This is a genomic window from Lactobacillus juensis (genome assembly GCF_036246285.1).
In the GTDB taxonomy this organism is placed as follows: domain Bacteria; phylum Bacillota; class Bacilli; order Lactobacillales; family Lactobacillaceae; genus Lactobacillus; species Lactobacillus juensis.
The window spans coordinates 1-57,671 of sequence record NZ_BTTS01000003.1 but is presented as its reverse complement, the minus strand read 5'-3'; the positions used below and the strand labels follow the sequence as shown (position 1 = coordinate 57,671).

General features: G+C 36.0%; 55 protein-coding genes, 3 tRNA genes, 1 rRNA gene, 2 pseudogenes and 1 riboswitch (1 of these 62 running past the window's edge). Of the genes and pseudogenes, 31 read left to right on the top strand and 30 right to left on the bottom strand.

Going from position 1 to position 57,671, the window contains the following annotated elements; genetic code table 11:
* From AAA926_RS08110 to htpX, 3 genes are all read left to right on the top strand, one after another.
* Window positions 1-782 carry the 3' portion of an SLC13 family permease gene (locus AAA926_RS08110; protein ID WP_198180171.1) on the top strand. It extends 319 nt beyond the left edge of the window, so the window shows 782 of its 1,101 coding nt (coding positions 320-1,101); the start codon falls outside the window, past its left edge; its stop codon occupies window positions 780-782.
* Between the two features lie 109 nt (window positions 783-891).
* Window positions 892-1,452: a LemA family protein gene (locus tag AAA926_RS08105; protein WP_034980895.1), complete on the top strand. Its 561-nt coding sequence runs from the start codon at window positions 892-894 to the stop codon at window positions 1,450-1,452.
* 17 nt (window positions 1,453-1,469) lie between these two features.
* Window positions 1,470-2,366, top strand: a complete 897-nt coding sequence (htpX, locus tag AAA926_RS08100; protein ID WP_338212298.1) for a zinc metalloprotease HtpX — start codon at window positions 1,470-1,472, stop codon at window positions 2,364-2,366.
* A 35-nt stretch (window positions 2,367-2,401) separates the two neighbouring features.
* On the opposite strand, the gene AAA926_RS08095 is transcribed toward htpX, so the two are convergent.
* Entirely contained in the window at window positions 2,402-3,340 is a 939-nt protein-coding gene (locus AAA926_RS08095; protein WP_338212297.1) for an AraC family transcriptional regulator, read from the bottom strand.
* Between the two features lie 141 nt (window positions 3,341-3,481).
* Window positions 3,482-3,573: riboswitch (TPP riboswitch) on the top strand.
* A gap of 39 nt (window positions 3,574-3,612) precedes the next feature.
* On the opposite strand from AAA926_RS08095, the gene AAA926_RS08090 reads away from it, so the two are divergent.
* Both AAA926_RS08090 and AAA926_RS08085 read left to right on the top strand, forming a co-directional pair.
* The gene (locus AAA926_RS08090; protein WP_338212296.1) at window positions 3,613-4,971 is read left to right on the top strand and encodes an ATP-binding cassette domain-containing protein; all 1,359 of its coding nucleotides are present in this window, start codon (window positions 3,613-3,615) and stop codon (window positions 4,969-4,971) included.
* A gap of 9 nt (window positions 4,972-4,980) precedes the next feature.
* Entirely contained in the window at window positions 4,981-5,634 is a 654-nt protein-coding gene (locus AAA926_RS08085; RefSeq protein ID WP_338212295.1) for an energy-coupling factor transporter transmembrane component T family protein, read from the top strand.
* A 40-nt stretch (window positions 5,635-5,674) separates the two neighbouring features.
* Here AAA926_RS08085 and AAA926_RS08080 read toward each other — a convergent pair whose 3' ends face one another.
* The 12 genes and pseudogenes from AAA926_RS08080 to yycF form a co-directional block, all read right to left on the bottom strand.
* Entirely contained in the window at window positions 5,675-7,090 is a 1,416-nt protein-coding gene (locus AAA926_RS08080) for a glycoside hydrolase family 32 protein (protein WP_338212294.1), read from the bottom strand.
* 37 nt (window positions 7,091-7,127) lie between these two features.
* Window positions 7,128-7,559, bottom strand: a pseudogene (locus tag AAA926_RS08075) (PTS sugar transporter subunit IIA); the annotation flags it as partial.
* A 57-nt stretch (window positions 7,560-7,616) separates the two neighbouring features.
* A pseudogene (locus AAA926_RS08070) lies at window positions 7,617-9,035 on the bottom strand (PTS transporter subunit EIIC); the annotation flags it as partial.
* 19 nt (window positions 9,036-9,054) lie between these two features.
* Window positions 9,055-10,467, bottom strand: a complete 1,413-nt coding sequence (locus AAA926_RS08065) for a family 43 glycosylhydrolase (RefSeq protein WP_338212293.1) — start codon at window positions 10,465-10,467, stop codon at window positions 9,055-9,057.
* A gap of 113 nt (window positions 10,468-10,580) precedes the next feature.
* Window positions 10,581-11,561: a LacI family DNA-binding transcriptional regulator gene (locus AAA926_RS08060; RefSeq protein ID WP_338212292.1), complete on the bottom strand. Its 981-nt coding sequence runs from the start codon at window positions 11,559-11,561 to the stop codon at window positions 10,581-10,583.
* Between the two features lie 71 nt (window positions 11,562-11,632).
* A complete protein-coding gene (gene rlmH, locus AAA926_RS08055) occupies window positions 11,633-12,112 on the bottom strand; it encodes a 23S rRNA (pseudouridine(1915)-N(3))-methyltransferase RlmH (protein WP_265893677.1) in 480 nt (159 codons plus the stop codon).
* 491 nt (window positions 12,113-12,603) lie between these two features.
* Entirely contained in the window at window positions 12,604-13,812 is a 1,209-nt protein-coding gene (locus AAA926_RS08050) for a S1C family serine protease (RefSeq protein ID WP_338212291.1), read from the bottom strand.
* A 63-nt stretch (window positions 13,813-13,875) separates the two neighbouring features.
* A complete protein-coding gene (locus tag AAA926_RS08045) occupies window positions 13,876-14,673 on the bottom strand; it encodes an MBL fold metallo-hydrolase (protein ID WP_338212290.1) in 798 nt (265 codons plus the stop codon).
* Between the two features lie 14 nt (window positions 14,674-14,687).
* Window positions 14,688-15,515 carry a two-component system regulatory protein YycI gene (locus tag AAA926_RS08040; RefSeq protein ID WP_338212289.1) on the bottom strand — a complete coding sequence of 276 codons (828 nt, stop codon included), beginning with the start codon at window positions 15,513-15,515 and terminating at the stop codon, window positions 14,688-14,690.
* 1 nt (window position 15,516) lies between these two features.
* Window positions 15,517-16,851, bottom strand: coding sequence for a hypothetical protein (locus AAA926_RS08035; RefSeq protein ID WP_338212288.1), 1,335 nt, complete (start codon window positions 16,849-16,851; stop codon window positions 15,517-15,519).
* Complete coding sequence (gene walK, locus AAA926_RS08030) at window positions 16,841-18,694, bottom strand: cell wall metabolism sensor histidine kinase WalK (protein ID WP_046332877.1); 1,854 nt, start codon at window positions 18,692-18,694, stop codon at window positions 16,841-16,843. Before walK ends, AAA926_RS08035 begins: the two co-directional genes overlap by 11 nt.
* 61 nt (window positions 18,695-18,755) lie before the next feature.
* Window positions 18,756-19,472, bottom strand: a complete 717-nt coding sequence (yycF, locus tag AAA926_RS08025) for a response regulator YycF (RefSeq protein WP_046331441.1) — start codon at window positions 19,470-19,472, stop codon at window positions 18,756-18,758.
* Window positions 19,473-19,612: 140 nt separating this feature from the next.
* Here yycF and AAA926_RS08020 point away from each other — a divergent pair.
* Window positions 19,613-19,685 (top strand) — tRNA-Lys (locus AAA926_RS08020).
* Between the two features lie 370 nt (window positions 19,686-20,055).
* Window positions 20,056-20,131 (top strand) — tRNA-Lys (locus AAA926_RS08015).
* Between the two features lie 58 nt (window positions 20,132-20,189).
* Here the strand turns inward: AAA926_RS08015 and AAA926_RS08010 are convergent.
* Entirely contained in the window at window positions 20,190-20,699 is a 510-nt protein-coding gene (locus AAA926_RS08010; RefSeq protein ID WP_338212287.1) for a zeta toxin family protein, read from the bottom strand.
* Window positions 20,700-20,841: 142 nt separating this feature from the next.
* On the opposite strand from AAA926_RS08010, the gene AAA926_RS08005 reads away from it, so the two are divergent.
* The 8 genes from AAA926_RS08005 (at window position 20,842) to AAA926_RS07970 (ending at window position 26,657) form a co-directional block, all read left to right on the top strand.
* Window positions 20,842-20,988: a hypothetical protein gene (locus tag AAA926_RS08005; protein ID WP_338212286.1), complete on the top strand. Its 147-nt coding sequence runs from the start codon at window positions 20,842-20,844 to the stop codon at window positions 20,986-20,988.
* 17 nt (window positions 20,989-21,005) lie between these two features.
* Window positions 21,006-21,719, top strand: a complete 714-nt coding sequence (locus AAA926_RS08000) for an alpha/beta hydrolase (RefSeq protein ID WP_338212285.1) — start codon at window positions 21,006-21,008, stop codon at window positions 21,717-21,719.
* Between the two features lie 94 nt (window positions 21,720-21,813).
* Complete coding sequence (locus AAA926_RS07995) at window positions 21,814-22,899, top strand: DUF4097 family beta strand repeat-containing protein (RefSeq protein WP_338212284.1); 1,086 nt, start codon at window positions 21,814-21,816, stop codon at window positions 22,897-22,899.
* Window positions 22,900-23,026: 127 nt separating this feature from the next.
* Window positions 23,027-23,350: a PadR family transcriptional regulator gene (locus AAA926_RS07990; protein ID WP_338207070.1), complete on the top strand. Its 324-nt coding sequence runs from the start codon at window positions 23,027-23,029 to the stop codon at window positions 23,348-23,350.
* A complete protein-coding gene (locus AAA926_RS07985) occupies window positions 23,334-23,978 on the top strand; it encodes a DUF1700 domain-containing protein (protein ID WP_338212283.1) in 645 nt (214 codons plus the stop codon). Before AAA926_RS07990 ends, AAA926_RS07985 begins: the two co-directional genes overlap by 17 nt.
* Before the next feature lie 2 nt (window positions 23,979-23,980).
* On the top strand, window positions 23,981-24,790 hold the full coding sequence (locus AAA926_RS07980; RefSeq protein ID WP_338212282.1) for a DUF4097 family beta strand repeat-containing protein: 810 nt from the start codon (window positions 23,981-23,983) through the stop codon (window positions 24,788-24,790).
* A gap of 87 nt (window positions 24,791-24,877) precedes the next feature.
* Window positions 24,878-25,768 carry a DUF4097 family beta strand repeat-containing protein gene (locus AAA926_RS07975; RefSeq protein WP_338212281.1) on the top strand — a complete coding sequence of 297 codons (891 nt, stop codon included), beginning with the start codon at window positions 24,878-24,880 and terminating at the stop codon, window positions 25,766-25,768.
* Between the two features lie 160 nt (window positions 25,769-25,928).
* Entirely contained in the window at window positions 25,929-26,657 is a 729-nt protein-coding gene (locus tag AAA926_RS07970; protein WP_338212280.1) for a DUF4097 family beta strand repeat-containing protein, read from the top strand.
* 54 nt (window positions 26,658-26,711) lie between these two features.
* Here the strand turns inward: AAA926_RS07970 and AAA926_RS07965 are convergent, their stop codons facing one another.
* Together AAA926_RS07965 and deoC are read right to left on the bottom strand one after the other, a co-directional pair.
* Entirely contained in the window at window positions 26,712-27,431 is a 720-nt protein-coding gene (locus AAA926_RS07965; protein WP_198180134.1) for a GntR family transcriptional regulator, read from the bottom strand.
* 114 nt (window positions 27,432-27,545) lie between these two features.
* A complete protein-coding gene (gene deoC, locus AAA926_RS07960) occupies window positions 27,546-28,253 on the bottom strand; it encodes a deoxyribose-phosphate aldolase (RefSeq protein ID WP_338212279.1) in 708 nt (235 codons plus the stop codon).
* 161 nt (window positions 28,254-28,414) lie between these two features.
* Here deoC and AAA926_RS07955 point away from each other — a divergent pair, with 161 nt between their 5' ends.
* From AAA926_RS07955 to AAA926_RS07915, 9 genes are all read left to right on the top strand, one after another.
* Entirely contained in the window at window positions 28,415-28,828 is a 414-nt protein-coding gene (locus AAA926_RS07955) for a PTS sugar transporter subunit IIA (RefSeq protein WP_198180130.1), read from the top strand.
* A 24-nt stretch (window positions 28,829-28,852) separates the two neighbouring features.
* Complete coding sequence (locus AAA926_RS07950) at window positions 28,853-29,347, top strand: PTS sugar transporter subunit IIB (RefSeq protein WP_198180128.1); 495 nt, start codon at window positions 28,853-28,855, stop codon at window positions 29,345-29,347.
* A gap of 18 nt (window positions 29,348-29,365) precedes the next feature.
* Entirely contained in the window at window positions 29,366-30,211 is an 846-nt protein-coding gene (locus tag AAA926_RS07945; RefSeq protein WP_198180126.1) for a PTS mannose/fructose/sorbose/N-acetylgalactosamine transporter subunit IIC, read from the top strand.
* 15 nt (window positions 30,212-30,226) lie between these two features.
* Window positions 30,227-31,063 carry a PTS system mannose/fructose/sorbose family transporter subunit IID gene (locus AAA926_RS07940; protein ID WP_198180124.1) on the top strand — a complete coding sequence of 279 codons (837 nt, stop codon included), beginning with the start codon at window positions 30,227-30,229 and terminating at the stop codon, window positions 31,061-31,063.
* Window positions 31,064-31,279: 216 nt separating this feature from the next.
* Window positions 31,280-32,044, top strand: coding sequence for a lysophospholipid acyltransferase family protein (locus AAA926_RS07935; protein WP_198180122.1), 765 nt, complete (start codon window positions 31,280-31,282; stop codon window positions 32,042-32,044).
* Between the two features lie 10 nt (window positions 32,045-32,054).
* Entirely contained in the window at window positions 32,055-32,894 is an 840-nt protein-coding gene (locus AAA926_RS07930; RefSeq protein WP_338207063.1) for a glycosyltransferase family 8 protein, read from the top strand.
* Between the two features lie 20 nt (window positions 32,895-32,914).
* A complete protein-coding gene (locus AAA926_RS07925) occupies window positions 32,915-33,862 on the top strand; it encodes a glycosyltransferase family 8 protein (protein ID WP_338212278.1) in 948 nt (315 codons plus the stop codon).
* Window positions 33,859-34,746 (top strand): lysophospholipid acyltransferase family protein, encoded by an 888-nt coding sequence (locus AAA926_RS07920; protein ID WP_338212277.1) that lies wholly within the window; start codon window positions 33,859-33,861, stop codon window positions 34,744-34,746. The genes AAA926_RS07925 and AAA926_RS07920 overlap by 4 nt, the downstream gene beginning before the upstream one ends.
* A gap of 69 nt (window positions 34,747-34,815) precedes the next feature.
* A complete protein-coding gene (locus AAA926_RS07915) occupies window positions 34,816-35,046 on the top strand; it encodes a cytochrome b5 domain-containing protein (RefSeq protein ID WP_045927361.1) in 231 nt (76 codons plus the stop codon).
* Window positions 35,047-35,107: 61 nt separating this feature from the next.
* Here the strand turns inward: AAA926_RS07915 and AAA926_RS07910 are convergent, their stop codons facing one another.
* From AAA926_RS07910 to AAA926_RS07895, 4 genes are read right to left on the bottom strand one after another with little or no spacing between them, the layout of a single operon-like run.
* Complete coding sequence (locus tag AAA926_RS07910; protein WP_338212276.1) at window positions 35,108-36,571, bottom strand: glycoside hydrolase family 1 protein; 1,464 nt, start codon at window positions 36,569-36,571, stop codon at window positions 35,108-35,110.
* Complete coding sequence (locus AAA926_RS07905) at window positions 36,561-37,475, bottom strand: ROK family protein (RefSeq protein WP_338212275.1); 915 nt, start codon at window positions 37,473-37,475, stop codon at window positions 36,561-36,563. Before AAA926_RS07905 ends, AAA926_RS07910 begins: the two co-directional genes overlap by 11 nt.
* 22 nt (window positions 37,476-37,497) lie before the next feature.
* A complete protein-coding gene (locus AAA926_RS07900; RefSeq protein WP_338212274.1) occupies window positions 37,498-39,066 on the bottom strand; it encodes an alpha-L-rhamnosidase-related protein in 1,569 nt (522 codons plus the stop codon).
* 18 nt (window positions 39,067-39,084) lie between these two features.
* Window positions 39,085-40,272, bottom strand: coding sequence for an MFS transporter (locus AAA926_RS07895; RefSeq protein WP_338212349.1), 1,188 nt, complete (start codon window positions 40,270-40,272; stop codon window positions 39,085-39,087).
* A gap of 138 nt (window positions 40,273-40,410) precedes the next feature.
* On the opposite strand from AAA926_RS07895, the gene AAA926_RS07890 reads away from it, so the two are divergent.
* The 3 genes from AAA926_RS07890 to AAA926_RS07880 all read left to right on the top strand — a co-directional run bounded on the left by AAA926_RS07890 (window position 40,411) and on the right by AAA926_RS07880 (window position 42,278).
* Entirely contained in the window at window positions 40,411-41,538 is a 1,128-nt protein-coding gene (locus AAA926_RS07890; RefSeq protein ID WP_338212273.1) for an AraC family transcriptional regulator, read from the top strand.
* 189 nt (window positions 41,539-41,727) lie between these two features.
* Window positions 41,728-41,961, top strand: coding sequence for a type II toxin-antitoxin system prevent-host-death family antitoxin (locus tag AAA926_RS07885; RefSeq protein WP_338212272.1), 234 nt, complete (start codon window positions 41,728-41,730; stop codon window positions 41,959-41,961).
* Window positions 41,961-42,278: a type II toxin-antitoxin system RelE/ParE family toxin gene (locus AAA926_RS07880; RefSeq protein WP_338212271.1), complete on the top strand. Its 318-nt coding sequence runs from the start codon at window positions 41,961-41,963 to the stop codon at window positions 42,276-42,278. Before AAA926_RS07885 ends, AAA926_RS07880 begins: the two co-directional genes overlap by 1 nt.
* Before the next feature lie 170 nt (window positions 42,279-42,448).
* Here AAA926_RS07880 and AAA926_RS07875 read toward each other — a convergent pair whose 3' ends face one another.
* The 7 genes from AAA926_RS07875 to AAA926_RS07845 form a co-directional block, all read right to left on the bottom strand.
* Window positions 42,449-43,474 carry an alpha-L-fucosidase gene (locus AAA926_RS07875; protein WP_338212270.1) on the bottom strand — a complete coding sequence of 342 codons (1,026 nt, stop codon included), beginning with the start codon at window positions 43,472-43,474 and terminating at the stop codon, window positions 42,449-42,451.
* A 150-nt stretch (window positions 43,475-43,624) separates the two neighbouring features.
* Window positions 43,625-44,383: a type I 3-dehydroquinate dehydratase gene (gene aroD / locus AAA926_RS07870; protein WP_338212269.1), complete on the bottom strand. Its 759-nt coding sequence runs from the start codon at window positions 44,381-44,383 to the stop codon at window positions 43,625-43,627.
* 15 nt (window positions 44,384-44,398) lie between these two features.
* The gene (locus tag AAA926_RS07865) at window positions 44,399-45,310 is read right to left on the bottom strand and encodes a shikimate dehydrogenase (protein ID WP_338207052.1); all 912 of its coding nucleotides are present in this window, start codon (window positions 45,308-45,310) and stop codon (window positions 44,399-44,401) included.
* 46 nt (window positions 45,311-45,356) lie between these two features.
* Complete coding sequence (locus tag AAA926_RS07860) at window positions 45,357-47,126, bottom strand: FAD-dependent oxidoreductase (RefSeq protein WP_338212268.1); 1,770 nt, start codon at window positions 47,124-47,126, stop codon at window positions 45,357-45,359.
* 195 nt (window positions 47,127-47,321) lie between these two features.
* On the bottom strand, window positions 47,322-48,785 hold the full coding sequence (locus AAA926_RS07855; protein ID WP_338212267.1) for an SLC13 family permease: 1,464 nt from the start codon (window positions 48,783-48,785) through the stop codon (window positions 47,322-47,324).
* Between the two features lie 14 nt (window positions 48,786-48,799).
* Complete coding sequence (locus tag AAA926_RS07850; RefSeq protein ID WP_338212266.1) at window positions 48,800-50,068, bottom strand: FAD-dependent oxidoreductase; 1,269 nt, start codon at window positions 50,066-50,068, stop codon at window positions 48,800-48,802.
* A gap of 161 nt (window positions 50,069-50,229) precedes the next feature.
* Window positions 50,230-51,144 (bottom strand): LysR family transcriptional regulator, encoded by a 915-nt coding sequence (locus AAA926_RS07845; protein WP_338212265.1) that lies wholly within the window; start codon window positions 51,142-51,144, stop codon window positions 50,230-50,232.
* Between the two features lie 137 nt (window positions 51,145-51,281).
* Here AAA926_RS07845 and AAA926_RS07840 point away from each other — a divergent pair, with 137 nt between their 5' ends.
* The 3 genes from AAA926_RS07840 (at window position 51,282) to AAA926_RS07830 (ending at window position 54,439) form a co-directional block, all read left to right on the top strand.
* Window positions 51,282-52,196 carry a shikimate dehydrogenase gene (locus tag AAA926_RS07840; RefSeq protein ID WP_338212264.1) on the top strand — a complete coding sequence of 305 codons (915 nt, stop codon included), beginning with the start codon at window positions 51,282-51,284 and terminating at the stop codon, window positions 52,194-52,196.
* Between the two features lie 28 nt (window positions 52,197-52,224).
* Window positions 52,225-53,439 (top strand): MFS transporter, encoded by a 1,215-nt coding sequence (locus AAA926_RS07835; RefSeq protein ID WP_338212263.1) that lies wholly within the window; start codon window positions 52,225-52,227, stop codon window positions 53,437-53,439.
* Between the two features lie 178 nt (window positions 53,440-53,617).
* Window positions 53,618-54,439, top strand: a complete 822-nt coding sequence (locus AAA926_RS07830) for a triphosphoribosyl-dephospho-CoA synthase (RefSeq protein WP_338212262.1) — start codon at window positions 53,618-53,620, stop codon at window positions 54,437-54,439.
* Between the two features lie 44 nt (window positions 54,440-54,483).
* On the opposite strand, the gene AAA926_RS07825 is transcribed toward AAA926_RS07830, so the two are convergent.
* Window positions 54,484-56,364 carry a flavocytochrome c gene (locus AAA926_RS07825; RefSeq protein ID WP_338212348.1) on the bottom strand — a complete coding sequence of 627 codons (1,881 nt, stop codon included), beginning with the start codon at window positions 56,362-56,364 and terminating at the stop codon, window positions 54,484-54,486.
* A 118-nt stretch (window positions 56,365-56,482) separates the two neighbouring features.
* On the opposite strand from AAA926_RS07825, the gene AAA926_RS07820 reads away from it, so the two are divergent.
* Window positions 56,483-57,409 (top strand): LysR family transcriptional regulator, encoded by a 927-nt coding sequence (locus tag AAA926_RS07820; RefSeq protein ID WP_265893504.1) that lies wholly within the window; start codon window positions 56,483-56,485, stop codon window positions 57,407-57,409.
* A 54-nt stretch (window positions 57,410-57,463) separates the two neighbouring features.
* Here the strand turns inward: AAA926_RS07820 and AAA926_RS07815 are convergent.
* Window positions 57,464-57,536, bottom strand: a tRNA-Asn gene (locus AAA926_RS07815).
* A gap of 10 nt (window positions 57,537-57,546) precedes the next feature.
* Window positions 57,547-57,663, bottom strand: a 5S ribosomal RNA gene (rrf, locus tag AAA926_RS07810).
* Between the last annotated feature and the right edge of the window lie 8 nt (window positions 57,664-57,671).

Sequence of the window (57,671 nt, the reverse complement as noted above, 5' to 3'; positions counted from 1 at the left end):
CCAAAAGATGTAACCTTCCGCAAATTTTACCTGTCACTCTAATTGGAATGGGCGCAAACATTGGGGCGGCCTTTACTCCTTGGGGCAATCCCCACAATATCTTTTTGGTCAGTAAATATTCTGTTAGTGCTCTGCAGTTTTTCTCCTGGTCTTTGCCCTATTTATTAATGGCGTTAGTCATTACGTTTATTATTTTCTACTTTATCCCTCGTAAAAAAATTCCCAGACAAGATATTAAACAGATTAATATCAGTTTAAGACCGACAATCATTACTACAGCAGTATTTGCCCTATTTTTCTTAGGGGTATTTAAGGTCATTAATGTGGCAATTCCAATGATTGTTGCGATTATCTTAGCCTTATTAATCAATCCCAGAATTCTGCTCAAAGTTGATTTTGCTTTGCTATTAACCTTTACCTGTTTCTTCATCTTCATTAGTGATATTCAACAGATCCCGATGATTGTCAGCATCATTCATACGATGATTAATTCGGAAAGCTCAACCTACTTCACTTCGATTATCTCCAGTCAGATTATCAGCAATGTTCCTGCGACTATTTTAGTTGGTAAGTTTACTCCTTACGCTGAAGCACTATTTTTAGGTTCTAACATTGGCGGCTTTGGTTCTCCTATCGGTTCAATGGCCAATATGCTGGTCTTAAAAACTTTTACTCAAAATGCGACAGTTTCCAGAAGCGAATTTTTTAAGAAATGGTCCGTAATGCAGTTTATTGGCTTAATTGTTTTAACCGTTGTAGGCTGGGGACTTTTATTAATTTAAGATACAATTTAGTAAAGCTTTGCTAATGAAAGATAGTATAAGCTTCTTTTTTATATTCAAAAGGTCCTTAATCAGTTATAATTAAGAGATACATATAAGGAGGAATACTATGAATAGTTTAACTTGGGTAATTGTAATTATTGTTGTTTTATTAATTGCACTTTATATTACAGTTTACAACAGTTTACAAAAAGCCAAAGTATACACCGATGAATCTTGGAGTCAGATTGATGTACAACTGAAGCGGCGTAACGACTTGATTCCCAACCTAGTCGAAACAACTAAGGGCTATGCCAAACACGAAAAAGAAACATTGGAAAATGTTGTGCAGTTGCGTAATCAGTTAACTAATATTCCCAGCGATGATCACGCTCAAACTTTAAAAGTTTCCAATCAGATTTCTGATGCACTTAAATCAATTTTTGCTTTATCAGAAAACTATCCTGACCTTAAAGCCAACCAAAACTTCTTGAAACTGCAAGAAGAATTAACTAACACAGAAAACAAAATTGCCTATTCGAGACAACTTTACAATTCATCTGCTGCACTTTACGACCAAAAGTTGTTAACTTTCCCGTCTAATATTGTTGCTCACATTCACGGTTTTAAGAAAGTTGACTACTTACAAACTAATGAATCGGAAAAAGAAGTACCTAAAGTTAAGTTTTAAATACCAGGTCAGTTTTTATGTTATTTCAACAAATTGCCAGCAATAAACGTAAAACCGTTGGGATTATGGGATTATTTGTCATTATTTTGGCACTTGTAGGGGCAGGACTTGGTTATCTTTTTGGTGATCGGCCTGTTTTAGGATTAATTGTTGCCGTGGTTTTTAGCTTAATCTACATGTTAATTGTCCTGCCTAACCCGGCCAACATGGTTATGAGTCTTAACCACGCTCAAGAAGTCCATGAGCAAGATAATCCTGAACTGTGGCACGTTGTACAAGATATGGCACTGGTCGGTCGGGTGCCAATGCCGCGAGTTTTTATTATTGATGATCCTAGTCCTAATGCTTTTGCAACCGGACGTGATCCCAACCATTCTGCTGTGGCAGTTACTCAGGGCTTACTTGACATGATGAACCGCGAAGAACTGGAAGGCGTTTTAGGTCATGAGATTTCTCACATTAGAAACTATGATATTTTAGTTTCTACTATTGCCGCAGTATTAGTTGGTGTCATTTCTTATTTATCAGGTATTGCCAGTCGCTATATTTGGTGGATTGACGATGATCGCGACAGCGATAACGACAATGGTGGTACTATTGTTGTCATTTTTAAGATCGTGGCTATTGTATTTGTGTTAATTCTGGGTCCTATTTGTGCCAGTTTAGCGCAAATGGCATTATCGCGAAATCGGGAATATCTGGCTGATGCCTCTTCAGTAGAATTAACTCGCAACCCGCAAGGACTGATTTCTGCTTTAGAAAAGATTGACGGTTCCGAGCCCATGAAAAAAGCCGACCCTAGCAGTGCCGGCATGTATATTGAAGATCCTGTACGTAAAAAGCGCAGTTTTGCTCACTTATTTGACAGTCACCCGCCAACAGCTGACAGGATTAGCCGCTTAGAAAAAATGTAATAAAATAAAGCAACCTTTTTAGTCAAGGTTGCTTTTTATTTTAAGTTGATGTTTGCCTGTCTAAATAATTCGGCCCGCATTTGGACTGGCGTTTCATGATAATATTCACTAAATTTTTTATAAAAGAAGGACTTGCCACTGTAACCTACCCGTGCAATTATTTCTTTTACGGAAATATCTGGTCGGGCAAGCAAATTTCGCGCCTCTTGCATACGCCTTTCATCAACATGTTCGACGAAACTTTTACCAGTTTTTTGTTTAACCAAACTTGAAAAGTAATTAGGATTAAAGCCAAAATGTTTAGCAGTGTCATTAAGTGTTATGTCAGTAAAGTGCGCATCAATATAATTTTCTAAATCAGTTTGAACAAATTGATGGTTGGTCACAGGTGTTGTCGCTAAATCTTGATTTCTAACTGCAGCAATTAATAACAAGTTTAACTCTGCTAAAATTACCTGACGGGTGTAAAGATCCTGATTAAGATATTCATCAATTACTTTTTTTAGTGCGTTTGCAGATATAGACAGTGCTGTACCATTCAAAAATAATAAGCGTTTTTGATTATAAGCGTCAGTAATTGCCTTAAAGACCTTTTTTTCACGTGAATCCATGACAGAATAGTTTCCCAGAAAATCCAGCATCTTAAAATTACGGTTGAATTCCAACTTAACTAATATATCATTTTCGCCCTGCTGCAATATTTCATAATTACTTTTTCTCTGTAAAAACACGATATTGCCAGCTTTAAGCAAAAAATTCTGATCATTAATTCTGGCTTTTACCGATCCCCGAGCTTCATATAAAATAGTTGAAGCTGTAGTTTGGTAGCGATGAACTCCAGTATTGCGATTTTCCAAAAATACTCTAAATAAATCAAAATTAATATTTTTAGGTTTGATTTTTACTTCATTAGTGTCGGACTTAGTTGAATCCAAAATACTGGCTAAATATTGTTCAAGTTTAACAGCTGCCATTATTTCACCTTCTTATGCAAATTTTAGAATATATAGATTTATTATATAGCAAAATTTCATCTTACTAATAGAATTTTGTTATTTAGATTAAGGAGAGAATACTAGTAAATGTAGACATCTATTTTACTTTTATGTATAATGAATTTAATATCGGGGTGCCCGCAAAGGCTGAGAACAAACCCGTCGAACCTGCTTTGGATAATGCCAGCGAAGGGAAAACGAAAGATTTTACATCGTCAGGCTTTGTCCTGACGATTTTTTTGGTAACTAAATTGATTAAATTAAACAACCTAAATTTTTCATACGATAAGCAAAACAAAATTTTAACAGATATTAATCTCACTATTCCCACTGGAGAACTTTCATTATTAGTTGGTCCAACCGGCTGTGGCAAATCTACATTATTAAAAATTCTAGCAAATTTATATCCGGAATTTGCGGGCCAATTAAGCGGCAGCGTTAATTTAGGCGGATTAAAATCGGCTATGATGTTTCAAAATGCCAGTGAACAGTTTACGATGACAACTCCGCGAGAAGAAATAATTTTTGCACTTGAAAATTTGCGTCTTAATAAATCGCAATATACAAAGCGCTTGAATGAAGCTGTTCAGTTTACACAGATTGATTATTTGCTTGATCAAAAAATTAATACCATGTCTGGCGGCGAGCAGCAAAGAGTTGCTTTAGCTGTACTTGTTGCGATGAATGTCGATCTTTTTTTACTTGATGAACCCTTTGCTAGCTGTGATCCAGCCGCTCGCAAATTCTTAATTACTAAATTAGCTCACCTGCGCGATCAGGGGAAAACAATTATTTTAAGTGATCATGTATTAACTGACTATGAAGGCCATTGTGATAACCTGTTTCAATTTCAAGGTAAAGATTTGGTACAACTTTCTGCTAGTGAAAAAGAAAAACTGCTGCAAAAAAATACGGAATCCGTTTCTTATACTTTTGCCTTACCTGAAGAAAATAACGAAATTTGCTTTAAACTCAAAAATACAGAGGTTACACAAAATCGTTTGCTTTTACAGCAGGAACACCTAAACATTTTTTCTGGTAAAACTACTCTTATTACTGGAGCAAACGGGGTTGGCAAAACGTCACTTTTTAACGCACTGACCAAAATGATCCCATATGCAGGCAGTTTAACTTATCACAAGCAGGAAATCAGTAAATTATCAGCTCGCAAGTATCTCCTTAAAGTAGGGCAAATTTTTCAAAATGCGACCGATCAGTTTATCAACGTTTCCGTTGCGGATGAAATCAATTTAAGCAAAAAGCAACGAACCAATAATTATTTCACTGATGACAGAATAAATGAGGCTTTAGCCACCCTTAAGCTTGATTCACTGCTCGATCACGTGGTTTATTCATTATCTGGCGGGCAACAAAAGAAGCTGCAAATTTTACTAATGTTGATCTCCGATCAGGATGTATTGCTAATTGATGAGCCCCTTAATGGCCTGGATGCGGATTCTGCTAACAAGGTGATGGCTTTATTAAAAGAAAGTCAGAAAGCACGTAGTCAAACGCTTTTAATTATTAGTCATGAACTAAGGAATCTGGCAGATTGGTGTGACTATCACCTCATCTTTAAAGACCAGCATTTAACCTATGTGAATAAATGAGGTGTAATCATGAATCCCAGTTTTAAATTTTTTCTAGCACTGATTATTTCGATAGAAGTATCTCTTAAATCAAGCTTGTTAACCAATCTTTTAATCATCTTTTTTACCATAATTTATTTAATCTACAAACACATCAAATTGAAGAATCTGCTTTTAACTTTATTAATGCCCTTAATTGCTGCATTTACGGTTTTTGCTACTTTATACTGGTTTGCACCTCAGCCTAATTTGCAAAATGCACTGAGTTTATCAAGTCGTATTTACGTCTATACGCTGACTATCTACTGTGTAGCAATAGGAACTACTGCCACGGAATTAGCACGTTCTTTTGAGCAGAATTTTCATTTACCCAGTAAGTTTGCCTATGGAGTTTTAGCCGCCCTAAACATCGTCCCCAGAATGAAGGAAGCAGTTAAACAAATACGCACTGCCGGCATGATGAGGGGCGTTTACTTGAGCTTTTGGTCACCTGTTTTATACTTTAAAGCTATTCTTGTTGCGCTTAATTCGGCAGAAAACTTAGCTCAGGGCATGGCATCTCACGGCTACCGTGAGAGTGCCCAGCGCTCAATTATTGCACCCGTTCCTGTTCAAAAAAGTGATTGGCTTAAGTCGATTGTTATCCTGTTTTTAGTTAACCTGGCATTATTCACATTAAAATAAAAAAGTGGACCTCCTGTGTCCACTTTTTCTTTAGCCTAATTTATTTTGCCATAGTATAGCCTGTGACATTTATTTTGACTGACTGATCTGCATTGACGAAAATCTGAGGTTTTTCAGAAGTATAATACCGTTCTGAAAATACCAGCTCACCGTCATTTATGAAAAACTCAATTGAACTGGTATCAATAAATACCTGGATTTTCAAATTTGGCTTTGGTCTTAATCTGCCATAACGTCGAGAATCATCTGCCGGCTTATCAGCTCGAGTTAAAACCACTTCGTTATTCCTTTTGTTCCAAGTGAGTATTACCAAATTTTCCTGCTTATTTTTGAGTATAAAATTAATCTCACTGCCAGACCAATTTTCAGTTTCAGCTGTCAAAAGCAATTCTAGATGCTGCGAATCTGCAACATTAATCTGCTTTACCGCAGTCATTGGCTTTTCCTCAATTACTTTTTCTTGCCGCAGCTGTTTTAATTCTTCAATTGGCTTCATGTACAGCTGATTATTCTTTAAAGTTAATTCTCTGGGCAAGGTTAAAGCACCACACCAACCATCAGCCTGTTCAGGAAAGTCAGCGTGCCACATATCAAGCCAGCCCAAGACAATGCGCCTATTATCAGGCGTTAACATGGTTTGCGCTGCGTAAAAGTCGTGGCCATGATCAAGTTCTTGAAACGCTCCGTGTTCAAACTGGTTTTGGTGATAATCCATCTTGCCGATGAAATATCCCGTTTGGTAAAGATTAAGATACTTTTTACCTTTTGCTGCAATTCCCTGCGGTGAACACAACAGAACATCTTGCCCATTTAGTGAAAAAAGATCCGGACACTCCCAGGTATATCCTTCATTATCTCTTTCCTGAGAAACCGCAATTGGTCCTAAATATTCCCAGTGCAATAAATCAGTTGATTTATAAGTAATTGCACGACCCAAACCTGCCTTATCTTGACTGCCAACAATAATATAATATGAATCCCCATGTTGCCATACTTTCGGATCACGAAAGTGCTGTGAGTTATCAGCCGGTGGTACGGCAATCACTGGATTACCACTGTATTTTGTAAAATGAATACCATCATCACTATATGCAACATTTTGCGTTTGGCAAAAACGGCTGTGATCATTCACATCATAATAATGATTACCAGTATAGATCAGATATAAACGGCCATCTTTTGCAATCGCACTGCCGGAATAACAGCCATTGTCATCTTCAGGGCTGTCTGGTGTCAGCGCAATTGGCAGTTCTTCCCAGTGAATCAAATCTTGACTGCGATAGTGTCCCCAATGCATTGGTCCTCTTTCAGATGAATAGGGATAATACTGGTAAAAAATATGGTAGTAGCCTTGATAATACGAAAAGCCATTAGGATCATTCATCCATCCGGAAGGCGTTGAAACGTGATAATTAAGGCGATAACGCTCGTTGGTAATTTTTGCTGGAACCCGCATTTTTGTTTCTTCCTTATATTTATAAATTTCAGTTCACTTACTTATTTAATTGCAAAATTAAATTGCCGTGATTTACTTCTGTATCCTTGTTCTTGATGGCAAAGCCATTTTTATATTCAGGGAATAATACCATGACGGTAGTTTGTTTACCAGCTGCTTGAATAGCTTTTAAATCCATCTTAGCCAAGGGATCGCCTGCTGCAATTTCTTGACCATCTTTTACTAAAATTGTGAAACCTTTGCCACCTAAATCAACAGTATCAATTCCCATATGCAACAATATTTGTACACCATTTTCACTCTTTAAGGTAATTGCATGCTTAGTCGGGAAAACAGATACTACTTTCCCATTAACGGGTGCAAAAATGTCACCGGTAGTCGGCTGAATAGCAAAACCATCCCCAACTAATTTTTGGGAAAAAGTTTCATCATTAACTTTTTCAAGGGGTAAATATTCACCATCAACTGGTGCTAAGACAGAATTATCATCAGTAGCAACTAGTATTTTGCTTTCTTTGTGGTCCACTCTTCTTTTGTTTTCCGGTAATATCGGTTTAAATTTATTCCAAACAAGAATAAAAATAATTGGCAAAACAAATGCAATGAGGTTACCAATAACATACGGTCCAATCGGTCTGGCAACCGTTAAACCGGGAAGTACAGTAAGACCCTGTGCTAAACCTTTAACATTTAACAACTTCATGTAAACTCCGCCAAATCCAGCTCCCAGAAACGAACAAACGAAAGGCACAATACTGTATTTAAGATTAACAGCAAAGATAGCGGGCTCAGTAATTCCGACTAACGTAGGGATAAAACTGGAAATAGCAATATCACGATCTTTGGATTTTTGCTTTAAAATTAAGTACATCCCAATACAGCCTCCGCCTTGGGCAATAATGGAAACTGACCAAATAGGTTGAATATAATCAAATCCTGTCTGTACAATTAAATTAGCTTCAATTCCCTGGATAGCTTGATGCGTTCCTGTTACCACTAAAGGTTGCAATCCTGCAGCAAAGACAAAGGCACCAAAAGCACTCATTTTCATATAAAGGAAATTAATAATGCCACCCAAAATATTCCCAATCCAGAGACCGAGAGGTCCAAAAATTAGAAATAGGGACAAATTGGCCGCCAGCAAGGTAACTGCAGGCACGAGTATATATGAAACAACTTGAGGTATATATTTAGTAGCTATTTTTTCAACCTTGGCCTGAAACCAGGCAGTTAAAATTGCCGCAAAGACACCGCCTTGAAAACCCACAGCAGCTATTTTTAAACCAAATAAATTCCAGTACTCTGGATGAACTTGTCCCAGAACAAAAGCATTTCTATCAGCCAAATCAGGTGAAATCATGACAAAGCCGACCAGTATCCCCAAAATTGGATTACCACCAAAGCGCTTAGTGGCTGAATACATTACTAATACGGGCAAAATTTTAAATGTAGTGGCAATAACATTTAAAAATTTACAAAAATCTCCCACGTATACACTCTGCTGGGCCAGTGACTTGGTCATACCAAACATGCCCGGAGTAGCAAGCAGTGACCTTAAGCCTAAGATCATAGCAGCGCCAATAAAAGCTGGAATTATAGGTATAAAGATATCGCCAAAAACTTTAAATGCTTGCTGAAATTTATTTTTGTTTTTAATACCTTCATCTTTAATTTGATCGACTGATACTTCTTTAGTCCCAGAAATTTTTACAAACGCATCATAAGCTTGTTCTACTGCTCCCGGACCAAATACTATTTGCAGTTGCCCGCTGTTGTATATTACTCCTTTAGTACCCTCAATGTTATTAAGGGCATCTTGGTCGGCCTTATTAACATCTTTTAAAACTAGCCTTAACCTGGTAACGCAGTGGGTTGCACTAACTACATTATCTGCACCACCAACATTTTTTAAAACTTCTTGTGCAATTTTATTATAATCTGCCATTTATTTTGTTCCTCTTTTATCATTTACGATAATCATTGGAAAATTCAATTTGTTCAAGTCGAAGCGTTCCGTTAGTTACGGTCACACTTAAAGTATGACCAAACTTGTGGTAAACGCGGGCATTTAACGCAGTGCCATCTAGATAAATCGTTAGGATATTATCATCCACAATTACTTTTAGATCATATTCTTTACCAGCCTTCAAATCGATTGGCCTGTTAAGTCCCTTGTTCATCATTTGGTACCACCTGTAACAAGGATTTTTATCCAAAGTTAAGCAATGCTCATCTAAATTAAATCTAAACTCATAAGATTCATCTGTTGCAGGATTTCGGTAAAGTCGAATAGAAAAATCACTGACAGATTTGCTAAAACTGATTTTAGTATGGAGATAAAAGTGTTCGCCCGTATCTTTAATAAGTTCTTTTTCTTCAAGAGTGTCTGTAGTTTGCAATTTTTGCGACGCAATTGCTGTTTTATTTGCAAAAGCTGCACAAATTTCTGCAACAGGACGCACACCCAGCGTATTATCCGCACGTTGGTAAATTTCTTGTGGCACAAAAGTACCGCCCCATTCATAATTGTTCATATCATTCAGACCAACTTTAGTGGGAACCCAGCCAAAGAGTACTCGGCGCTTGCCGTCAAAAGCTGTTCTGGCAGCATAATAAGCTCGACCGTCAAAAGCTTCATCTTTAGGTTTGAGCCACGGACCATTCAGGCTTTTACTCATCCTGTAAAAGACCTTGTTTTTGACGCTATATTCTGAATAAAGCAGATACCACCAGTCACCCATTTTAAAAAGCTGCGGCATTTCAAACATGGTATATAAATTTGGAGCCCAGAAGTCACCCTCAAAGTGCCAATTTTCGAGGTCTTTTGAAGTATATTTGACAAGTCTTCCAGTCAACTGATGCTTATCTTGACCTTTGCGCGCTCCTAAAATCAACAGGTATTCCTTTTTGGTATCATCATAAATGACTGATGGATCACGCCAATTACGGTTATCATAGCCGGGTTGTGGTTCAAGCTTTAAAGCATTCTTTGATTTCGTCCAGTGAATAAAGTCCTTGCTGGTGGCGTGCAGTAAGATTTGCGATGTCTTTCCTTCTTTTAAAAATTCCTTATTAAAACCTGTATAAAAGGCATGAATGGTATCTTTAGCTTTAAAAACAGACCCAGCATAAACAAATTGGTCCCAGTCTTGATTGCTGCCCCGCTTTAATACTTCCCCATAATCTTGGTAGTGCACAAAGTCTGTAGTGGTTGCCAGCGACCAGCCAAACGGATCAGTAATTGGGCCATGAATCCGTTTATCTCGTTGATGGTAAATATAAAACTTACCATCCTGAGCGTAAGGCATAATATCTCCCACCCAAACGTCTTTAGGTTGATAATAAATTTGTTGATTATTAGTCGACTTTAAATCCATCGTTTCCTCCTTGTTAGCACTTACATTTACTATTGAATATACTGCAACCCGTTACATATGTCAACCGGTTACATATATAAAATAAAAAAACCAGTTAAAAAAACTGGCTATTATTACACTGTGTGGCCTATATAAAGGCTTACAGGAAGGTCAAGGCAATCTGGCTCTTTTTTGCCGTTAATTTTATTTATTAATTTTTCCGTTGCTACTTGTGCTATTTGACCAATTGGTTGTCTGATTGTTGTTAATCTGGGATTATATAATAAAGTTTGCTTTGCCCCATCAAAGCCGATAACTTTGACATCTTCTGGTACTCTTTTACCATGCATCTCTAGATAAAAAATAGCTAGTGAAGCTAATAAGTCATCTCCAGCAAAAATGCCATCTATTTGGGGATGTTTCTGCAAATAATTTTCAATAGTTTCTTTCTTTTTAGCAGCACTCCACACAAATGGGACTTCCAGAACATTTTCAGGTAAATTATTCTTTTTCATCAAATCTAAATATGCAGTTGAGCGATCGTTAGCCGGTAATTTGACCGAACTATCGCCCCTAATATCCAGTATTTGCTTACACCCATGGTCAATTAACAATTGCACCGCCATTTTGCCACCAGCATAATTATCACAGGCAACAGTTGTAGTATTTTCACCCAAGTCACGGTCAATAGCAACTATGGGCAATTTAGAATTTTGATAGCCGGAAACATGCTTATTATGCGTGCCAACAATAATGCCATCTACTTGATTTTTGCGGAGCATTGTCAAATAAGCAATTTCTTTTTGGGGATTATTTAGACTGTTGCAAAGAAGCATTTTGTAGCCTTTTTGGGATAACAAATATTCAATATCCTGTATTAATTCAGCTTGAAAAGGATGAACATTTGAAGGAAAAATGACACCGACCGTATATGTTCTTTTTTGATAAAGCGCACGAGCCAAATCGTTAGGATAATACTCTAATTTTTTCATAGCTGCCTGGACTTTATCACGAGTTTCTTTACTAATATAGCCCCTATTATTTAAAACTCGCGAAACCGTGGCAGTAGAAACATGGGCTTCTTCAGCAACTTCGCGGATTCCAATTTTTTTCATACTAAAATTCCATCCTAAATATATTTAAAAATCAATCCTATGCACTTACATTTTATAAAATGCCACTTGGTCTACTTATGATACGGGCTACCGCTGTTAATCATAAATGCGCGATAGATTTGTTCAATTAAAACTACCCGCATCAACTGGTGTGGCAAAGTCAATTCGCCAAAACTCAGCAGATCATTGGCCCGCTTGTTTACTTCCGGGCTGGTGCCTAAACTGCCTCCAATTACAAAAGTCAAATCCGAATGTCCGTAGGTGGCCAGATCCTTTAGTTCCCGCGCGAATTTTTCACTGCTTCTCTGCTTTCCCTTTATTGCAGTCACAAAAACATATTCTTTATCCTTGATTTTATTCAGGATTCTTTTTCCTTCTGTTTCTTTGACGCTATTTTGTTCTGCTTGACTAAACTTTTCCGGTGCCTTCTCATCGGGCACCTCAACCACCTGCACTTTAGCAAACCTACTCAGCCTTTTTTGATATTCAGCGATTGCATCTTTAAAATATTTTTCTTTTAACTTGCCTACACAAACAATTTTAATATTCATAATAGCTATTTTATCCCCCAATTCCCAAAGTTTCCACTTGCTTTTTCCACAACTGTGTAAAGCTCAAAACTACATTTTGTGGTTTTGACCTTTAGTAAGCGAACAAATTGTGTTTTAAAACTTTTTTGGTATTTATCATCCTTAATTTACCCACATACAGATTTTTCATAGTTGCTTTTCACAAACTTTTGGACCTCAAATACTGCTGTTAAGCCTTGAACAACTGTTTGTACTAATTAAATTTCACTATTATTTACACACAATTCACAGGTTATCCACAATTTATCCCAACCGTTTTTGCGCATTTTATGCACAATCCACAAAGTTATCCACAGTTGTCAACAAGATTTTTAGCTATGTTTTTTGCTTGACAGCAATAAATTTCGAACTTTTTTATGTTTCCCAGTATTAATGTTAAGAAAAAAGCTATACTTATGTTTGAAATCGCATAGTATAGCCTTTTTATCACTTAATTCTAGAATATTATTTGCTTAATCAGATTGTAATTTTACGCGTAAATTAATCTCTTTGCCGTTACGGTTAATGGTCAAATTGATGGTATCTCCGACTTTGTGATTATACAAAATACTGTGTAACGAAGCTACATCTGACACAGATTTGTTGTCAACTTTGATAATTACATCACCAGTTTTAATTCCCGCCGCAGACGCTGCACTGTGCTTAGAAACAGAAGCAATGTAAATGCCATTTTTCAGATTGGACTTAATGTTAAGTTGCTTTCTGTTACTGTAAGGTATGCCTTGCAAAGCAATCACTTTAACACCTAGTTGCGGACGGACAATCTTGCCTTTTTTAACCAGTTGATTAACTATAGTTACCACTTCATTGGACGGAATGGCAAAACCCATGCCTTCAACTGATGTACCATCACTTGATTGCGAAAGCTTCATTGAGTTGATACCAATCACTTGCCCCGCAGAATTGACTAGGGCACCACCCGAATTACCCGGATTAATAGCGGCATCCGTTTGAATAACCGTCTGCTGATTAGCAGAAGAAGTAGTGATACTTCGTGCCGGAGCCGAAACTATTCCTTGAGTAACCGTAGAAGCGTATTCGCTGCCAAGAGGAGAACCAACTGCAATTACCGTTTGACCAGCCTGTAAACTCTTAGAATCGCCAAATTCAGCTGTTTGAGTTACATAGCTGCTATCAATGGAAAGAACAGCCAAGTCCGTTGTAGCATCCGTACCTACAATACGTGCATTAACTGTTTTGCCATTGGACAGCATGACTTGCACTTTGTCACTGCCAGAAACAACGTGATTATTAGTTACAATATAGCCTTTATTGCCAGATCTCTGGTAGATTACGCCTGAGCCCTCGCTATAGGTCTGCAATTTTCCCTTGCTCTTATTGTCATTATCGTCATCGCCAAAAATATCGAAAATCGAGTTGCTGCTGCTTGATTGCCGTTTCATATTAATAACTGAAACCACAGCACCTTTGACATCATTATAAGCTGGCGTCATTGTTCCGCTGGTTTTGGCACTATTTCTGGAAGTCTTGGCACTATTTGAACTAATACTAGTTTCAGCATTATTATTCATATTAGCGTTATTAATTTGATCTAAGGCCACATATGAAGCACCACCACCGATTAATCCGGCAACAACACCAACAATAGCAGTTTTCATAAAACCATGCTGCTGATGACCAGAGTTTTGATTATTCATCATTTAATCTCCTTTACACATCTTTTTACTATACTAACAAATCTTGAAAAAAGATAAAAAGTTTCCTTAAATTTGTACTAAATTAGTTGGTTGAACAGGATCAGTTAAAATAATTTTAACATCACTCGGCAAGTTAGCATCCCCGTCAACCATTATTTTTTTAGCCGCATTATAAGCCAATTTTGCCGTATTATTATGCTGACTTCTATGTGCTAAGAAAATGTGTTCAGTTTTACTTGTCACAACATCCAGTAAGGCCTGACCAGCATCATCATTTGATAAATGACCGACATCTGACAGAATGCGCTGCTTTAAACCCCAGGAATACGGCCCATTGCGCAGCATCATATCATCATAATTAAATTCCATAAGATAGGCATCCGCATCCTCAATCACGCTTTTTACTTTACGAGAGACATAACCGGTGTCTGTCAAAAAGGCCATTCGTTTACCGCCACTGGTAAAAACATAGTATTGTGGCTGGGCCGCATCGTGACTGGTCGCAAATGCTGTCACATCCAAATCGCCAAAAGTCTTGGTTTGCCCCGGCTCAATAATATTAATTTGTTCAACCGGTATTTGCCCAATTTTTTGTGTTTCGATTAAATATTCCCAAGTACCACTGTTGGCAAAAGCCGCAATTTGCGGGTAACGCCGCATTAAAACTCCCAGACCCTTGCTGTGATCTGAATGATCATGACTTAAAAAGACCATGTCAATGTCTTTAATGTCAACGCCAACTTCGCTCAATAAAGTCTTGATTTTTTTACCTGATAAACCGGCATCCATTAAAATTTTATGCTGACCAGTTTCAATTAAGCTGGTGTTACCAGTCGAACCGCTGGCTAAAACAGAAACCTGCACCGCATTATCCCTTCCTAATTTTTCTGTACATTAACATTATATGAGCTGCCCTGCAAGATTTGTGCTGTAAATGCATTAACTCTTTTAACAGTGATGTTCTTAGTAGTTTTATTTTCAACCTGAATTAACCATGTAGGTAATAAAATTGTGCTACCGCGAACATCGGTTAATTTAGAATAGCCTAAACTAACCCGCATTACCCGTGAATTGTTGGCAATTTCTCTATCAGTATACATGGCCTTAACGGCATGCCACGCACTGATAATTAACTGCGGTTCTCGAACTGCTTTAATAGGGCCCATATAAGAAATAGTATAGTTAGTAATTTGATTATCGCGCACATTAATTGTTAATTGCGCGTCACTGTCATAAATGCGACCATAAGCGGTATTTTGCACATAACAATAGGTATTGTCACCAGACATGCTGGGTTCAAACTTAAATGTTTTACCATAAGGAACATTTTTAGGATCATTTTTAAAATCCTCCAGCTGTTGCATATTATTTTTACGATTGCCACTGAGCAAAATCATGGATTTGGGTGTACCAGTCAAAGAATTGTCACTTTTGGAATAATGTGTAGCAACTTGTGTGAGACCACTGCTTTTACCAGAAAGATAGTCACGATTTTTAACGGCTAAATAATAGCCGGACTGTTGTTTATGTGAAATATGCAATGGCACATCAATACCATCAGCACGCATCTCAGCACGAATGCTCGTTGCAGTAGAACCGGCAGTATTGCTCAAACTAATAGGCGAACGCCAAATTTCAATTCCTAAATAAATATCGATTAACAAGAAAACAATGAAAAACAACCATTCTATTCTTTTACGGTCCATCTTACTTCCCTTCTTCCGTTAATGTCTGCCTATATTTATTCAGGGCAAGAAAATCTACTTTCTCCCATTCGGCTAAACTCTTCCACTCATCATATGCTTTAACATAATATCCTGGTACCAAGTTAACCAAGTGGTCGTGTGATTTGTCCCTTTCAACCTTAAAGGCTACTATTATACGTTGAATTTCATTTTTTCTCATACCGGCATTTACTAATCTTTGCATCACTGCTGTACTTGTCGGCAAAGTTTTCGTTTGCCCATCAAAAGGTATTGGAATTTGCAAATCCGTATTATTAAAATCAACTTTTACAGCATCTTCAGTGAAAGTTGTTGCAACCTGCGGATTATTTTTATCCCAAAAGACTGGTATGCCTTCAATATAGTTAATGTAGCTTATAGAATCATTTATAGTATCAAAGTAACGCAAATCCTGCTCGCTTAAACCTAATTTATGAACAAAATCTACGCTCTCTAAAAGCTGATCATTAAGTGATATGTCTTTACGCTTCTCATAACGGGTATAGTGAAAATCATGTCGTTCAGTTTTGGCCTTAGGGACGCGCAAATTGGTATAGTAATTTAGCGAGTACGTAGTCCAGCCCTTTTTATTAGAGCGAGTTGTCACGTTAGTAGTACCTAGGAGCCGAGATACAAAATATGAATCAGTTTGGGTATTAGTAAGGTAGCTGTATATTTTCCAATGGTCTTGTTTAGTGAAGAATACCTCATAACAATTTTTGAGACGTACGAACTCCACTGGAACTCTTCCTTGAGCTCTGCTGGCATAATTGCGTAGTTTAGAAAAATTGCCTTTTATTAAATGAACACGGTAAACGGTATAAGTCTTATCGTTTCCAAGATAAAGGTAATTATTACTGTCTGACACAAAGACACGTCGAAATTGCACATCATTTTTTCTAACATTTTTCCTAGTAAACAAGTTGATGCTAACTTCTTTAGGAAAGCTTAGCTGAATACAATTTTCATCATGCAGCATTTTTTCATACTGCGTTTTCCCAGTGCTAATTTTATTAATACCACGGTATCTTACCCCTTTTATTTCTTTGACAAATTCCAGGGGCAAATTCTTTTTAGCATCATATAAACGATATAACTGACCGTTTCTAAATCCATAAGAATTAGTGGGGATATACAGGTTGGAAACAATGCGGCCACGCCTATTTTTTGCCTGTTCAGTTACTCTGTTTGTTTGATTAATATGATTAAAATACTGGTCATTGGTCATGATAAAAATCCAGAGAACGATTGAGAGAACGAAAACAGCCACCGTCCCCAGTAAAAGCAACGCATCGCCGAGCTTAAATTTAGACTTCATCCCAATCATCCCCTTCGCTCATTGGTTCATAAGGCAGTGCAATATAAAAAGTAGAGCCGTTGCCTTCACTACTATTGGCCCAAATATGACCGTGATGTTCCTCCACAATTTCTTTAGCAATCGCAAGACCTAGACCAGTGCCGCCTTGAGCCCGTGAGCGAGCTTTATCAACACGGTAAAAGCGATCAAAGATTTTAGTCAGATCTTCACGTGGAATGCCTAAACCTTGATCAGCAATACTGAGAACAATCCGCTTTTGTTCAGAATGAAGTTTTACTGTGATCACGCCACCATCAGGCGAATATTTAATAGCATTGTTCATAATATTATCGATTACTTGGGCAAACTTATCTGTATCGATTTCTACCCACAATGCCTGTGTGCCCAACTCACGCTTAATAGTATATTTTTTGTTTTCTTTTTTATCCGTTTTGACAATCATGTCAAAGCGATCAAGGATATGAGCTACAAAGTCATTAAAGTTAACCCATTCCACATCAACTTTAGAAACTCCTCTATCCATGCGCGACAAGCTGAGAAGCTCACTAATCATTCGGATCATGCGCTCGGTTTCTTCTTGTGTTACCTGTAAAAATTTAGGAGCAACATTGGGATCTTTCCAGGCCCCTTCATTTAAAGTTTCAATATACGCATGCAGACTGGTAAGCGGTGTACGCAACTCGTGGGAGACATTAGAAACAAATTGCTTTTGCGAATTTTCATTTTTCTGTTGTTCGGTAATATCGTGCAAAACGCAAACACTACCGGAAACAAAACCTGTCACCCTTTTAATAAGAGAAAAGCTGGCATGTAAAATGACTTCATCACGTGTTCCCTGGCCAATTGTAATCACAATGCCCTTTTGGCTACCAATCAGATCCTGTGAAGACTCTTCCAGACCTAGGACTTCAGCAATCGGCTTATTAATAATTCCATCTTCTGTTTGGTTTAAAAAGTTGAGCGCCATTTGGTTAACAACGTTAACATTGCCGTGCCTGTCAGTAGCAAGAACCCCGTCACTCATATGAGACAGGACGCTGTCTAGTCTGCGCTGCTCACTTTCAGATTCTTCTTGTGAGCGTTCAATTCTGACAGATAACGTATTAAAAGCCTGCCCTAATTGACCCAGCTCATCATTTGAATAGATCTTTACTTGACTTGAATAGTCACCGTCAGCAATACTAAGAGCTTGCCTTTGCATTTCTTCAATCGGTTTAGTAATCGCATGGGAAACAACTAGCGATAAAATGGCACCCATTACTGCCGCAATTAAAGAAGTAACCAGGAACATCAGTGAAATATTGCGCAAGTCATTAAAAACTCCTTGCATCGACGCGCGCACATAAATGGCGCCAACAGTATTAGCGGATCCGTTACCCGCATTTAAAGGAGTAACCTGCACCATGTAGTCGCCGTGATTATTAACTACTTTAGTTGCCTGCCTACCAGTGGAAGTTACCTGCTTTACCAGAGTATTATTAACTCGTTGGCCAATACGATTTTTATCATTTAAATTTGAGACTGCACGAATAATGTCCTTATTATCCACCACAATAATTTCACTAATTGTGCCAATACCACTGCTATAATCGTTAACAATCCTATTCAAGTTGCTGTCAGTATGTTTATTATCCTTTACTAACTGTGTCGACAGCTGATTGGATACAATGGGCAAAACCTGAATTGAAGATTGAAAATTGTCAATACTGTTTTGTTCTAATTGGCGCGTAAAATAAGCACCGATAACTTCAATTGTGGCAATAATCATCGCCATAAACACGATAGCTAAAGTGGTATTAATAGAAATAGTTAAATGTTTAAACTTATTCTTGATTTTTTTCATAGCTTTACAAAATAAAATAAAAAGAAAGCCGCGCTTGCTAAACATTGCGGGGCTTTCTTTGCTAGTCTTCATTAGGCTGTTTTACATAATAGCCAACACCGCGCCGAGTTACTAAAATCTGCGGCTGGATTGGATTATCTTCAATTTTTTCACGCAAACGGTGTACAGTAACATCGACTGTCCGGACATCGCCAAAGTAATCATAGCCCCAAACAGTCTGTAAAAGATGCTCCCTGGTCATTACCTGATCCATATGCTGCGCTAAATAATACAGCAACTCAAATTCACGGTGAGTTAGTTCGATTTTTTTGCCTTCTTTTTCGACAATATAAGCATCTGGCATAATGACTAAATTGCCAATAGCAATGTTTTTAGTTGAACTATTTTCACTGGCACTTTCATCTTTTTTAACGATATTGCGACGACGCAAATTAGCCTTCACCCGCGCTACTAATTCACGGTTAGAAAAAGGCTTAGTCACATAATCATCTGCGCCCATTTCCAGACCCAAAACTTTATCAATTTCAGTATCTTTTGCTGTCACCATAATGATAGGCATATCATGAGTTTGTCTTACTTCACGTGCTACATCCAAGCCATCTTTTTTAGGCAGCATCAAGTCTAAAATCATTAAGTCAGGATTGTATTCGTCAACCTTCTTGATGGCCTCTTCACCATCATAAGCAGTGTCGACGTCAAAACCCTCTTTTGTCAAATTAAATTTAATAATATCAGAAATCGGTTTTTCATCATCAACAACGAGAATTTTCTTTGACATCGAAAAGCCCCCTTTTGTGATCATTATACTGGTTTTTAGTTTATTAGCCAAAAAAGTCATCAAAATTTAATAAAAAAACTTGCATTTCACTGAAAATAATAGCATAATAGTCTCCGTTGGTTATTTGTAATAACGCTTATGGGTGGCTAGCTCAGCTGGCAGAGCAACGGACTCTTAATCCGTGGGTCCAGGGTTCGAACCCCTGGCCACCCATTGATAATTAAAGGTAGTAATCACTTGGTTGCTACCTTTTTTGTTTGTCAAAAGACATTAAACCTTTATATAATATCAGATCATTTTTATTTGTCAACTCGTGTTGATTTACTTTTGTTGCTGTTGAATAGTTTGATGATTTTCAATAGAAATACTGCCTTAACAGTATTTTAACTACTTATTTTATTTTGGGCTTACTTTTGCAAAATTTCAGGAAATTAGCATACAAAAGGGCAAGACTATAGCCTCTTAACCGCAAACTTTGCTTTAAGCAAAAGCTGAGTAGAATTCTTTATACTTTTTTATCCAAAAGCCTTGTCAAAAGCCAAATTAATTGTTATTATAATTAACTGTCAACAGAAATGGTGACGGGTGGCTAGCTCAGTTGGCAGAGCAACGGACTCTTAATCCGTGGGTCCAGGGTTCGAGCCCCTGGCCACCCACCATAATAAAAATAGCACTGCAAGTAGTCGGTGCTTTTTTTATTGCTTTTAAGGAGACTTTCTAGTCTCCTTTTTTGTTTTCATAATCTGCAATATCCGTCAAAATCTGTTCTGCCAGATCTTTAACACTAGCATTGGTCAGCTTGCGTTCCTGTTCACCAAGTGTATCCTGTTCAAGCCACCATTTTTCGAGATTAGCAAGTGAAAAGGGTTTTTCCTTTTCTTCATTATGTTTTACGGTTTGCGCGAAAGGAACATCTAAGTAATAAACAAAGGCTCCTGTACCAAATTCATGAATTATTTTAGTTAAAGCCGCGCCATAAATTCTTTTAGGCAAGATCCCTTCCAATATAATTATAGGATAGTATTGTTTGCCCCACTCGATCATTAATTCTATCAGACTGGCAGTTGGTGCCGTCTTTTTTTCCTTAACATGCAAAATATCAAGACGCAATAAGTCTTCATGCAAAAGTAAACATCTCTGGCGGCCGAAATGATTTTGCAAATAATTGGCTAAGACAGTTTTGCCACTGCCTGAATTTCCTCTAATTAAAATCAATATTGGTGTCATTGAATCTTTTTCCTTTCAATACTGGTGCTTAAAAGCTAATGCTATTATTTAAATTATATTATTAAGCTTTTACGCTTTTAATATTAGAATAATATATATAAGATATAATTAATACATCAAATTATCAAAGTAGGCAATATTAATGAAGAAAAAATGGTTAATAGGATTAAGCAGCATTTTAGTTTTATTATTAATAATAACCGTTCTGTTTCATACTTATGAACAAAAAAATTCGCATATGGCTACAGAAGAAGTCAGTTCTGGTAACATAAAAAAACTCATTTTATAGCTACGCCTACCATTTATTTGCATGGCTATGGTGCTGGTGCTCATTCAAGTGCCGGGATGATCGCTTATGCCGAACGCCATAATGGTGCACACAAAGTTTTAACAGCTAAAATTTCTCCGACAGGTAAGGTTGAATTACAGGGAAATTGGCCCCGTAAAACTAAAAGACCGCTTATCCAGGTAATTTTGCAAGATAACAAAAACAGTAACTATTATACAACGCGAGAGTGGTTTCACAACCTGATATTATGTTTAAAACAAAAATACCATATTAAGCAATATAATACCGTAGCTCATTCTATGGGAAATATCATGACTCTTTCTTATCAACTAAAATACGGGCAGGAACGCAATTTGCCTCGACTAAAAAAGCAGGTCAATCTTGGTGCACCATTTAATGGTATTATTGGTTTAGATGAAAAGCCTAATCATAATTACCTGCTTAAAAATGGCAAACCAAAATACATGACCCAATCCTACCGGTATTTTTTAGCGCATCGTCATAACTTTCCAAACAATGTATCAGTATTAAATATCTTTGGCAATAAAGAAAATGGTACTAATTCTGATGATGACGTCAGTTGTGTTTCAGCCCAGTCTTTACGATACTTGTTGCACGGTAAAGTAAATTACCATGAAGTTGAAATTAAAGGTGCAGGTGGACAACACAGCAAGTTGCATGACAACTACAAAGTAGATCAGATTATTGGTCAATTTCTGTGGCCTAAATAGTTGTTAATTCTATAAATAATTTTAATATTTTTTTCATAAATTATAGCGTATAATAAAAAGAAAAAGGATATATTTTAGTGACAGGAGAAACACGATGACTCCATTAATCGAAAATTTCATCTCCAAATTGGCTCTGAACTTGACATCTTTATCTACATCAGAACAAAAATCTACGCTTGATTTCTACCGTGATTTTCTGCTCGACGGTGATTTTCAAACAAAAGAAGAAATAGTTAGAGAACTAGGAACCCCAGATGATTTGGCAAAAGAAATCAAGCAGGATTATGTTAAATTCCTAACAGCAGTTACTGCCTCTGCTAATGACCCTAATGCCAGTGATAATTATTTTAATGGATTGCGGGTTAAAAGATACCCTCGCAGAAAACGTACTATTACCCTGGAGAACTTTAATCAAGTAAAGCTGGCTGTTCACAGCACCGATGTCGTCATCTATCAGGGCAGTCAGTTTCAAATAACAGTAGCAGATTACAGCAGCAGACCTATAGAGGTAGATTTAGTCAAGCAAACATTGGTTGTTAAAGAAGTTCCTGTCGAACAAAAAAACAGTGTAATCATGTTCAACAGGCTCACTAATGCCAGTCGCGTGGAAATTACTGTTCCTAAAATAGATTCTTTAACTAAAATTAGCGGACATAATCACAATGGCGATATTATGTTGCAAAATCTAAGACTTAAAAGTATCGTACTTAATCTCCATAATGGTGACATATATATCAATAATGTTAGTGTCTCAGATGAATTTATTTTTTCCAGCAAAAATGCTGACTGCTTTGTTACTCAGTCAAAAATTGCTCAATTATCCAGTAAAGTTCAAAACGGAGATGGTAGTTTTAAACGCAGTATCCTTAAGCAAATAATTGCCCAAACAGATGATGGGGACATAGAAATTAACCAGTGCCATGCTAACATCAGTCTACAAGCACAAAATGGAGATATTCTGATCAGGAAAAGCCAGCTAACCGATCAAAATATTGTTAAGAGTACAAATGGTGACTTGAAGTTAAGTCAACTTGCTCACGACATTAGCGTACAGCTAAAGGCCAATGAAGGCGACATTATTTATCGCAATTCCAGTATTGGCAGTAGTTTTAATAGTCAAAGCATGCAAAGCGACTCGTTAAAAGCAACTCTAAGAGATGGGGATATAATCATCAAATAAAAATAAGACTCCGCGGTGAGTCTTATTTTTTTGTATTATTCATCAAAAATTTTCACTTTAAGACTTGCTAATATTTTAAAGCTAAATTAAAATATTATATATCATATAATATTAGGGGAGGCAAAGCATGGCAATCCAAATACCAACTCGTTTGTTAGACGGTGCGGTTTTAGCTTTTCTAAAGCAAGAAGATCTGTATGGCTACGCTTTGACACAAAATGTGCAAAAGATTTTTTCTATCTCCGAGTCAACTATCTATCCTGTTTTACGCAGATTAAAAAAGAATAACTGCTTAACAACTTATGATGAGCCTTATCAAGGACGTAACCGGCGCTATTATCACATTACTGATGAAGGGCTGACGCTGCTAAATACAATTCAAGATGAATGGCAAGATTTTAGTGCAAGAGTTAATCAAGTATTAGGAGGGCAAAATGACCAAAGTAATTGATGATTATATTTCCGAACTAGAACAAAACTTAGCTGATTTGCCTGAAAAAGATCGTGAAGATGTTGTCGAATTTTACCACGAATTTTTGTTAGATGGTGATTTTGTCAGACGTTCTACCATCAAAGCTGAACTAGGAACACCCAAACAATTAGCAATCAATATTTTAGCCGATTATTCAAGCAAAGATGATTCTGTTTCTCCAAGAAAGGAGACTCCGAAGTCAAACCTAAAGGCCAGCTGGTACATTTTATTGGGCATTTGTGCTGCTCCAATTGGCATCCCACTCGTTTTAGCAATTTTATTCGTGCTCTTCTTTATACTCGCAGTTTTCTTTGGCTTATTTTTTACTATAATAGCCTTTTTGTTTAAATTCTTTGTCGGTGGTGGCTTAAACTTTCTTAAGTCATTAACCCTGCTATTCACTCACAACTGGCCAGTCGGCTGTCTTTATTTGGGTAAATCCTTAATTTGCATTGGCATTATTCTTTTATTACTCCCATTTATTATCAAATTAGGCAAAATTTTAATTGCCAAGTGTACCCAGTTTATGCGTAACCTTGGTAAAAATATTTTAAAGAAAAATTATTTTCAAACTAATACCGGAAAAAATACAGATAGGGAAAAATAAAAATGAAAAAGTTTTATAAAATTTGTGGGCTAATCTTTGGACTGGTAGTGCTTATTGGGCTGATTCTACTAGTCGTATTTAGATTAAACGATAACCCCTCACATGATTATAATGGTAAACATACTCATTATAATGAAAGCAAGACTTTTTACGTGAACAAGTTCGACAATATTAAGTTAGCCTGTTACAGACCCGATATCCGAATTTCACTTAAGGATATTAACAAGTTTAAAGTGGTTGTCAGAGGAGGGCACGGAGCAAACATCAAAAAAATAAAAACTAAAGTTGATCATAATACGCTCACTATTTCGGATCAGCCTGAACATGATTATAACGATGGTTATTATAGCGTTGATGTTTATGTTCCTGCTAAAAGCGCCATAAAAAAGATAACTGGTTTTTGTGCAGAAGGCGATTTCTATATCAATAGTTTAAACGTTCCCCGCATCAATTTGACAATAGAAGATGGCGACGTTTTGATTAATAAGCTTACTGCGAAAAACCTTGACCTAAATTCAAATGACGGTGACCTCAAAGTAAACCAGTCGACTTTTTCACGTAGTTCACTAAAACTAAATGATGGCGATGTTAAGATTAGTGACTCTCAAATACTAAATAACAGCTCAATTATATTGAATGACGGCGACTTTTCAATGTCAAACGCCCCTAAGATCAACTATGTACTAACAAATCACTCAGATGATAAAATCAAGTTTAAAGGTTCTTACCATTCCAACCATTTTGCAAAAAAAGTTAAAAACAAACCCGTACTAAAAGTTACCAGTATGGATGGCGATATTCTAATTAACTAGTGGGCAAGTAAATTTTACTTAGATGTTTTCTTGGTTAGTAACACCCATTTTAAAATTAAAAACTTATCTAAAATAAGGAGAATCAAAATGAAAAAGTTTTACCTAATCAGTATTGCCATCATTACTATCGGTATAATTTTGCTTGGTATTGGTGAAACAAACGGCGGCAGAGAAGATATCAATAATATCCATTCAGGCATAACAACCAATATTGAAAACTTTTTTAATCGTAATCAAACTCATGCAGACTCACATCATGTACCAGCAAAATCCCGTACCTTCAATGTAGGCAAATTCTCTAAAATTAATATTGACGCTGAAGAACCCAACATCCAAATTGCTAAAGGAGACAACTTCCAAGTTAAAGTTAGTGGTCCTAATGTAAAAAAGATCAGTGCCAAGGTTCATGATGAGAAACTGACCATTTCAGACAATGGTGCTTATGAAGACGGGACTTATCAGGTAATTGTCACTGTTCCAGAAGCAGACTCGCTAAAAGAAATAACTGGATCATCTTCTGAAGGCAATGTTCATTTAGCTGATTTGACAGTTGCTGACCTCGACTTGCAGGTTGAAGACGGTAATGTCAGTGCTGAAAACGTTACAACTCACAAAGCCAATTTTGACCTGGTAAACGGTGACTTAAAAATTACTAATTCAACTTTAACAAGTGGTATCTTGAACTTGAGTGAAGGTGATTTAACTGTTACAAATAGTCAATTTAAAATTAAGGCAACTTTGGATGACGGTGATGTCAGAGTCAATGATTCAAAATTACTGGCTGACAGTTCCTTTAATTTGAGTGAAGGCGATTTCCAAATGAGCAGGTCTCCCAAGATCAGTTACCAGCTTTCAACCGCTTCAGATGATGATCTTGTCTTTCATGGCAATAATCATCGCAAACACTTTTCTAAAAAATTAAAGGGTTTGCCTTTGCTTAAAGTTACAAGCGGGGATGGGGATATAGTTATTAATTAAAAATTCCAAAAGACTTGATTCGAGAAGCCATTGTCACATTAAAATAAATATAAGAATAAAAAAGGCATTATTCTTTTATTCCCATATTGTCTAAATCAAGTTGTGGTGCTAATATTTACTAAATATAATATTAGATCTAGATTAAAGAAAGAAAATTACAATGAAAATTCATTTTAATGGGTCGCTTGACTTTCAAAATAAACCGGATCCTGAACCACATGAAATTGACCTATCTTCATTTACCAACATCACAACGGATCTTTATGCCTTTAGCATTGATATTCATTCTGGAACAAATTATCATGTAACAATTTGTGGTAATGACAAAGACTATGTAACTGCTGAAGTTAAAGAGCAAACTTTATTTATTCGTGAAAAAGGACATAATTCTCATAGTTTTACTTTTGATACTTCTTTCAAAATAAATAAAATAATAGTTACTGTTCCAGAGGATGCACCGCTTAACACACTGCAAGCAAACGAACATGCTGGAAGCGTTTTTTTATCTGACCTTAATCTGCGACAGTTTAAATTAAAAAATGAAGCCGGTTCAACTAAATTGCTCAACGTTACTATAACTGAAGATGCAAAACTTAATTTAGAAGCAGGCAGTTTGTCAATCAGCCACTGCAATATAAACCTAAAAGCAAAACTTTCTGCTGGTTCGGTTAAAATTGATAATTTGCAAGGAAAAAGTCAATTCATACTCTCTAGCGGATCATTTAAAATGAATGACAACAATAATACTAAGACTGGTTATGATTTATCTGCTAATATCGGGACAATATATTTTCATGGTAATAGAGAAGGCCAGAGCTTTTATTGCCCAGGGGATGAGCAAAACCAAGTGACTGTTCAATGCGAAGTGGGCTCAATCAAAATTATATAAAAAAGTCTTACCCTAACCTATTCAGGCAAAGGTAAGACTTTTTTGATACCAAAATTAGCGCTGGACATCAATGACAAACGAATTAATATCTCCGCGGTATTCCGCAATCGAATATTCAATAGGTCGTTCATCGGCAGTTAGGCCTTGAGTATGAAAGTAAAAGATCGGCTTGTTAACTGCAATGTTAAGCAAGTTAGCAGTAGTTTCATCTGCTTGCATTACTTCCAGCTTTCTAATTACCCGTGTGACTTTTAAATGGTATTTTTCTAGAGTACTATATAAAGAATCCTGGGCAAAATTATAATTGATTAATTCCGGTATCCGCTGCTTGGGCACATAGGTTGCAACCAAAACAATCGGTTGGTCATTAGCATAGCGCAATCGTACCAACTTAAAGACCGGTGCTTTTTCAGGCAACTTTAAATTCTTGCTCACTTCAGGCGTGGCTTTTTCTTCATCAAAATAAAGCAAATTAGTTTTAGGGTATATTCCCTTGGCACTCATTTCTTCGCTATAGCTTTCAATCAAATGAGTGAATTCCTGCTCAATTTTAACCTTTTTAACTAATGTCCCTCGTTTACGTCGACGTTCCAGATAGCCTTGATTAACTAACAATGAGATTGCTTGTCGCATTGTTGGCCTGCTCACTTGATATTTATCCGCTAATTCAGTTTCTGCTGGAATAATAGTATTTTGCGGATAAAAACCAGTTTGTATTTTATTCAAAAGATCACTGGCAATTACTTGGTATTTAGGGAGTTCTTTTTCTGCCAATTAACCCCACCACTTTCATTCTGTTAATTATACCATTATAAAAATACTATACCATGCAAAAAATCAGTGTAAAGATCTGCATTTTACTACTTTACACTGACTTTTTATTTACGCTTAAATTTCAATTGCACTGATACCGTCTTTTTCAAACCTTTGCTTGAGGGTTTCAATGATTTTGACGCCAGAGCTTGTGCCTATCCGTTCGGCCCCAGCTGCAATCATTGCCAGGAAATCATCAGTATTGCGAATTCCTCCTGCTGCTTTGACTTTAACATCAGGGCCAACATTTTCCTTCATCAGCTTAACATCTTCTACTTTTGCACCAGCAATACCAAAGCCAGTTGAAGTCTTGACAAAATCGGGTTTTACCTTTTTAGCAATCAAGGCTAGCTGCTTAATTTCAGCTTTAGTTAAGTAGCAGGTCTCAAAAATAACCTTACATGGTACATCGTGATCATGGCAAAGCTTAACCATTTGAGTCATTTCATCTTCAATATAAGACCAATTATGAGCCCGCACTTGCGTTAAGTTAACAACATAATCAATCTCATTAGCACCATTTTGTAACGCATCTTTAGTTTCTGCCAATTTGCAGGCTACCGTTGTTTGACCCAAAGGGAAACTAATTGCAGCTCCGGTATCAATATCAGTCCCCTTTAACTGTTGGGCGCAAAATTCTGACTGGACCTCATTAATTGCTACCATCTTGAAATGATATTTTTTAGCTTCATCGCACAACTTTTTCATGTCGTCTGCAGTAGCATCCGCATGTAAGTTAGTATGATCAATTAATCGTGCAAAGTCATCTATTGTATATTTCATTGTTATTCTCCTTTTTGTAATTACATAAACTGATTTTAACCACAGAAATTTATAATGTCAACCGCCTGATTTTTTTATAAAAAATAGTGTTTGACTTATATAAAGCGATTACATATAATTGTGTTGTAAATTAATATGTATTTACAAAAGGAGTGATTTTAGTGAAAATATTATTAACTTCACATGGACATCTAGCACAAGGCATCGCTTCTGGTTTTGAATTTATTGCCGGCAAATCAGACCATATCATGACACTTGAATTAGATGAAAGAGGAATTGGCTCATACCGTGATCGTCTGCAAGAGCTGCTTGACAATGAAACAGAGTTAGTCTTAATTCTGGCAGATTTAAAAGGTGGAACTCCATACAATGAATCCTTTAAGTACTACTTAGCTCATACAGAAAGAATACGAGTAGTCAGTGGGTTAAATTTACCAATGCTTTTAGAACTTATCCCTCAGCTTTCTGACAACACAACGCTTGATGAAGCCGTGCAGACAGTTTTGCAGGCAGGAACCAATGGCATTGAAGTTGCTCAAGACCAGCAAGATGATGATGACGAGATTGAATTTTAAGTAAACAAGAAAGGTGTTTTAATAATGAGTATTTCAGTAGTAAGAATTGATGATCGGGTAATTCACGGTCAAACTATGACCCGGTGGACAAAGGCACGTCCAGTGAATGGCATCTTAGTTGTCGGTGATAATATTGCCCACGACAAGTTGCGCCGCAAGGTCTTAAAAGCAGCTGCTAACGATTTAAAAGTTGGCATTTACACGGTTGCTGAGGCTGGCGACAAAATTAAAAAAGGAATTGAGTCTAAGAAGAAATTTTTCTTAATCAGTGACTCTCCCAAGACTTTTGCCCAAATGGCAGACATGGGAATTGATTTTGGCAAAGTATTAAATGTTGGTCCGATGAATACCCGTCCAGGAACTAAGGTGCTCGGACGAACCGTAGCTATTGATCAAGATGACTATAACGCTTTTGAAGATATTGCCAAGCATGGCATTGATATTCAATTTCAGCTATTACCTGATGATGAAATTAAGCCTTGGTCAACCATGAAAAAGAAATATGATTCTATGTCCTAATTTTTGGAGGCAATAAAAATGAATAATTTATTTTTTCCCGCACTTTTAACAGGAATTTTCTGTTACCTGGGAGCGATTGAAACACCTTGGCTATTTGGTATGTCCGGAGGTTTCTACATTGTTGGTAGGCCCTTGGTAGCCGGTTTACTAGTCGGCCTGGCCTTTGGTGACATTAAAAATGGTATTTTGTGCGGCTTAGCTGTCCAAGCGGTTTTCATTGCCAACCTGTCAACTGGAGGCGCTACTAACAGTGAAATTACTTATGCAGCTTATGGTGGCATTGGCTTAGCCATGGCGACTACTAAAAATCCTGCAATCGCTGTTACCTTAGCCATTCTTATTGGTCAGACATTTGGCTTAATTTTTTATAACGGCAGAATGGCCCTCTACTCTTTCTGGAATACCCGCGCAGAAAACGCTGCTCATAATAATGATGATCGCGGTATTGTTCTGAACCATCTAGTTTATCCACAAATCACTACCTTCCTTTTACGTGCTGTACCAGTTTTTCTGGCAATTTATTATGGCAAGGGTTTAGTCAATTGGTTAATTGACAGCATTCCCGCTATTGTAACCCACATTATTCAGGTTTTGGGCGGTGTTTTACCAGCCTTAGGTATTGCCATGTTAATGAGCATAGTAATCAAAAACAAATCACACTTTATTTTCTTCTTTGTCGGCTTTGTTTTACTTGCTTTTGCCAAATTAAGCATGATTGCAATTGTCTTTATTTCTGCTTTAGTCGCATATCTGTATTACATGTCAACTGGTAAAAGCAGTACTCCGACTGCTACTAGCTCTGCCAATAATGCAGAACAGGCAGTTGATAATGATGACGAATATGAAGATGAAGATCTATTTTAATGAGAGGTGTTAAAGATGGCTACAAAAGAAAATAATACTGAACCACAAAAGCTACTATCAAAGCATGAACTTAATCAAATTTGGTACCGGTGGGGTTTTACACACCTCAGTTCAATGAGTTATGAAAAGTTGCAGGGACATGCTTGGGCATATTCTTATTTACCATTCGCGCGTAAATATTATAAAAATGATCCTGAGAAAAAAAGACGCTTGCTTGAGCGTCATTCCATGTTTTACAATACCGAACCGCAAACAGGTCAAATTATTAATGGTATTGTTGCTTCCCTTGAAGAACAAATTGCTTTGGGTAACGATGTTTCTGAAGAAATGCCCGTTAACATTAAAGCCACTTTAATGGGTCCTTTAGCTGGCATTGGGGATTCAATTATTCAAGGCATTATCGTTCCTATTTTGTTATCAATTGCAATGAGCTTGGCTAAAGGCGGCAGTCCCGTCGGACCATTATTTTACATTATTGCTTATGGCATAATTGGGCCTACAATTTCCTACATTGCTTTTCACAGCGGTTATAAATTAGGTGTTGGCGCAATTGACACTATTGTAGGTGAAAATTCCAAGAGAATTACTGATGCGTTTAATATCTTAGGCGTAATGGTTGTAGGAGCCTTAGCCGCAAATACAATTGTCTTAAAAACTGTGGCTAAAATTCCTTTAGGAGGCAAATCACAGCCTTTACAAACAGTCCTTGACGGTATTTTCCCTGGACTCTTACCATTAGCTATGGTTATTTTAGGCTGGTGGCTTGTTTCCAGTAAACAAATGACAGCTACTAAAGTAATTATCATCATGGTTGTGATCGTAACTATCGGTTGTTTGATTGGGTTATTTTAATAAAAGTTCATTTTTACACTGCTTTTTGGCAGATAATAGAGTACACTTTGATTAGTGTGCTCTTTTTATATATAATATTTAAAATTACAAAAAATATTTTTTTATTTCTATATATGTTGATAGATTAAATGGTAGTTTAAACTGGTTTAGCAATCTTTTTAATCTTGGACAATTCATGATAAAATTACTTAATGGCGTTATTGAAAGAAGGGTTCGATGGGCAAGCGAAAATTCTTCTATCATCATTTAACAGATGATTTGGTAGTTAGCCTGAACCAAGATTATCATTTACCAAATAGTTATGCTATTTTTCCGAAATCATTAGGTGGAAAAGTTTGGTCTAAGATTGTACGTCCTTTAGGACATTTAATTAGTATAGTCTATATTAATTTGATCCTAAGAGTACGAATAGTTGGCAAAGAAAAATTGCAAGCTATAAATGATCAGGGATTTTTTATCTATGGTAATCATACCCAAACTTTTGGCGATGTGGTTTTGCCACTCAGTATTGTTCCTGCAAAAAACTATTACGCTATTGCAGCACAATCCAATTGGGGTATTCCTATTTTAGGAAAACTAGTTTTACCATATTTTGGACTTCCTGTTGGTCAAAACATAGAACAATCTGCCAAATTGATTAAAGCAATCACTGCGGTTATTAAAGCCAAAAAGGTAGTTGTCATTTATCCTGAATCACATGTTTGGCCTTATTACACTAAAATCAGGCCCTTTCCAGTGAACAGCATGCATTTTCCTGTTGCACTTGATTCTGCTAGCTTTACTATGACTACAACTTATTCTAAGCCCAGATGGGGTAAGAAACCGCAGATAACTGTCTATATCGACGGACCCTTCTATCCAGATAAACGTCTTACTAAAAAGCAGGCGCAAGAAAAGCTGCATCAGCAGGTTTATCAGACAATGCAAAAACGAGCCTTAACAAGTGATTTCGAATATTGCATGTATCAAAAAATAAATTAAGGAGTTCTCAATGAATATTCTTTTTTGCGGTGATCATAACGCCGAAGATGGCATTCTTATCGCCACTCTTTCTTTATTAAAAAATAGCAGTGCAAAGGAACTCCATATCTATATCCTAACAATGTACACTCAAAGCTATCACAAGAAATTTAAGCCTTTCAGCAAGCATGCCGCCGACTATTTAAAAGAACTTTTGGTAAAACAAAATCCGCACAATACGTTAAAATTAATGGACTGCACGGGACTATTCGTCAGAGAGCCGCTAATAGCTAACATGAGTACCCATTTTACTCCTTATGCTATGCTCAGGCTCTTCGCTGACGAAATACCCCAGTTGCCAAATAAAATACTGTACCTCGACGCTGATGTAATAGTCAGGCGAAGTCTAGTTAGTTTTTACCAACAAGATCTAACTAATTACGAATTTGCTGGTGTTCTTGATTACTGGGGACGGTTCTTTTTCCACAATCTGCACGAGCATAAAGTATTTGACTACATTAATTCCGGCGTCTTGCTGCTTAATCTCCCAGAAATTAGAAAAACTAAATTATTCGCTAGAATCAGGCATCTTCTGCAAACCCGAACCGTATTAATGCCTGATCAAACTGCAATTAACCGTTATGCCAGAAATAAAAAAATTGCCCCGCGTCGTTATAATGAACAGTATAAATTACAGTCGGACACCGTAATTCAGCATTTTACTACCAGTTTCCGTTTCTGGCCCGTTTTTCATACTCTGACTGTTAAGCCGTGGGATGTTAAGCGGGTGCACACAGTATTAAAATTGCACGAATATGATGACATTCTGAATTACTATCTCAATGTGAAAAGCAATTTAGTACAAAAATAATGTTTGGAGAAAATAAATATATGACAATTCCAGTTTTTTATGCAATTAGTGATGATTTTACAAAATACGCAGCAGTTTCACTGAATTCTTTAGTAAAGAATGCTGCTGAGGATAAAGATTATACTATCTATTTTTTAAGTCAGGACTTATCAGCGCAGCACAAACAAGATCTATTAGAAATAGGTTCTTCTAATGTTCATGTTAAATTCTTTAAGATTAACGATGAAATAGTTGCACCAATTCAAAATCGTACCGAAAACTATTTACGGGCTGACTTCTTTACAATGTCAATTTTTTACCGCTTATTTATTCCTGATCTCTTTCCCCAATATGATAAGGCAATTTATATCGACAGTGACACAATCGTAAATGACGATATTGGTAAATTGTATGATACAGAACTTGGCAATAACCTCTTTGCAGCTTGTACAGATTCCTCCATTCAATTTGTAACAAAAATGGTGGCTTATATTAAAGACGTATTAGTTCTTGACCCTAAAAAATACATTAATTCCGGCATGCTGGTTTTAAACTGTAAAGCCTTTCGCGATGAGAATTTTATTGATCATTTCATGCGTTTACTCAGTAAATATCATTTTGACTGTATTGCCCCAGATCAAGATTATTTAAACGAAATTGGCGATAAAAGAATTTTACATTTAGATCCCAAATGGGATGCCATGCCAAATGATAATACTGAGCCTTTAACTAATCCCAGCTTAATTCACTACAACCTTTTCTTTAAACCATGGCATTTTAAAAACGTTCAATATGAAGAATATTTCTGGAAGAGCGCAAAAGAAACCAAATTTTATAATGAATTGCTAGCTGGACTAAATAATTACACTGATAAGCAACGTGATGAAGACCGGCATAAATTAGACCACATGCTGGCTAAAGAAGATAAAACTATTAATGACCCACACAACTGGGCTAATGTGAAAAAGCAAGGACCTGTCAGTTTATGATTATTGGCAACAATCGTGAACAAGTTATTCAAAACATTAAAGAAGCCGTTAATAACGGCAAATGGGATGCTAAAGTCGAAGTCGGTGATCCTGTTCTTTCTATAAAGGAAAGTAAAAAACTAGTCAATGCTTTTTGGCAAGAGCAAAAAACTATTAAGGGAAAAGTTAACAATCGGATTGGTCATTTACTTTTCAATTCTTTGATGCACATTCTCACATCGTCCACGACATTTACCGGTCTGGAAAATTTGGCTAATTTGCCACAAGGCGGAGCAATTATTACTGCTAATCATTTTAATCAAATTGATTCCCTACCTATTAAGCACCTAGCAAATAAAACCCACCATTCTTTAACTATTGCTATTGAAGATACCAACTTAAAATTGCCAGGTATATTATGTTACCTAATGAACTACGTTGGCACAATTCCTTTAATAGAAACTACTAGCTATATCGCTAACGAATTTCCGCGTCACCTGCATGATGCGCTAGAACAAAACAGTTGGGTTTTAATTTATCCTGAACAAGAAATGTGGTGGAATTACCGCAAGCCCCGCGAATTAAAACGAGGCGCCTATTACTTTGCTGCCAAACAAAATGTGCCGGTTATTTCAACTTTTATTGAAATTCAAACAACTGACAAATTAGAAAAGGACCACCCTAATTTTTACCAAACTAAATATGTAGTTCACGTTTTGCCACCTATTTTCCCTGATGTTAAACTGAATGCCAATGAAAATTCCAAGCTAATGATGAAGCGCGATTACCAACAAAAAGTAACAGCCTATGAAAAGGCTTACCAGCGTAAGTTAGATTCAGCTTTTACCCCCTGGGATATTGCTGGCTGGCGTTTTAACTATAAAAAAAATCAAAGTAAAAGTTAGACTTGTTGATTCTTTGAGCTATAATATAGGTGACAATAAGTAAGTGTATTTGGAAAGGGGATATCTCCAATGGAGAAGTTTACAAAAGAATCTTTAGCAAAATATGATGGTAAAAATGGTAATCCAGCTTATGTTGCTATTAAAGGTGTTGTTTATGATGTCACTGGTAATCCACACTGGACTAATGGTGAACACCATGGTAACTTGGCAGGACGCGATTTGACTGTTGCAATAGGACAATCACCTCATGGTGAAAGTGTCTTAGGCAACCTGAAAAAGGTCGGTACCTACGAAGATTAATTAGATAATATAAATAAAAAACAGGCACATCAATGTGATGATATGCCTGTTTTTTTGATAATTAATAGTTTAAGTCTTTTTCTGATAAATTATTGCCGTTACTTTGGATCACCCTCTTGTACCAATAAAATGATTTCTTTTTTAACCTTTTGCATGAGCCACTGCCATCATCATGCAGATCAACATAAATAAGTCCATATCGTTTACTCATTTCTCCTGTTGATGAACTCACTAGATCAATGCAGCCCCAAGGGGTATAACCAATTACTTGAGCACCGTCATAAATAGCACCACTAATTGCTTCAATATGCTTTTTGAGATAATCGATTCTGTAATCGTCATAAATTTTATTTTGGTCAGTTACTTTATCTTTAGCTCCGACACCATTTTCAACGATAAAGAGCGGTTTTTGGTACCGGTCATATAATTTGTCTAAAATTATGCGCAAGCCTATTGGATCTATTTGCCAGCCCCATTGAGTAACAGTTAAAAACGGGTTTTTAACACTTTGAGTTAGATTTCCTGGCACAATTTCTCGCTTGTTAATCTTATCAATAGTATTAGACTGGTAGTAGCTTAAAGAAATAAAATCAACAGTTCCCTCAGCAATTTCTTTAAATTCGGCTTTTGTCCAGTCAATACTTTTCTCTGTCAAACCATAATCCTGTAAAAACCTGTGCGTATAACTAGGATAATACCCTCTTACCTGAACATCTGAACAAAAGAAATTAAAGTCTTGCTCTCTGTGTAAAGTTGCCAGCTGATTTTCTGGATTGCAGTCATAAGAATAATTAGCGGTAGAAAGAATCATGCAGCCCATTTTAATTTCTGGAGCCAATTGGTGCGCAAACTTAACTATTCTGGCACTTGCTACAAATTGATTATGCCATGCTTGAAAAACATTCTTAAAGTTTTTAGACCCAGTGCGAGGTATTAGAGCCTGAGAAAGAACTGGAAAATGCAATGCAGAATTAATTTCATTAAATGTAATAAAATACTTTACCTTATTTGCGTACCTGGACAAAATCACCTGTGCAAACTTGACAAAATAGTCAATCATCTTTTTGTTTGCCCAGCTATTTAGCTTCTTAATTAAGTTTAAAGGAACCTCATAATGAGAAAGTGTAATAACCGGCTCAATCTGATATTTTAAACATTCATCTATTAAATTATCATAGAACTGCAGCCCTGCTTTATTAGGTTTTTCTTCATCACCATTAGGAAAAACGCGACTCCATGAAATAGAAAAACGGTAACATCTAAAGCCCATTTCTTTAAATAAACGAATGTCTTCTTGATATCTGTGATAATGGTCAATACCAAAATGATTGGGATATTGATACTTCTTTTCATCTATTTGCCAGTTAAAATCGTTACAATTAACTATTTTTAATCTATCTTTTCCTCCAGGCATTGCATCAACCGTTGAAGGCTTTCTACCGTCCTCTAAATATGCACCTTCAATCTGAGATGCTGCAGTAGCACCGCCCCAAAGAAAGTTGTCAGGAAAGTTGTCATAATTCATTATCTTTATACTCCGTTTGTTGATTCAAAAAATTATATAATCCTCCATATAAGTTAGCATCGCTCAAAAAAGTGGTAGTTACGATTTCCGGTAGTTCGATGTTTTTAGCGATTTTGGGAGATTTTTCAACAGCAGTGAATAATTCCACTTTTATTTGCCTAAGCAAAACTGGCTGATTACTAATACCTCCACCAATTGCTACTCTTTGAATATCAATCACACTATGTATATTTAAGATGGTAGTCGCAATGGCGGCACAATAGTCTTTAAATATTGTCCAAATCGCTGGATCCTCGTTATTGATAGCCTCAAAAACTTTTTTACCATCATCAATATTGGATAAATTTTTATGTTTTGCACATTTTTCAATCATATTTAAAGCAGAACATAACTTACCGACAATATTATTTTGGTCAATAGTTTTTCCTAAAGTGATAAAACTAATTTCTCCAGCCTGATCATGAAAGCCACGCAAAATTTTACCATTTACTATTATTCCGCCACCTACGCCAGTGCCTAGAATAATTACTGCACCATTAGCAATATTATGCATACTACCGCGCCATATTTCAGCTAAAGTTGCAGCTCGACCATCGTTTTCTACTTCAACTGGAACATGATATTTATTTCCTAATATGTGTTTAAAATTAAATTGATCAAGATAGTGTAGCGAGCCCCCGTGATATACAATTCCAGTTTTAGAATCAACTTTACCCGGGACACTGACGGCAATTCCTTTTATATTAACCAAATATTTTTTTACGATCTTATCAATCGTTTTGACAAAATCAGAAATATTATTAGGTGTGCTAGTATAATCTTTTGTTATTAAGTTTCCTGACTTATCAAATAAGCCAAATTTAATATTCGTGCCGCCTATATCTATACTAAGATATTTACACATATTACCTTTCCCATCTTTTATCTTACTTATAATACTTCTTTAACAAGTAAATTGGTGTGCAACTCCATGCATGACAATAACTATTTATTGCTAAATTATTATATGGCGAAAAGTCTAGATCATCCGGCTTAAAGGCTTCCCAAAAAGTATCAGCACCTAAGTCAAGCATACTTCCCCAATATTTTTTAATTAATTTTATAGCCAGCTCATTATTACCCGATTCAAAAAGCGCTGCGGCAATATGATGATACATATATGGTGTAGTAATATCTTTAAACGGATAAAACTTTTTCATACTTGCAGCCATAAGTTGCTGATTTTCTTCATCTGTTAAAATGTGGGCTAACACCATCCAAACTTGGCTTGCTACGTTAATTTCTTTGCTTTTTCCACTAACAAAAAAGCCAGTTTTTTTATCATATAAATTATTAAGAGCAGCTTCTACGATATCTTGTAATTTATTAGTATAGTCTGTCATATCTTCATTAACAACCTGACCCAAAGAAATGAACTGCTTAAGTGCATAAATTAAAATAGCAGTTGCACATGTTGATTTATCAAAGTTATTACCAGAATCAACATATATTGGCCAATCCGATTTTAGCTCAACTAAATTTTGCTTATTTAAGTAAAGCAGTGCTTGTGCCAATTCTCGTTTAGCCGGAAGAAACAAATCTTTTACAGTCTCTTTGTCATGGTATTGTTGATAATAATCATACAAAGTTGAAATGAAAAATAAACCATAATCATATAAGAAAGTATCATCAGGAATAGGTTCTGAACCTGTAAATAAATTGCTGGTAATTCTGCCACTACTGGTCGGCAAAGCTCCAAATAAATATAAACACCGCTTTACTAAGTTCTGATCGTTAAAGGAAGCATAATTTGCTAATGCCTGCAAGCGCAAATCACCTAGCCACAGTCTTCGATCTCTTTTTGGCCCATCTTCAAAAACATCTTGCATACAGTCCTGCAAAGTTTTTGCACTTACTGCAATAATTTTATTTAATTGATCATCATCTGTTTTAAAAGTTGTTACATTGGCTAACGAAACTGCACTCTTAGCTTCAAAAGTGGGATTATGGAATACAACTTTCCATTTAGGCGAAGTATCGATTACTTCTAGTTTGATGTACCTGCATGAATATCTTCTATTTAATTTTAAAACTGTAGGGAGTTGGTCAACATGGACGTAGTCTTCTTGAAGCCAAGACTTACTGAGTGCGCCATCATATGGTTCTGTTATTTTTACAAACTCAACTGGTTGTTCAGCAAAAACCAAATGTAAAAATAAAGGTGCATCCATTGGCGAGCCTACAGAAGAAATTTCGACACTAAAATAGCCCACATGATGATTGCCTAAATCTAAAATAATAGAATCGCCTTTACCCAATTTAATGTGACTAAGGTTCTCCAACTTTTGATTTGAAGCTTTAATGGTTATATCGTCTATTCCCTTGCCTTTAGTAACGGTTACCAGTTTTTGCGGCACCACTGTTTCTGTTAACAAAGGTTTTTGTGCATCTTTAGCTTTTTCCAAAAACTTGTTATTTCTGACAAAATCTATTTTTTTACCTGTTTGAAAATGCATGAAATTACCTCCTTATACTTAATTTACAGTTTTTACTTTTCTAAAAGCTGCTACTAATGTAATTACTGCCAAAATAACTAAAATTATTCCAGCGTTAATAATAGCAAACTTGCCAGTTTTACCAATGAAACTACCGGCATATGGCGAAATGAATGAGCCAAAATTAGATCCAACTAAAGCTAAGGATGTATAAAATGGCGCATTTTGTGGTAAAGCAACTTCACTTATACGGTTAAAAATGTACGGAGTTACATTAGAAGCAGCAAAACCAGTTAAAATATTTAACAAATAAATTATGCCCATTACCTTAGTAAAACCAATCATTATGAAACCTAGTCCTACTAATGCTAAACCGGCTGGTAATAAATATTGCCTTAAATGTTTGTATAAATAGCCAAAACACATTCCACCTAATAATCCGGCTAAATTATGGATACTCCAAGCTGTTGCTGCTTGAGGAGCAGTACCAATTTTGTTTTGAACTAGAAAAGTTGGTAATTTGACTGAAAGAATCATAAAGCAAACCATTGCCATAAACATGAGGAACATTAAAGTAATAAGGAGCCCTTTCCCTGTTTGACTTTGACCTGATTTCTTACCATCTGTTTCAGTATTACTTTCTTCATCTATGTAACCTTCCTTTTCAGGAACAGGTACGAAAATGACAAACAGAATAACGGCTGGAATAAACAATAAATAAACTAAATACGAAGCATGCCAACTAATTTTTAACAATTGTCCAGCAAAATAAGTCATAAGAGAGGTACCGACACCGGCAACGGCTGAACGCCAGCCCATTAGTTTTGCTCGTTCATCACCTTTGAAAAAGGTCCCGATTAAACTAATTGCTAAAGGGTTAGCTAAACCAATACCTATACCCAAAACTGCACGAGAAATTAAAACTACCATGTATGAATTAGAAAAAGCAGGAACAATTGAGCTCACGGCTGCTATTACCATCCCTAACAGAGCTGTTTGCTTTTGCCCTATTTTTTTAACAATTACTCCACTGACTAGTACAAATACTGTTACAAACATTGAGACAATAGTCGTTAACATTTCTACGTTTGTTAGAGAAACATTACTAAAAGTCTTCGCCATGCCTGGTATGGTAGCAGTAATAACACTAGCAGCTTGTTCAACAATATTTAAAAACAATAATGCAATAATCAACATTATTTTTCTTGTTTTACTCAATATCTTCACCTTCCTATAAATATTAATTCTGATCAATCCCAGTGCACTTAGATTCTGCAATAACTATAGTCAAAATTTCACAGAAATATTTGCTCAATATTAATATTTTTTGTATTATATTATTATTAAAGAAGGCGCTTTCAAAAAATGGATGATTTAAAGTACGTATTAAAGCATTTTAGTTCAGCTTTTAAACTGCCAATACTCTTATTTGACAATAAAAAACATATCATTAAAAAATTTCAAAATAGTTTGACTCCAGTTTTTCCGAGATTATATTTGAATCGCATTAATCCGTTAGGTCAAACAAATACTATTTATTTATATGTTACACAAGAGCAGGACAGCTTCAGCGTCATTTATCTAGATAATCCCCAAAATGATATCATTGTGCTTTGGTCTAGTTCTCACAACTTGAACAACATGAAAACACCGATCTCTAATTTCACGGAAGTAAATATCGAATTGTTGATCGAGTACAGTACAATACTTTATTTTAGTATTTATCAGAAGAAGCCTATTATTAACCAGCCAATAAGCATCTTGAAACATGCATATCTTAGTAGTAATAAAAACAATAAAATAGTGCAAAATGAAATTAATACTGATCATGGAAACTATTTAAAAGAGCAGTCAATGATGAATGCTATTAAACTGGGCAATCCTGCTTTATTTGAAAGACAATTAAAAACTTTTATTCCGAGCGGATCACCTGGAAAAATGATTAAAGGTAATGATTTACGAGAAAAGAAAGACCTATTGATAGTATCAATAACTCTTTTTACCAGAGCTGCAATTCACGGAGGGATGCGCCCTGAAGCCGCATATGACTTAAGTGACTTATGTATTCAAAAAGTAGAGGCTTTAAGTACAATTGGAAATCATTATGAAATTATGCTTGATATAGGTAAACTTTTTATCAAACATATTAGAATTAACCAAGGCTATCCGCACTTTAAGCTAATCTACAGCATTCAAGACTTTGTATACCATCATTTAAATTCCAGAACCAACTTAACTGACTTGGCCCTACAATTAAATTATTCCAAAAATTATTTATGTGCGACTTTTAAAAAAGAAACTGGTAAAACCATTGTTCAATACATAAACGAATTAAGAATCACTGAAGCACAAAATCAGATTATTTTTTCGAAAAAGAACTTATCTGATATTGCTAATTCATTAGGTTTTACCAGTCAAAGCTATTTTTCTAAAACATTTAAAAAATATACGCACTTATCTCCTAAACAATACCGCAGTAAATTTCAAGCATAAAAAAACTCCGAAATATATTTAAGAGCATTCCGTATATTTCAATATTATACAAATTACAAAATCCTATACTCTAAAAACTAGTTAGTGTCTCTACTATAAAGTAGTGAGAAATTAAAAAACAACATTATTGTTTATACTGTAAATTTTTAGAAAAATAATGTACAATATTTGTCAAAGGAAGTGATGCTCATGTTACAAATTCGACCTGTTTCAGAATTAAGAAATTACAATAAAGTCCTTGATAAAGTTAAAAAAGATAATCCCGTTTTTCTTACCAAAAACGGCTATGGCAAATTTGCGCTCATAGATATTGAGGACTATGATGAATTTACTACTACTCTTGAGCTGGTAACTAAGCTGAAAAAAGCTGAAAAATCAAAGCATTATAATTTTGATGAAATTAAAGGAAAACTATTCAGCTAATGTTCTCATTAAAATTATCTAGCCCTTCTAAAGAATATTTTGAAAACCTAAAAACATACTTATTGGCTAAGTTTGGTGAAAAAGTAAAAAAAGTTTTGGCTAGGGAAGAAGAAAAACCGGAGAATTTAAAGTCATTTCCATATCTGGGCATTAAAGCTGCTAAGTTTTCTGAATTACTTAATGGTTATTATGTTCTAATTGATAAATATGAATATATCTTCTACCGTGTAGATAAAAAAGAAAAAATAATTTATATCGAACTTATATTAAGTACCAAAGAAGACCTCATTAAAAAAATCCAAAATTACTTTCATTAATTAGAGTCTGGGAAAAAACTCTAACCTAACTAAAAAAGGCCGACAAATCATGTCAATAAAACGTTGATTTGTCGGTCTTTTTAAATTGTGAAATTTTTTAATTTAACTTCAAAGAACACTTTTTTCTCAGACTCCTTTTGTAGTGTTAAACCACAACATTCCAATTTTTATTATTTCTCAGCCAATTTCGCTGCCGCTGCAATACTTTGCTGTGCGGGCAAGGGAATCCTTCCTAAACCATCAAGCCCAATATTTAATAAATAATTTATTCCTAAGCTATTTAAATATTTGCGGTTGTGATAAATAGTTGCAGGAGATTTCCAATTTTGATCGCGATAAGAAAAGCCCCAAGAATCATTAGTGGTACCGGCTGACTCATATAAACCATATGGTGAAGGTTTAAGGCCATTGAGTGAGTTAAAATTAATATCTTTTTGCTCCTCTTCTTTTTCACTTGGAATTTCATTGTCACCAAGGGAAACATAATCATATTTGCCATTACCAAGACGTGAATTTGTTAGGCAATTGGGCTGCAATTTTTTCACTGTCTCATAAATTTCCTGACTTTGGCTTGCAGTTAATGTCATCGGTACATCAAACCAGGCAACAGCTATCTCCCCATAATCACTCATTATTTCTTTAATCTGGGGCAGAATTTTGTCTGTAAAGCATTGATCATAATTCTTATTTTTCTGCGGAAAATCCCAGCTATTGTCCCAAGTAGTGCCAGAGGATTCAATATCATTTGAAAGGTAGCCTCCCCCATTTGGTTCATGCCAATCTAAATCTTGGGAATAATAAAGGCCCAGCTTTAAGCCGAATTTTTGGCAAGCCATTGCAAGTTCACCGATTACATCCCGCTGAAATGGTGTTGCATCATACACATTATATGAATCTACTTGTGAATGGTACATTGCAAAGCCATCATGGTGTTTAGTTGTAACTACCAGATATTTCATACCACATTTTTTAGCAAAAGATACGATTTTGTCAGCATCAAAATATATGGGGTTAAAAGCGGTAGCAAGCTGACAATACTTTGCGACAGGTATTTGCAATTTAGACTGAATCCATTCAGCGTAATTGCTTGCAGATTTTCCTTCATATTCACCGGCAAGAAGTGAATATAAACCCCAATGAATCATCATGCCGTATTTAGCATTTTTAAACCATTCAATATTCTCGTTTGCAGTCATACATTTCTCCATTACTAAAGTTACCCTAGAAATACATAGTGTTGTCATTAAAAGTTTAACACGTATTTTTCGTATAAATTTGATTTAACCAAAAAAGAGTTAGCCTCAATACTTAAAGCTAACTCAAAATATCTATTATCTTAATAAAATTTACTGTAATGCTAAGTAGTTTTCCGCATTACGCAGATCCTCAATTGATAACTGACCGGGTGCAGAAGTTTGACCAACAGCGCCAAAGGACAGACTTGAGCCGAAAACCTGGCCTGCTACTCTAGTGACTTTACCGATATCGCCCATAGCCATAGTAATCAAGGGATTAGCAATCTCTTTGTTCATTTCTGTCGTTGCTGTTAAAAGAGTTAAAACGTCAGAGGCACTATGCGGCATGCAAGCTAACTTTGGCACATCAGCACCAAGTTGTGCCATTTTTCGTAAGCGAAATTCAATTACATCTTTAGCTGGCACCTTTTCAAAATCATGGTTACTCATAATTACAACAACATTGTAGTTATGAGCTAAAGTCACCAAAGACTTTATTCTTTTTTCATCATGAAAAAGTTCAATATCAACAGCATCACCCAGCCTGTTAGTAATTACATATTCTACTAAATTTAAATACTGGTCCTCGTCGAGCTGACAAACTCCACCTTCATTTTTGGTACGAAAAGTAACTAAAACGGGTAACTCGCCGACTTCTTGGCGCAATTTCTTGGCTGTAGTATTTAATATATTAAAATCCTTAATCCCTGCAGCATAATAATCAATACGCCATTCCATTAAATCTGGTTTGGCAGCCTTAATCTTCTTAGCTGAAGCCATAATCTCTTTTTCAGTTGAACCGACATTTGGCACGGCAATTTTAGGCAAGCCTGCACCTAAAACAATATTTCTAATTTTGACAGTAGCCATTATTCAATACCTCAACTAATTATTGTCTGAAAACATAATTTCACGAATATAATCAGTTGGCATCTCTTTACCGGTCCACAGCTTAAAGGAGGCTGCACCCTGATCAATCATCATGCCAATACCATCAAAAACATGCTTAACTCCTGCTTTTTGAGCCACTTTCATTAATTTGGTAGTTCTAGGAGCATAAACTGTGTCAAACACTACCATATCTTGATGGAACCAGGAAGGATCTGAAACTAGTGTCTTATCCTCAAGTGGCTTCATACCAACGCTTGTCGCATCACAGTAAATATCACTTTCTGCAATTGATTGTTTGAATGCTTCCTGATCAGTCAATTCAGTTAAAGAAACTTGGCAATCAGTTTTTTCTTGAATAGTTTTGACGTTCTTTTCAGCCTGAGCCCACTTGTCATCTTTAATGTTAAAAATTCTGATTTCTTTAGCACCATCTAAAGCTGATTGAACGGCTATCGGGGTTGCGGCACCGCCGGCACCGGCTAAAGTCATCACTTTGCCTTTAATGTCAATGCCTTCATCCTTAAGCGACTGGACAAAGCCAATGCCATCAGTAGTGTAGCCAGTCAAAACGCCATGGTCGTTCACTATAGTATTAACCGCATCACACATTTCAGAAGCTGGCGATAATTTATCAAGGTACTGGATTACCTCTTTTTTATTGGGCATCGAAACGTTTGAGCCACGCATATCTAAAGTGCGGATAGCGTCAACTGCACCTTTTAATTTATCATTGCCAATTTCAAAACAGAGATAAGTATAATTCAAGCCCAACTTGGCAAAGGCATTGTTGTGCATTGTAGGTGACATTGAATGCCGAATAGGATATGCCATTAAGCCAATTAAGTAGGTATGGCCATCTAGCCAGCCAGTAATAGGACCATTAACACCAGTAATTTTATTAGCCATCATTTTTCTCCTTTATTAAATTTAAAAATAAAATAATTAATCAACATTAATTTTTAGAAGCACCAGACACTGTATCAGTTGAATTGGACGCAGTTTTTACCAGCTTTTGATAGTTAGCATTATCAGCAGCCTCTGTTCCGGCCACAAAACCTGAAGCATAGGACCAAGAATTCATCATACTTGGCATTGAATCATGACCATTAGCACCGCCAACAATCTCACCAGCAGCATAGAAATTGTCTAGTGCTTCAAAGTTTTGGTCTAAAAGCTGCATATGCTGGTTAGTTTCATAGCCACCAAGAGTGGTACAAAAACGTAATTTCTGCTCAATCACAAAGTAGTTATCACCTTCATATTTATGCATAAACTGAGAAGGGCGACCAAACTCAGGATCATTACCTGAGGTAACATATTTTTCGTAGTCAGTTAAAGTCTTCTTTAGGTTTTCATAATCAATGCCAGCTTTTTGAGCCACTGTTTGCAAATCTCCGCTTACTAAAATCGGACTCTTCTTGCCGTCAAGATCAAAGAAACCTTGAACTTCATCTTTGGTAAAACCATATTTAAGAAGCAATTCATAGAATCTGTTCCATGTTCTTTCATCCATCACTACAAAAGCAATTTTATCCTTTTGCTCAGCAATAGCATCCCGAAAATGAGTGTATGGGGCAGATTCATTTACAATTCGCTTACCACTGGTATTGACAAAAATAGCACCCATGTCTGTAGCTTCTTTTGTTGAATAGGTTGTTAATTTGGCAATGCCAGGTTCAACTTCTAAACCATGAGGGTAAACTTTATACCAGTCAAGATTGCGTGTAGCCAGATTCATATTTTTAGCAAAATCGAAATAATCACCAGTAGAAGTCATCGGACCGTAATAAGGGATATTGGTCTTATGTTTAAGGTAATCACGAGCGCCCCAGCCACCAGCTGCCATAACTAGGGACTTAAAGTTTACAGTAACAGTTTCGTGCTTACCTTCAGCAACTAATGAAACAAGCTGACCCTGTTTGTTTTTATTAAGTTGTTCCACCCGAGTTTCAAGTAAAATTTTGCCACCCTTTTTGGTAAAGGCATTTGCCACTTTAGAAACTAATTCATAAGAACTCTCTGAAGGCATTTCAATTTGCCTGTCAACAGAATGCTCAATAGTCTGTGTTTCAGCTTTTTGATAAGTAAGGTCTGCAAATTCAGTGATAAAATCAACTGCTTTACCAATATTTTGAGCAAGTATATTTGAAAGTAGTGGATAATTAGTCCCCCGACATTCACGAACAATATCTTGAACCAGGAGCTGTGGAGAATCTTTTTTAGCTTCCTTGCCAAATAAAGCAGCTGCTAGTTTTGAACCAGTACCAACCACATTGGAACCATTAAGAATTGTAGCTCCACCGAGATAGCCATTCTTTTCAATTAAAAGAACGTTTTTACCCATTGATAGTGCCCGAGAAGCTGCCATCAAGCCTGCCATACCTGAACCAATTACAGCTACATCCACATCATAAGTTACATCTTGATGCGACTTATCACTAGACTTAGCAACAATATCTACACCATTTGCTTTTAACGCTTTCTTTCCAGAATCAAGCATGGCTTGTGTCATAATCGAAGCACCAGAAATGGCATCGACATTGAAACTTTGACTATTAATAATATTCTTTTTTAATTTACCTACAACCTGATTGAAGATACCCGGGGTTTCTGCAGTTTTGGTTACATTAATATCTGCAATTTGATTATTTTCAACTTTGATGTCAAAGTCAATTTGACCATTTCTTCCTTCTGCCGTTGCTTTAATTATTTTTTCTGTCATTAATGTTCAGTCCTTTTTCGTTTTTTAACCGTTTTCAGTATATAAAAGTAATTACATAAGAAAAATAAATTTATTTTACAACATTAATCAATTTTTTTAATTAATAGCAAAATTTAACCTTATTCGAATCGAGATATAATAAAAAATGTCTAATTCATTTTCAGAAAGAGCCCTTTAAATAATTAATATTATTTATTACAAGATTAGTTTTGCAAATGGATAACCGACAAATGTCATAACTACGATAGATATAACAGCAAATGCTGCTCCCCAAATTAGCATATCTTTTGCTGTTGTAAATTCCGTACCAATAGCAACCGGATTAACGCCCGCTTGACCTGCAGGAGTCATATTGCAAACAGCAGCCCCAAAGCCAATCAACATAATTACTGCTGCTAGATTAATACCATTTGCTGTAGTACTCAAAGAACTGATTACAGAAATTGCTACGGATGAAACAATAGTCGTAGTCACAATATTGGAAGAGAAATTAGTTTCAACAACACACCAAACAATAAAGAAAAGAGCTAAAAGAATTTCTGGTAATCCTTTAGCTAATGGGCTTAAAATGTTCGTTAACCATGTTTCAATTCCCATTGTTTTAGCAGTTAAAACCGCACCAAGTTCACTAGCTACACCTACCATAAGGACGGAAGCCCAAGATATACCTTTGTTTGTAACTTCTTTAAAGCTCAATATACTTTTTCCGTTAATATTGACAATCATCAATATAATACATCCTAATAACGGTGGAAAAGCCGTAGTCCAACCGCTTATTGTTGTATAAACAGTAGGAAGTATGCCTTTAATAAAGCTAGGCATTATCCATAATATTACCGTTAAAAGCATAGTTGCTAATATTATTTTTTCTTTTCTATCAGCAGGTTTGATGGTTCCCTTAAGTTTTTCAACAGCCTTTAAATTTATATTTTTAATATCATTTGGGCAATAAATAAAACGAAAAACAAGAAGCATACCAATAATAATTAAAATTCCAATAGGAATTCCAACCATCATGTACTGAACTTGTGATATTTCTTTTCCAGTTGCGCCTTTATAAAATCCTATGGCTAAGGTTGGCCATACATGCGCGATTGCTGTCATTCCTGAAGAAAGGTTGATGCAAAATGTCGCTCCCATGGTAATCATGCTGCCAACCTTGCTTCCCTTTTCTATATGCAACACTTTAAAAATATCAAGCAAAAATGGCATAAATGTCACCATCAAAACAGTAGGTGAAATAAAAAGTCCTAAGAAAGTAATGGCAGTAAATAGAAAAATCACAAATCTCCATGGGCTTTTTTTAGCAATCCGGTTGGTAATTAACGCTATAGTACATCTTCTTATAAAATTTGTTTGTGATAGTGGGTAAACTAATGCAAAAGTAAAAATCAGAAAAGCAACTGTAGAATTGCCAAAAGTTCCCGTAAACGCGGCTTGATATCCTACACTTGGTATTAATCCAAGCAAAAATAGGACTATTAAACTTGGCCACGAAATAGAAATTGTAGTCCACATTACCAGCGCAGCCACAAAAATACCTAACGTCCATAATCCTTGAGGAGTTAAACCATTACTAGCAGGCAACAACATACCAAAAATTAGTATTATCAGAAAAGAAACCAATAAAAACAGATAGTCTTTCTTTTGTTTACTCATTATTATCCCTCCCGCTATAAAAGTGCTCTTTGAGCTTTAAGTTCTTTCTGAACCGCATCAGCACAAAAGTTTTTTTCATCAGTATCTTTACTCTGAAGTCCAGCTGCTATTCCAGCTGCTTGTCCAGTAATATAGCTAGTTCCCATGACTCTTATAGAAGCTTGAGCTACATGATCAACCGAGATCAAGCGTCCAGCCCCCCAAATATTATCAATATCTTTTGCCTTTAACGAGCCCAGTGGAATGCTGGCATAGTCATTATCTGGCATATGTTTGTATTCAACTTGATTATTAATATGATGAATTTCTGGGCTCCATGCTGCCCTTCCGATACTATCTTTTCTTTTAACTATATTTAAAATATCTTTACCATGCAGAGTGGTATCTCCAATCATTCGTCTGGATTCACGAATTCCTATATTGGGGCCGGAACTTACGAGAACTGCATTTTCACACCCATTAATATATTTTTTAACAATCAGAAAATAGCTTTGGACTTTCTTCCTAAGCATAATTTCAGCACTAGTTAAATTGCTACCATCTAAAGAACTTAAATCAACACTTGGCAAAGTGAGAAAACCATAATCATCACCATTATTTTTAATAAAAACTCCCTTTTCTTTGGTTAAATATGGGATACCCTCTTCTTTACCCTTTTTTACAGCACTCTGGATTTCACTCATTAAAATATTTCTAGCAGGAATATTATTTACTCTAAACGCAAGGGAAGCTTGCTGAACAGCATGAGTATTTTCATCTCCCCAATTAGTTTTTAATCCTGCTAAATGAATTAAATTTGCATTGCCACTCGCATCAACAAAAGAGTTTGCATTTACTTCTACTAATCCTTCATCGTCATAACAAATTAAGCTTTTTATCTTTTTGCCCTTTTTGTTAACCCCTACCAAACTTGTATGAAGAAGCAAGTCTGCTTTACTTTGAAGAAACAAATCATCAAAAATAAATTTCATTTTTTCTGGATCGAACTTGATTGAAACATTGCCAGTGGATGGTGATGGGTGAGGTGTAATATCCATACCTGCAGCATTCATTTTTTTCAAAACTAAATCACCAATTCCACCAACAACCTTATCTGGATTCTGACCTCTAGTATAAAAGCCACAATATGCAGCAACTTGTGAATTAACACCCTGACCGCCTAAAGCGGAAGCACGCTCAATTAAAATTGTTTTGGCACCTGCTTTAGCAGAAGCAAGAGCAGCAGCAATACCAGCTGCTCCTCCGCCTACCACGGCAACTTCATAAGTAATAGACCTTTTCATAAATTTATCCCCCATAAATAAATCGCTTTCAAAACTACCTTAAATATGACACAATTTTAGGGCAATAAAAATAAGGGAATTCTATTAAATTAATACAATTTATCTATAGATTCCCTCTGTAAGTTTTTTAATAATGTTTGTGCTTTAATTAATATTTTTAACTATATCAACTTATTTTTATTAATATAATTTTCTTGGCAATAATGTTGTGCAAAATTTTGAAATTTATTAACAACCGGCGACAAGAAATGATTGTTTTTTGTAATGATATACAAACTATGTTTAGCAATTTTATCTTTTATATCTAAAAGTTTAACTGTTTTATCATTAAGCTGTGGCAAATTAGGAACAATAGCAATTCCAAATCCCCAATGAACAAATCCTATAATAGCATGATCTTCAACTGCTTCTAATGCAACTTTAGGTTTAAAATTTATAGTAGAAAAAATTTGATCAATCTTTGGCCTTAATCCGCTTTTATGGGAGTACATTATAAATGGACATTTTTCTAGTTCCTTTATATACAAACTTTTTTTATTTGCTAAGCTACATTGTAATGGTACAGCTACTTTCATTTGTTGATCAACCAAATGATGAACACACAATTGATCTAAATTTTGCTCTGGCATAGAGCTACATACAAGATCCAATTTATCATTTAAAATGTCATTAATCAGATGTTCAGTAGTATCCTGTTTAAAAGAGAATTTTATATTTTTATTCTCCTCTTGCTTCTTAAAAACACTTACTAGATGTGGTAATAAGTCTTGACCCAAAGTATAAGTAAATCCTAAATTGATATGACCACTATTAATGTCTAACAATTCATTAATATACTTGGAACCTTGTTTTAGCTTATTTAGGCTTTCTTGCACATATTTTAAATATATCTTACCGTAATTAGTTAACTTGATATTTCTGCCATCTTTTTCAAATAATGGAGCTCCTAATTCATGTTCAATATTAGAAATAGCATATGACAAAGAAGGCTGTGATATACCCAAATTTTCAGCAGCTTTCGCCATATGTTCCGTATGTGCTAATTCTACGAAAAACTGTAAATGTTTTAAATTCATAAGTGGCTCACTTTACATTAAGTATTATCTAAATCATAAAGCATTTCTATTAATAATACAAATTAGCTTTATTTATTCTAACTTTGCAAGCGATAACATAAAATAGAATACTTATATATTATAAAAAGGAGAAAGATATGGGAAATAAAATTACTGGTGTTAATGGTCCTATTACTGGCTGGCTAGATGGTCATACCTACTTAATTGGCTTAATGGCATATCCTATTCGGCATTCAATGTCACCTACAATGCATAATAATGCTTTTGCTAAATTGGGCTTGAATTATACTTATCTCTGTTTTGAAATTGGCAATGATAAATTAAAAGGTGCAGTTGACGCTATCCGCACTTTAGATATGCGGGGCTCAAATGTTTCGATGCCCAACAAAAAAGAGGTAATCCAGTACCTTGATAAATTATCGCCAGCTTCTGAAATGTGTGATGCGGTTAATACTATTGTGAACGACCATGGCGTTTTGACGGGCTACACTACCGACGGCATCGGCTTTGTCCAGTCGCTTAAGGATGAAGGCATTGACATTAAAGGTAAAGTGATGACTTTAACTGGTGCCGGCGGTGCCGCAACCCCGATAGCCGTTCAATCAGCTTTAGATGGTGCTAAAGAAATCAGAATTTTTAACATTAAAGATGATAAGTGGGCTCAGGCTGAAAAGAACGTCAAAACTATTCAAGAAAAAACTGATTGCCAGGTTTCTTTAACTGAATTGACTGATCAGGAAGCATTTAAACAATCAATTGCAGAAAGCGATATTTATTGTGATGCCACCAGCGTGGGTATGAAGCCGCTTGAAGATAAGACGCTGGTTTCAGATCCTTCCTGGTTCCATGAAGATATGGTAGTATTTGACACGGTTTATGCTCCTAGAACTACCAAATTAATGAAAGTGGCTCAAAAAGCAGGAGTCAAGCATGTTTTTGATGGCATTGGCATGATGATTGATCAGGGTGCAGCCTCCTTTAAGCTGTGGACCGGTAAAGAGATGCCAACAGATTATATTCGTGAAATTATGTTTTCAGACGAAGATAAATAAAAATTTTTTAGGAGAATAGGAGAATAGTATGAAAAATAAATATACGCCTACAGCTCTTGCCTTGTATTTTAACTATTTTGTTCATGGTATGGGAGTGATAATATTATCACAAAATGCTGCCGCTTTAGCTAAACAATGGGGTACAAGTCAAACAGCTGCTCTAGCAGTAGTTTCTGCCTTAGGTATAGGCAGGATTATTAATTTATTAATTTCAGGTGTTTTATCGGACAAATTTGGACGCAAGCCTTTCGTCCAACTAGGTATTGTGACTTACTTTATCTTTTTTATTGGTATTCTACTTTCACCCAACACGGTCATAGCATACATTCTAGGTATTTTAGCTGGAATGGCTAATTCTTTTTTAGATACGGGGACGTATCCTGGACTTATGGAAATATATCCCAACTCAAAGGGTACATCAAATGTTGTTTTAAAAGCCTTTATTTCTGCTGGTCAGTTTCTATTACCATTTATTGTTAGTGGACTCGCCGCTGCACACATGTGGTATGGTTGGTCATTTATAATTCCAGCTGCAATTCTAGTAGTTACTTTTTTATATTTCCTATTTGGTGGAGCTTTTCCAGATTCAAATGAAGTTACCAAAGAAGATGAAGAGAAAGCTGAGAAAGCTGAAAAAGCTGAAGAACAGGCAAGTAACAATATTGCAAGCAACGTCTGGATTGATGGTACATTATTTATCATTTACGGATATATTTCTCAAGCAACTTTCTATTTAGTAAGTCAAATGCTTACACAATATGGTCAACAAGTTGGTGGCATGGCTCAAGCATCTGCCCATTCCTTAGTCTCATGGTATTCCCTAGGTTCAATTTGTTGCGTTCTTTTAACTGCTGTTTTAGGTAAAAAGATTAGTGAAATTCAATTTGTGCCAGTCTACACTCTAGGAGCTTTTGTCTCCATTTTATTAATGTGGCTATTTCCAACTAATGCTGCCTTGATGATCATTTTGGCGTTTCTAGTAGGGTTCTTTGCAGCTGGTGGAGTAATGCAATTAGCTTTAACTGTTATGGCTGAATTTTTCCCTGCCGGTAAAGGTACAGTCACTGGATTCTTTTATACTGCAGGTTCCATCGCTTCCTTTACCATTCCGCTTTTCATAGGCTGGATTGGCAATATGAAAAATGTTATGTTCTTAGACGTAATTATTGCTTTAATAGGATTTATTGACACACTGTTAATTGCAATTCGCTATAAGAAACTGTTTGGCAAACTTAGTAAATAAAATCAATTTTTTATAGAATTAGAAAAAGCCACATATCAAGGTTATTTGATATGTGGCTTTTTAATGCTTTAGATTAATTCGTTAAAGAAATAAATTACAGGTAATTAAATTTAATTTTAAAATAGTTTATACTGAAAATGATGTTATCAAACTAATTAATGATTAAATATAGATACTTATGACTAATTCAATTACAAAAAATGCTTTACGCTCACTCTTATATGAATCTGTTACCGCACCAAAACCTGGCTTAGTAGATCCTATCAGCCAAGGGCCGCATCCCGATATGAATATTTATACTTTTATTGACAGCAGTTTAAGCTTAGAGGCATATTTTTCTACTGCTGTTGAAATTGGACAAAATTTTCAATCGACTGATTTAACCCAAATGTTTTATAAATTAAGACAAAGAGGTATTACTGCTGAAAAAGAAATGTTTGCTGCAACGCACGGCGCTAATACACATAAAGGAGCAATTTTTGCTTTGGGTATCTTTGTCTGCGCTGAAAGTTACAGTATGACAAACAATACTGAACTATTTCTTACTATCACCAAGATGTGTAAAAGACTTGTACAGCATGATCTGATTCAAAATAATGAGTTACAAACAGCAGGTGAAAAAGAATTTGAGCAGTATCATGTTGGTGGGGCTCGTGCTCAAGCGGAACAAGGCTATCCCATTGTACGTGAAGTAGCTTTACCTTTTTTTAAAAAAAGTAAGGGAACGCTCCAAACGAGACTCCTTGATACTTTAATGAAAATAGCTACAGTAGCGGTTGACAGTAATTTAATTAAACGAGCTGGAAATTATGATGCAGTTAAATGGCTCCACCAAGAAGCAACAAAATATTTAGATCTTGGTGGCTATGCTGCTCCAGCTGGGAAAAAGCAACTGCAGAAATTAAATAAAGCATGTCTAGCACATAATTACAGCTTAGGCGGTTGTGCAGATTTACTAATAGTCACTATTTTTGTTGCTTTTGAAAGAGGATATATATAAAAAAGGAAGGCAAATCGCCTTCCTTTTTTACTAGAATTAAAATATTATTTTTCTGATGCACCTGTCACTGCATCATTATCTGCAATTTCACTGCAAGCAGTGTCAGCAGCAATACGACCAAAAGTAAAGATATCAGCTAGTGAATTACCACCAAGACGATTACCAGCATGTAATCCGCCAGCGACTTCACCTGCCGCATAAAGACCAGTAATTACTTGTCCATCTTTGTTTATTACTTGCGCTTTTGGATTGATCTTTAAGCCACCCATTGTATGGTGAATAGCAGGTTTACGAGGTGTAGCATAAAACGGTGCAACTTCACATTTAAGGTTAAACGCGCTTTTACCAAATTCTGGATCATTACCTGCGTCAACATATGAATTATATTTTTTAATAGTATTGACCAAAGTAGCTGGATCCATACCGGCTTTTTCAGCTAATTCCTCCAAAGTGTCTGCCTTTAACAAAGTACCCGCTTTTACCTGAGCCTCAAGTGATTCTTCGGTTGTGTTATAAGCTGTAGCTTTTATTTTTTCATCAGCTATTAAGTAGAACAAAGTGCCATTGGCAATAGCGGCCTTAGCCAAAGTATCGCGTTCAGCAAATTCATTTACAAAACGTTCACCTTTTTGATTGACCATAATAAAGTTTTCGGGCGGAGTTTGAATACCAGTAAATAATTCACCAGTCTTTGGATCAGAGACAGGCATTAATTGAATAAATCCCATCCCCACTAAATCAGCACCAGCCTCTTGACCTAAGGCAATACCGTCACCAGTAATTGCAGGTGAATTAGTAGTAGCAATATCGTCATCAATGTGTTTCCAGTAAGTGTTATATTTTTGCACCATTTTAGTGTTGGCACCAAAACCGCCAGAAGTTAAAATTACTTTTTGCGCATGAATGGTAACTTTACTACCCTCACTGCTTTGAGCTACAACTCCTGTAACTTTACCGTCTTCAATAATTAAGTGTTGGGCCCGGGTTTCTGTTAAAACTGTAGCACCATGTTCTTTTACCCAATCACCCAAAACGTGAATAAAGGCATAGCCCATAGGTTCAACTGGCTTGTGACCGCGCCGCCACAAAGCTCCAACCGGCATGGTGACATCAGAGCGGTCAAACTTCACTCCTAAATCAGTTAGCCACTTAACTGAATCAAGTACATTATTAACAAGTTCAGTAACTAGAGCATAATTGCCGTGAATTTCATTACCATTTAAGTCAGTTCTTTTACCACCTAAATAAGTCTGTATTTCATGTAGTAAAACCGAGTCAAACAGATAATTTTTACCAGAATCTACATAAGCCTTAATTTGCTTTTGCAATTCTTTAAAGTCATCACGATATTCTGGATCAATTTCAGCAATTGGCGTAGCGGCTAATTTTTCCAAGCTTTCTTTTTCACCAGGTAAGGCTTTAAATTGATTTTGCCACTCTGGTTCAGCAGCGTTCAAAGGGCCACCAGCCCTTGTAGTATTACCACCAATTTGAGGGAATTTTTCTAATACAATTACTTTTTTACCATTTTGAATGGTTCTGGCGGCTGCAGTGAGGCCCGCACCACCTGCTCCAACAACTACAACGTCAGTTTGGTATTCTCTGTCAGAATCATTAGCAGCCTGAGGCTTTGGTCTGTTAAGCCATTCTTGTGCATTTCCACCAGCCTCATTAATTGCTTGAGCCACACCATCTATCACGCCATGACTGGAAATTGTAGCTCCACTAACAGCATCAACATTTAAAGTTTGATTAGCAATAATTTGCTTGGGCAGACGTTTAAAGACTTCATCTGCTACACCTGCAGTTTCACCACTGGAATCAATATCTATTTCCTTGATTTTATCTTCAGAAAGTGACACCTTCATAGGCATAAAACTAGAGCCATGACCTTTAGCTTTTACTTCATAAGTTCCTGATTTCATCATTAATATACTTCCTTTCTTTTAATGCTCATTAGTTAAATTTTACTAACTTTTCTGATTAAAAGGAAATAGTTTTCTAGCAAGCAGGCTATAATAAAATTGTTATCGGAGGCAAAATATGAACAATCCTGAAACCGTCCTACATTTTATTGATGTGCTATTAAAAGAAAGTAATTTTACCAGAGCTGCCGGCGAGTTATATATATCGCAGCCCTATTTAACGCAACTAATTAAACGAATCGAACGTAAATTGGGAACTGAAATAATCGATCGCGAAACAATACCATTTACGTTAACTCAGGCAGGAGTAATTTACTATAACTACTTAGAAACTAAAATCACTAATAAACAAAGGCTAGAAGAGCAGTTAACCCCATATGTATCACCTGATCAAGAATTAATCCGAATCGGAGTATTGGAAAGTTTGGGAACATTTTTACTGCCAGAGCTTTTACCCAACTTTATGCTGGAAAATCCTAATATCAAAATTCAGCTTGCAGAAAATTCACCTCGTGTGAGTGAAGCACATCTTTTACATGAACAAATTGATTGTTATTTGGGGCAAACTCCTGAATCTCTTAATCAAGGATTGGATTTTTATGTTAACGGTGGAGAAAACTATTTTGTAATCATTTCACCAAGATCAAAGTACTTTAAAAAGGGGCGATTCATACTTGAGCCAAATGAATATAACATTGAAGATATTTTACAAGAACCATTTGTTGTTAGTTCAAACAGCTCTGCAATTCGCCATCAAGTTAACGGAATATTTCAGAAGTTCCATATCAAACCTAATATTATTTTAGAAAGCAGCAGCATTATTACTGCAACCAACTTAGCAATAAAAGGAGTAGGCTTAACTATTTCAGCTGCAAGCATTATTAAACGAATGGCGCAAACACCTATTAACTTACTTCCAGTTGATCATAATTTGATTCAAATTAAATATTTTATTGCAGTTAAACATGGACAAAAAATAAATCCCGGACTTCAAAACTTAATTACAGCGTTTAAGAAACTTAAGATAGAACCGAATATAAGTTAAATATCAAATTTATGCACAAAAAAGAGGACCAAATGGTCCTCTTCTCTTTGCTCGCTCCGGCTGTCAGACTCGAACTGACGACATCTTGATTAACAGTCAAGCGCTCTACCAACTGAGCTAAGCCGGAATACTAAAAAGCACGGCAGCGTCCTACCCTCGCAGGCAGTCTCCCACCAACTACTCTCGGCGTGAAGAAGCTTAACTGCTGTGTTCGGCATGGTTACAGGTGTTTCCTTCTTGCTCTTGCCACCGTACTTTTTCT

Excerpts from the sequence above, each read along its gene's own strand:
- AAA926_RS08105 (WP_034980895.1), top strand. The coding sequence starts at position 892 with ATGAATAGTTTAACTTGGGTAATTGTAATTATTGTTGTTTTATTAATT.
- htpX (WP_338212298.1), top strand. The coding sequence starts at position 1,470 with ATGTTATTTCAACAAATTGCCAGCAATAAACGTAAAACCGTTGGGATT.
- AAA926_RS08095 (WP_338212297.1), bottom strand. The coding sequence starts at position 3,340 with ATGGCAGCTGTTAAACTTGAACAATATTTAGCCAGTATTTTGGATTCA.
- AAA926_RS08085 (WP_338212295.1), top strand. The coding sequence starts at position 4,981 with ATGAATCCCAGTTTTAAATTTTTTCTAGCACTGATTATTTCGATAGAA.
- AAA926_RS08080 (WP_338212294.1), bottom strand. The coding sequence starts at position 7,090 with ATGCGGGTTCCAGCAAAAATTACCAACGAGCGTTATCGCCTTAATTAT.
- AAA926_RS08065 (WP_338212293.1), bottom strand. The coding sequence starts at position 10,467 with ATGGATTTAAAGTCGACTAATAATCAACAAATTTATTATCAACCTAAA.
- AAA926_RS08060 (WP_338212292.1), bottom strand. The coding sequence starts at position 11,561 with ATGAAAAAAATTGGAATCCGCGAAGTTGCTGAAGAAGCCCATGTTTCT.
- rlmH (WP_265893677.1), bottom strand. The coding sequence starts at position 12,112 with ATGAATATTAAAATTGTTTGTGTAGGCAAGTTAAAAGAAAAATATTTT.
- AAA926_RS08050 (WP_338212291.1), bottom strand. The coding sequence starts at position 13,812 with ATGATGAATAATCAAAACTCTGGTCATCAGCAGCATGGTTTTATGAAA.
- AAA926_RS08040 (WP_338212289.1), bottom strand. The coding sequence starts at position 15,515 with ATGGACCGTAAAAGAATAGAATGGTTGTTTTTCATTGTTTTCTTGTTA.
- AAA926_RS08035 (WP_338212288.1), bottom strand. The coding sequence starts at position 16,851 with ATGAAGTCTAAATTTAAGCTCGGCGATGCGTTGCTTTTACTGGGGACG.
- walK (WP_046332877.1), bottom strand. The coding sequence starts at position 18,694 with ATGAAAAAAATCAAGAATAAGTTTAAACATTTAACTATTTCTATTAAT.
- yycF (WP_046331441.1), bottom strand. The coding sequence starts at position 19,472 with ATGTCAAAGAAAATTCTCGTTGTTGATGATGAAAAACCGATTTCTGAT.
- AAA926_RS08010 (WP_338212287.1), bottom strand. The coding sequence starts at position 20,699 with ATGACACCAATATTGATTTTAATTAGAGGAAATTCAGGCAGTGGCAAA.
- AAA926_RS08005 (WP_338212286.1), top strand. The coding sequence starts at position 20,842 with ATGAAGAAAAAATGGTTAATAGGATTAAGCAGCATTTTAGTTTTATTA.
- AAA926_RS07995 (WP_338212284.1), top strand. The coding sequence starts at position 21,814 with ATGACTCCATTAATCGAAAATTTCATCTCCAAATTGGCTCTGAACTTG.
- AAA926_RS07990 (WP_338207070.1), top strand. The coding sequence starts at position 23,027 with ATGGCAATCCAAATACCAACTCGTTTGTTAGACGGTGCGGTTTTAGCT.
- AAA926_RS07985 (WP_338212283.1), top strand. The coding sequence starts at position 23,334 with ATGACCAAAGTAATTGATGATTATATTTCCGAACTAGAACAAAACTTA.
- AAA926_RS07980 (WP_338212282.1), top strand. The coding sequence starts at position 23,981 with ATGAAAAAGTTTTATAAAATTTGTGGGCTAATCTTTGGACTGGTAGTG.
- AAA926_RS07975 (WP_338212281.1), top strand. The coding sequence starts at position 24,878 with ATGAAAAAGTTTTACCTAATCAGTATTGCCATCATTACTATCGGTATA.
- AAA926_RS07970 (WP_338212280.1), top strand. The coding sequence starts at position 25,929 with ATGAAAATTCATTTTAATGGGTCGCTTGACTTTCAAAATAAACCGGAT.
- deoC (WP_338212279.1), bottom strand. The coding sequence starts at position 28,253 with ATGAAATATACAATAGATGACTTTGCACGATTAATTGATCATACTAAC.
- AAA926_RS07950 (WP_198180128.1), top strand. The coding sequence starts at position 28,853 with ATGAGTATTTCAGTAGTAAGAATTGATGATCGGGTAATTCACGGTCAA.
- AAA926_RS07945 (WP_198180126.1), top strand. The coding sequence starts at position 29,366 with ATGAATAATTTATTTTTTCCCGCACTTTTAACAGGAATTTTCTGTTAC.
- AAA926_RS07940 (WP_198180124.1), top strand. The coding sequence starts at position 30,227 with ATGGCTACAAAAGAAAATAATACTGAACCACAAAAGCTACTATCAAAG.
- AAA926_RS07935 (WP_198180122.1), top strand. The coding sequence starts at position 31,280 with ATGGGCAAGCGAAAATTCTTCTATCATCATTTAACAGATGATTTGGTA.
- AAA926_RS07930 (WP_338207063.1), top strand. The coding sequence starts at position 32,055 with ATGAATATTCTTTTTTGCGGTGATCATAACGCCGAAGATGGCATTCTT.
- AAA926_RS07925 (WP_338212278.1), top strand. The coding sequence starts at position 32,915 with ATGACAATTCCAGTTTTTTATGCAATTAGTGATGATTTTACAAAATAC.
- AAA926_RS07920 (WP_338212277.1), top strand. The coding sequence starts at position 33,859 with ATGATTATTGGCAACAATCGTGAACAAGTTATTCAAAACATTAAAGAA.
- AAA926_RS07915 (WP_045927361.1), top strand. The coding sequence starts at position 34,816 with ATGGAGAAGTTTACAAAAGAATCTTTAGCAAAATATGATGGTAAAAAT.
- AAA926_RS07910 (WP_338212276.1), bottom strand. The coding sequence starts at position 36,571 with ATGAATTATGACAACTTTCCTGACAACTTTCTTTGGGGCGGTGCTACT.
- AAA926_RS07905 (WP_338212275.1), bottom strand. The coding sequence starts at position 37,475 with ATGTGTAAATATCTTAGTATAGATATAGGCGGCACGAATATTAAATTT.
- AAA926_RS07900 (WP_338212274.1), bottom strand. The coding sequence starts at position 39,066 with ATGCATTTTCAAACAGGTAAAAAAATAGATTTTGTCAGAAATAACAAG.
- AAA926_RS07890 (WP_338212273.1), top strand. The coding sequence starts at position 40,411 with ATGGATGATTTAAAGTACGTATTAAAGCATTTTAGTTCAGCTTTTAAA.
- AAA926_RS07885 (WP_338212272.1), top strand. The coding sequence starts at position 41,728 with ATGTTACAAATTCGACCTGTTTCAGAATTAAGAAATTACAATAAAGTC.
- AAA926_RS07880 (WP_338212271.1), top strand. The coding sequence starts at position 41,961 with ATGTTCTCATTAAAATTATCTAGCCCTTCTAAAGAATATTTTGAAAAC.
- AAA926_RS07875 (WP_338212270.1), bottom strand. The coding sequence starts at position 43,474 with ATGACTGCAAACGAGAATATTGAATGGTTTAAAAATGCTAAATACGGC.
- aroD (WP_338212269.1), bottom strand. The coding sequence starts at position 44,383 with ATGGCTACTGTCAAAATTAGAAATATTGTTTTAGGTGCAGGCTTGCCT.
- AAA926_RS07865 (WP_338207052.1), bottom strand. The coding sequence starts at position 45,310 with ATGGCTAATAAAATTACTGGTGTTAATGGTCCTATTACTGGCTGGCTA.
- AAA926_RS07860 (WP_338212268.1), bottom strand. The coding sequence starts at position 47,126 with ATGACAGAAAAAATAATTAAAGCAACGGCAGAAGGAAGAAATGGTCAA.
- AAA926_RS07855 (WP_338212267.1), bottom strand. The coding sequence starts at position 48,785 with ATGAGTAAACAAAAGAAAGACTATCTGTTTTTATTGGTTTCTTTTCTG.
- AAA926_RS07850 (WP_338212266.1), bottom strand. The coding sequence starts at position 50,068 with ATGAAAAGGTCTATTACTTATGAAGTTGCCGTGGTAGGCGGAGGAGCA.
- AAA926_RS07845 (WP_338212265.1), bottom strand. The coding sequence starts at position 51,144 with ATGAATTTAAAACATTTACAGTTTTTCGTAGAATTAGCACATACGGAA.
- AAA926_RS07840 (WP_338212264.1), top strand. The coding sequence starts at position 51,282 with ATGGGAAATAAAATTACTGGTGTTAATGGTCCTATTACTGGCTGGCTA.
- AAA926_RS07835 (WP_338212263.1), top strand. The coding sequence starts at position 52,225 with ATGAAAAATAAATATACGCCTACAGCTCTTGCCTTGTATTTTAACTAT.
- AAA926_RS07830 (WP_338212262.1), top strand. The coding sequence starts at position 53,618 with ATGACTAATTCAATTACAAAAAATGCTTTACGCTCACTCTTATATGAA.
- AAA926_RS07825 (WP_338212348.1), bottom strand. The coding sequence starts at position 56,364 with ATGAAATCAGGAACTTATGAAGTAAAAGCTAAAGGTCATGGCTCTAGT.
- AAA926_RS07820 (WP_265893504.1), top strand. The coding sequence starts at position 56,483 with ATGAACAATCCTGAAACCGTCCTACATTTTATTGATGTGCTATTAAAA.